Genomic DNA, 57,671 nt, shown 5'->3' with positions numbered 1-57,671 from the left:
CGTCCATCGAGACGAATGCCGTATCCGTCTTCGTTCCGTTGAAGATGCCTTTTTCATTGTATTTCGTATTCGCGAGCGTCCCAATGTGTTCAATCAATTGACCGACCTCACTCTGGATCGCTTTACGTTGTGTTGCATCGTACGTATCCGTCGCCGCTTGTGTCGTCAACTCACGAATCCGACTCATCGCTGATGTGACTTCGTTAAGGGCAGAATCCGTCAAGTCCATCCAGCCCGTTGCTTCGCTGGCATTTTTCTTGAACTGTTCGACTTCTCGTACTTCCGTCCGGTAACGCACGCCTTGCATCGCAATGACTGGATCCTCAGACGGACGTTGAATCTTCTTCCCACTGATCAATTGTTCCTGAAGCGTGCTCAAGCGCTGATAGCTTGAGGATAAGTGCCCGATATTCGTTTTCGTCAACATCGTTTGTGTTACTCTCATCTATTCATCACCGTCCTACGAGTCCCATACCGTTGATGATTTTATCAAGCATCTCATCGACGGTCGTAATATTTCGTGCTGCTGCATTATAAGCGTGTTGATACTGAATCATCATCGTCATCTCTTCATCGATCGAGACGGCAGACATCGACATGCGGCGCTGATCCGCACTTTCCATCAAGACAGCAGCACTCTTACCAAGGCGTCCGACCTGATCGGTCGAGACCGCCATATCGCCGATGACGTTTTGATAGAACGAGCCGATCGTCGTCGTCGTTTTCGACTCCGTGAATTCGATGCTCGCTGTCTTCATCTTCGCCAGTTTCAATGCCCCTTGACTATCCCCGATGTTGCCGTCCGTCGACGTCGCGATGTTATCAAGACTCGCCTTGATGTCCGAACCGACGGAGATCGTTGCTGCCGTGATGTCACCGCTTGTTGATGCGAAGAAGGCGTTTGATCCCGCTGTACCATCTTTCTTCAAGTTCGTCGCATGCGCAGCGTTAAAAGCATTCGCGAATGTCTTTGCCATCTCATTGAGTTGACTTTCCATCTTGACGTATTCCCCGACGGCTTTTCCGTCTCGCTCTTGCCCGTACATCTCGATTAGTCCTGATAAACGTCCTGTTGAGAAGCCACCAAGCTGATCAAACGTATAGGTTTGTGTCTCAGACTTAAAGCCGGTGTACAGTCCCTGTTCGTTCGTCGTGAACGTCAGTGTGCCCGCTTTCGGTAAATCGGAGTCGACAGCAAGCAGCTTGTCCCCGTTCGGAAACTTGATGTTGACGTCAATGCGCCCTTCCGCATTACGCAACGCATTCCCCATTTGTCCTGTTTCGATCGCCTGAGCATCTACTGTCACTTTTTCGAAATCGACATATTGAGCAAGCTCATCGAAGTAACGATCTCGCTCATCGTAGAGTGCGTTTGGTAAAGCACCAAGCGGCTCGACAACGTGGATTTCCGTATTGATGTTATGGATTTTTTGTAAGAGGTCGTTGACTTTTTTCGTCGAGACCTCAATTTCACTTTTTAAGTCTGTTTTGACTTGATTGATCGCTTTTGCCATGTAATTGAAGGTCTGCGTGAGAGTCTCCGCCTTTTGTCGGACGACACTGCGTGCACCTGAATCTTGCGGATTCGTCGACAAGGTCTGGAGTGATTCCCAGAATCCATCGAATGCTTTTGCAAGACCGGTGTCAGACGGTTCGTTGATGATATCTTCCATCCGCCCGAATGCCGCTTGTTTCGTACCGTAATACGAGACTTTCGTCACTTCATCCCGGTACTGCTTATCAAGCATGACATCGCGAATTCGCTCGAGCATTTCTCCGCGGACCCCGGTTCCGACTTGTCCATTTCGTCCAGATCCAAGTGAAATCGAAAGTTGTTCCGTCGTTCCCATGACGAGACGCTGACGAGAGAATCCTTCCGTTCCAGCGTTCGCAATGTTATTTCCAGTCGATTGCAGAGCCCACTGGTTCGTCGTTAATGCCCGACGTCCTGTCTCAAGCCCCATGAAAGTCGATCCCATCCGTATTCCTCCTTACGCGTTTCGATTGAAGTGTGTCTGGTTCAGTGCGGACTGTCCGTATGTGAAGTCGTCCGCTTCTGGAATCAAGAGTTGGAGATGCCAATCCAAATAATACAGGGATTGCTCCAGCAACTCCGCGTTTAGTGTGTTGAGCTGTCGCAATTGACCGATCGTCTGCAACAACGTTCGGAGTGAGTCGACATCTTCCGGATGCGTCGCGATCCATTCCGTCATCGTCACGCTTCCCATCAGTGCGAGCCGCTCTTGTTCTAGTCCTTCGATCCGTTTGATATGTACGGGTTCTTCTTTAACGATTTCAGACAAACGACGCATGTCATTTGCAATCAAGACTTGCTTCTTTTCTTCTGCGAGCGCAAGTAAATGAGCATGCGCCTCGTTGAGCTGATTGATGAGTTGCATTCGGTTTCTCCTTCCGAATTGAAAAGGTTCCATTTCATATAAAAAACGACCCGCGCATCCGTGCCCCGAGTCGCCTCCATTGTCTACGATGTCCAATTTACAGGTTCAAGAAACGTTCCGCGATTTTTTTCGCATCCGGTTTATAGGTTCCATCCTGGATCGCCTGTTTGAGGGATTCAATCTTTTCAGTCCGTGACGACTGTGTCTCGTTGAAACGCGCACGCGCTTCTGTAGAGATACTGACTTCGTCCGGACGATTCGTACGTTGGTTTTTTGTTCCTTCTACTGATTGAGTTCTTTCGTACGTTTTGGGCATGTTCACCCATTTCGTAGAATCAATTCGCATGTGAACACCTGCTTTCTAGACTACAAGATTCTTAGTTCAAGTCCGATACGTCCTTGGTTTCGAAGAGTCAGAAGAGTCAAGCATCGCCTGGGCGAGGTCACGTCGTAAACGATCACGACATGCGGCACAAATCGTGCCTTCACGGGAGGGCTTCCCGCAACTCTCACACATGATTTCCATCTGGGAAATCTCGGAGATCAATAAGCGCCCTTCCTTGATGTAACGGAAGACGGTATCTCGACTAACACCCGTTCCGATCTCGACATCTTTAGGTGAAGTCCGGATTTTTCGTCGTTCTCGCAGAAATTCGCGTACCTTCTCAAAATCCGTATGATCCTTTCGTATGCAATCAATACACAGTTCTGAAGATTGACGCACGACTAACTTCCCGCAAGATTTACAATTGATGACATCCATTTCCTTCACCTCACATAGAGTATCGGCAGGAATGTTGCTTTCTTAAACACTTCGAAATAAAGTTACAGCAGAAATTTCTTTCGCTCCCGCTTCCTTGAGTCGAAACATCGCTTGGCGAAGCGTCGCACCTGTCGTATAGACATCATCGACAAGTACGATGTTCTTCCCTTTGACGTCACTCGTTACGCAAAACGGATTGCCACGCGCAAGTCGCGCTTGTCGCCCTGCCTTACTTTGTTCTGGACCATCGAGACGACTTAAACACGGAATAATCTTTCCGCGCATCCGACGTGCAATCAGCTCCGCTTGATTGAAACGGCGGTCCGAGAGACGCTCGATGCTTAGCGGTATCGGCACAAGAACTGCTTGTTTGATTTTTACCTTCTTCAAGTCATCCGTAAACATCTCAAGCAACGCAGTATCACCGAGAAACTTGAAGCGATGCATGAAATCCTTCGCTGCATCATTGTATAAATAAAGAGGTGCTGTTTGAAGCGTCAGTCCTCGTCTTCGCCATTCTGCGCAGTCTGCACAGCACACTGGACCCGGCTTTCCACAATCGACGCATTCCCCTCTTTTTACAAACTTTATTTTACAGGTCGGACAGGTCGCTTGCCTAGTCCAGAGATTTCCGAGTTCCCAACTAGGTAAATAGACCTCTTGACAGAATAGACATCGATTCATGGTCGTACAGCGTTCGCTTTCTTGATGTGATGGATCGCTTCGTACATCGCATCACTCCGGTCATTGGCGCAAAATAAAATGTCACCATCCGGGTATGCCGCCGATCGTCCGACTCGTCCGCTGATTTGAATCAGGGCTGCCGTACTGAAACCTTGATCCGCATCCAGAATCGCGACTTGAACGTTTTCGATCGTCACACCCCGCTCAAGAATCGTTGTCGTCAGTAAGATTCCTGTCGACTGTCGAAAACGCTGGACCTTCTCGACTCGTTCCGAGTCTGCAGCATGGACGGTCTCGACGTCAAAGCCCGCTGTCGCGAATCGGTTTTGCCATCGCTCGAGCTCCGCGATCCGTGAGACGAAGACGAGCCGGGGTACAGTGCTATGACGCGCCAACCAATCGAACACGATCTGTTCGCTATACGGTACGACGAGCTTTGGGACCGGTAACGGATAGCCATGATAGCGTCGCATCAGCCGAACCGTGGGAAACCGTCGATGCCAAAACGAAGGCGTTGCACTTAATAAAATCAGCGCGGCATCTTTCGTCATTGCGCGCTTGACGTATCGATGTAACGTCCGGTCGAGCCGGTACGGAAACGCATCGACCTCATCCAAAAAGACGACGTCGAAACAATTCCGGTAATGAATCAATTGATGTGTCGTACTGACGGTGATGTCACCCAGTTCAAGACGGTCCGATGAACCACCATACAAGGAGACGATGGAAGCGTCAGCGAATGCCCGCTTCAAATGTCCCGTCAATTCCCGGACGACGTCTGCCCGTGGTGCTGCGACAAGCACACGGCGTCCGCTAGCGAGAGCGTCTGCGATTCCCGGGAAAAGCATCGGTGTCTTCCCGGCACCACACACGGCATGGACGAGAAGCCGTTTGTTAGTTAGAACCGTTCGTTGAATCGATTTAGCAACGCGTAGTTGCGCCGGCGTCAACGTCAATGGTCCATGTTGTGCTGGTGTCACCGGATCAAGTGCCCGCTGATCCGTCACGAGTCGTCCACAGCTTCTCAGTTTGCCGTAAGCGAGACATTTCCGACAATAATAACAGGCTTTACCGCATGTACAATCCCCTCGCACTGGAAGCGCACTACACCGCTGGCAACGCCATGTCACGGCTGGTCTGAATCGGTATGTCACTTGTGGTGCGTCTATCCATTCAACAGGTACGAGTCGTCCTCGAAGATCCATCGTCATCTCTCCTTTTCTGTTTCGTCTCTTTCTCGCGGACGTCCGTCATCTCCTTGTGAGCGTTCCACTACTCAACTTGAGCTTTTGACTCGCAGAATTCGAGGTAACGTCATACGTTACGGTTTCAACAGGCGTTTCCATATAGTCATCCATGATTTTTGAGGATTTTGACAAAACAAAAGCAGCAGGTATCCTCATGAAGAGAATTCCTACTGCTTCCGCTCCTATCTTATTCTGCTGCGTGATACCATGTGACACCGATTGCCCCCGGTCCGAGGTGTGTACCGATGACGGGTCCAAAGACACTCATCTCGATGCGTGCCTGCGGGAAAAGTGCCTTCAGTTCAGCAATCTCTGCTTCTGCTTTCGCAGAATCCTCGGCATGGATGACACCGATGACATAACCGGTACCGTCACCGCGAATATCTTCCTTCATCATTTCCTCAATCCGATTGACTGCCCGCTTAAACGTTCGAATCTTTTCAAACGGAACGATTTTTCCATCAACGAAATGAAGGACCGGCTTGATTTTCAGGAACGAGCCGACAAATGCTTGCGCGACACTCAAACGTCCTCCACGCTGGAGGTGTTCGAGATCGTCGACGACGAAATAAGCTCGAATCTGTTCCTTTAATGTCTCAAGACGCTGGACGATCGTCTCTGCCGTCGCTCCTGCATCTCGCAAACGAACGGCTTCTTGGACGAGAAACGCTTGCGGCATACAGGAAATACGTGAATCGACTGGATGGACGTTGACATGATCCACCATCATGTTGATCGTATGTAACGCTTGGTACGTTCCGCTGATCCCACTTGATAGTGTAATACCAATGATATCCGTTCCTTCTGGCAACTGCTCGAACGACGACACGAGATCACCGATGTTTGGTTGTGAGGTCGTCGGGAGACTGCCCGTCTGGATGCGTTCATAAAATTCCGCTACCGAGATATCAAACCCTTCCCGGTAGGCGTCACCGTCGAAGATGACACTAAGTGGTGCGACGTGCACTTGATGTTCTTCACAATAGGTAGTTGGCAGATAGGCTGTGCTATCCGTTAAGATCACAATCTGGCTCATCCGTGAATTTCCTCGCTTTTATAGTTCCGTCGTGACGCTGCCAAATGTGACACGCCACAATCGCTTTTAAGTGTAGCATTTTTTATTGGATAAAAAAAGAAAGACGGAAGCGGGAGCTCCTGTCTTTCGAGATATTAAACGACGACCCATCCACGACGGATTGATTCGACGACAGCACCGGTCCGGTCCGGCACATTCATCTTCCGGAGGATCGATGAAACGTGGTTCTTGACCGTCTTTTCACTGATGTATAACGTATCACTGATCGTACGGTTCGAGAAACCGTCCGCTAACAATTGCAAGACTTCACATTCGCGACGCGTCAAGACGTGAAGTGGTGCTTCCGCGACTCGTTTTTCAACAGGTTGTGACGCCATCGTTTGTTTCATCTTCATCAAACGACGATATTCCTGCAATAAGTTCGGTGTGACTTTCGGGTGGACGTATCCGCCTTCACGGTACACGGAACGAATCGCATTGACGAGTTCATCCGTCGCCATTTCCTTTAAGAGGTAACCGACTGCACCGGCACCCAGGGCGTGCATGACATACGTCTCATCATCATGGATCGATAAGATGATGACACGTACGTCCGGATAGACTTCCATCAGACGTTTTGTTGCTTCAACACCGTTGACTTGCGGCATGTTGATATCCATTAAGACGATATCCGGTTGATGGGTTTCGACGAGCGAGATGACTTCTGCTCCGCTTTCCCCTTCCGCTACGACGACGAACTCTTCTTCGAAATCAAGAATTCGTTTAACGCCTTCGCGGAATAACTGATGATCGTCGACGATGACTACTTTCACTTGCTCGTTGTTCACAGTGTTTCCCCTCTCGCTTCGGATTCCTCGATTGGAATCTTGACCTTGATGACCGTACCTTTTCCGGGCTGCGTCTCGATATCGAATTCACCATCGATCAATTCGATCCGTTCACGCATACCAACGAGTCCGAATGACTCGTCGCATGATGCGACGATGGAATCGAAATCAAATCCAACGCCATTATCCTTCACGTGGATTCGTACGGAATGTTGATATTGTTCTATGATAATACGAATGTCACTCGCTTTGGAATGCTTTACTGCATTTTGGACGGCTTCTTGGACGATTCGGAAGACAGCAACTTCATACGTCGAATCGATCCGTTCACCGCCTCCTAGATAATTGAAGTGAACCGGAATATTCGAAATTTCTTGAATATGGCGAAGATAACGTTCGAGCGTTGGAACGAATCCGAGATCGTCAAGCGTCATCGGACGTAAATCGTATATGATACGGCGGATATCGGCAAGCCCATCCCGAATCAACGTCCGTAAACGGTGAATCTCTTCAAAAGCTGCCTCTGCCCCATTATGCTGGTGAATCTTTTCAATCAAATCGGCCCGGATCAAGACGTGGGCAAGCGTCTGCGCCGGACCATCGTGCATGTCGCGCGACAAGCGGCGGCGTTCATTTTCGGCGGACTGGAAGACTTTTAAACCCATCTCCTGTTTTTGCATCGCCTTTTCATATTTTTCATTCATCATCTGCATATCGTCCGTCAAGAAGTTGAGGACGACCGAGACACGTCCAATCAATTGATCTGCCCGTTCAATCGTCTCATCGAGCTGAATCAATCGGCGTTCGAGCTCATCGCGGCGCTTTCGGCAATTCATCTCATCTCGTTGATTGATGAACGATTCGAGTTGCAACGCGTTCGCTGTCTCATAGGCCGACCGGACATCCTGTTCCGAGTAGCTGTCGAAGTTCTTACTGACGACGACGAGTCGCGCCTTCGCATCCTTGATATGGCGTTCGAGTCGTTCTGCTTCTTTTATATAGTCGTGCACCCGAATCTTCAGGTCGCGCAGTTCTTGCTGGATTTCGGCATATTGTTCGCGAGAACTTTCCGTGATCCGGACGATTTCTTCCCGACTCTCTTCTACGACGCCGATGATGTTCTGTACGATATCATTCAAGGATAGCCGCTCCCTCATCTCATTCGTCATGGTACTCCCTCCATTCCTTGCCAGTCGTCTACGGTTGTCTCTCTCTTGGAACGTCGTTATGCTAGAAAGAACTAGTTAACGAGGAGGACATTTTTGATTATGACATTATCTAATTATTATACAGTAAAAGAAAACGGTTTCCACGAAATCATTATCCAAAAGTCACGATTTATCACTTATTTAGCTCGCGCAACGACGGAAGAACAAGCCCAGGCGTTCATTTCCAAGCTGAAAAAAAAACATCACGATGCGAACCATAACTGTTCCGCCTACGTCATTGGTGAGCGTAATGAGATTCAAAAAGCGAATGATGACGGTGAACCAAGCGGAACAGCTGGTGTTCCGATGCTCGAAGTCTTGAAGAAGCGTGACTTACGCGATACGGTCGTCGTCGTGACACGGTATTTCGGCGGCATCAAGCTCGGTGGTGGTGGATTGATTCGCGCATATGGTTCGAGTGTCTCTGAAGCATTGAACGCAGTCGGTGTCGTCGAACGAATCGAGCATACCGTTGTTTCTGTCAATGTCGACTACACATGGCTCGGAAAGCTTGAGAACGAATTACGAGCGAGTGTTCATCCGATTGATCAGATCCATTACCTCGATCAAGTCCAGATCGACGTCCTCGTCAAGACAGCCGATGTCCCCGATTTTCTCGACTGGATGACAAACATGACGAACGGTCAAGCCAATTTGTCAAGCGGCTCTACTCGTTACCTCGAACGTGACATTATTTCCTGACCTGCTATACTGATTGTAAAGAATTTTAAAGTTTTTTAAAAATTCAGTTAAAGTTAGGAGTTAATAAAGGTGGAAGAGCGAACCCGCAGTAATAAAAAAAAGATAAAGAAAAAACGTTCGTGGTTCAAGGTGTTCGTGATCAGTTTTCTGGTCGTGCTCGTCGGTGGAGGTGCGACCTTCGCTTACGTCGCGTATAAGACGTTTCAGACCGCAAACGATGCAAATGTCGATTTAGCGCGCGGTGACAAGTCCGAGAAACGAGAAGCAGCCATTGATTTGACGAAAGATCACTTTTCCGTTCTGCTCGTCGGGACGGATGAACGACCTGGCGACACCTCATCTCGTGCTGATACAATGATTGTCGCGACATTCAACAAGGACGATCAAACCGTTGATATGGTCAGCATTCCCCGTGATTCACTCGTCGAGATCCCTTCTGTCGGTTACGAGGATAAAATCAATCACTCTTATGCCTTCGGTGGCATCGATTCAACGATTGAAACGGTCGAGACCTTGCTCGATATTCCAATCGATTATTATGCATCGATCAACTTCAATGGTGTCGTCGCGATCGTCGACGCATTAGGCGGCATCGATGTCGATGTCAAGTTACCGATTGATACACTCGACTCATCCGATAAGCGCAATGGCGTTAAATTGGAACCGGGTCAACAGACGTTGAACGGCGAGGAAGCACTCGCCTATGCCCGAATGCGTTATCAAGATCCTGAAGGAGATATTGGTCGGACAAAACGTCAACAACAGATCGTCGAAGCCATCGTTGATCAGTCGACATCGTTCGGTTCAATCACCAAACTAAATACCCTGATGGACGCGACGGGAGACAATTTCCGGACGAACATGTCGTTGACGGAAGCGTTCCAACTGCAACCGTTCATCAAAAAAATCGGTTCCATCAACCGGATCGATCTTAAAGGAACGGACACGAAAATTAACGGGGTCTATTACTACCAGCTTGATCAAACTTCATTGGCTGACGCGAAGACGACATTGAAGGAACAACTCAATTTGCCAATTGATGAGACGACAGACAGCATCACGTCGGAGGCTGCAGATGATTCGTTCACTCCAAGCAACTGATCATGGGTCACTACTGGAAGTACAACGTCGCGCTTATCAGATAGAAGCCGCATTACTCAATGCGACTGATTTCCCGCCCTTACGCGAAACGATCGATGAGATCGACGTTGAAGCGCCAATCGGTTTCGTTTACGTCATTGATGACGACATTATTGGTGCTGTTACGATTAATGACGGGACGATCACTCGACTCGTCGTGGATCCGCCATACTTCCGTCAAGGAATCGCACAATCTTTGCTGCATCACGTGCTGGAGCGACATCAGACAAGACACGTCATGACCGGTGCACGTAATCTGCCAGCGCTTTCGCTCTACACTCGTTTCGGCTTCACGGAAGTCCGGCGCGAGTGGCGTAGCGGGATCGAACTTGTCTTTTTGATGCGCACCTGACTTTTAGGAACAACAAAGAAGCAGTAGACACCGGGTCTACTGCTTCTTTGTTGTTTAGAAGAAAAGAAATCCGAGAGCGGCTCCAATTAACACGATTCGTAACGGCGACTGTTTATAAAAACGAAGTAAACAGAACAAACCGAAGGCAATCAAGAAATCAAGACCACTCTTGATGCTTGACGTAAAGATTGGATCATAAAGAGCGGCAAGCAAGATACCGACGACGGCAGCATTGACGCCAATCAACATGCGTCCGACAGCTTGATTCTTCCGAATACGATCCCAATACGGTAAAACACCGATGACGAGTAGAAAACCTGGTAGGAAGATCGCGAGCGTCGCAAGAAGACCGCCGGATACACCAGAGACGATCGTACCGAGATACGTCGCGAACGTAAAGAGTGGACCCGGTACCGCCTGTGCAGCAGCGTAACCAGCAAGGAACGTATCCGTGTTCATCAGCCCAGGTACGAGTGTCTGCTCAAGGAATGGCAAGACGACATGTCCGCCACCAAAGACAAGGGCACCAGCACTGTACATGACACTCGTCAGTTGGACGGTTCCCGTCGCAGATTGCGCGAGAAACGGTGTGACGGCAAGTAAGACGAAGAATAAGACGAGTGCCGTGATGCTAAGTAGGCGTGGTACGCGAATCGACAAGGATCCACCCGTCTCCGTCTCTTCTTTGAACCAGAAGAACGCAAGAAGACCTGCGAGCAACAAGACACCGACTTGCGCCAATGGATGTGCGATCAAGAGTACGCCTGCTAGCGCTAGGAGCATCAACGTCATCCGTTTGACGCCTGTCGCAAGTTTCATTCCCATGCCAAGGACGGCGTCAGCAACGATTGCGACAGCGACGAGTTTCAAGCCATGAATGAATCCGGCTTCCGCGACATCGAATTGTGTCGCAAGAATCGCGAATAGAATCAAAGCGATACTCGACGGCAACGTAAAGCCGACGAAGGAAATGATCGCCCCTGCTACGCCTCCACGAACCAGACCGATTCCCATTCCGACCTGACTCGAAGCGGGACCCGGTAGGAATTGACAGAGTGCAACTAAGTCAGCATAGGCTTTCTCATCAATCCATTTTTTCCGTTTGACATATTCCTCATAAAAATATCCGAGATGGGCGACCGGACCGCCGAATGACGTCAATCCGAGCTTAAATGATACAAGAAAGATTTCAATTAAACGATGCATGTTTCACCTCCATCCTTCATTCTACACAAAAGATGTTAAGTTCCTGTGAACTTCAACGGTTTTTCTTTCCATAAGTCCCTTTTCGCCACAATTTCTCCATGGGACCTTGTGGATGAGACTGGAGATATCTGTTTGAAGCAACACCTTGTGCGATCAAAAGCAGGAAAACGAGTAACAGTCCTTGCCATAACGGTGTCGTTCCATGTTGTCCACTGAAGAAAACGAACACGGTAAAGACGACTGTATGCATCAAATAATTCGTCAATGCCATCCGTCCCAGTCCAGCAAACCATTGCATGCGCCCAGCACGAACGAGTAGCGCGACGGCACAAGCATAGGTGATTGCAAGCGTGCGTCCTGAGAGCCAGACGTAAAATAAATTGATTGATCCGTCTGGTACGTCAGCATGTGCCTGTATGATTCCAGCGAACGATGGAAGTGTCAGTAGTAAACTAATCCCGAGCGTCCACCACAGGAAACGATTCGTCGGGGGCGCTGCGCTGAAGCGTTCCATCAAATAAGCTCCGATCAAGAACAGGGATAGAATTTCTGGCCAAATGACACCGGAATTCATGAGGGCTTCCGGTAATTGAACTGTCGCGTGATGCGATAAAAATCCGAGAAGATCGCGCGATGCGACGAACGACTGAAGTGTCTTATCCAGCTCGACGACGGGAGCGTCGCCAAATTGACGAGCCCCAAAGAAAATAAGTAGATAGAGCAGAATGGCATAGATTTGAAATGCTATCGCAAACAAGAGTTTCGTGACCGGCTTTGTTTTGGCGAACAATAACAAAATGAAGCCCGTCAACGCATACGTATGTAAAATATCTCCCTGCCAGACGAGCAGGTGCAAAAGACCAATGATGAGCAGAATTCCGAGACGCCTTGCGAAGATCGTCATCGGTAGACCACGTTGTCGCAACCGATTGATGAACAGATAAAAACCGGCTCCAAAAAGAACACTAAACAGGGTATAGAATTTCGTCTGGATGAAGAGATCGAAAATGAGACGAATCGATTGATCCATCTCCCCCATCATCGCATTCGGTCGATCACCGAGAAAACTCGGCATGTTGACGAATAAAATCCCGCATAATGCAAAACCACGCAACACATCCAAATAGACGATGCGTTGATTCAATGATTGATTCATTCCAACACTCCCTTTCTGAAAAAAGACCGCTCACACGGATGAGCGGTCTTTTTTGATATACGTTATTTCGATGTAAAACGTTCCAACAAATTCAACAATGGCCGATAACGTTCGCCAAGCAAACCGAGCGACTCGACGAGAATGTCAAGAACGAGCAATAACATGACGAGTGAGACGAGGGCACCGATCGAATTCGTCTGCGAGAACAGAATCGCTGTCATCCCGAAGATGGCACAGAGTCCATAGATGACGAGCACGGCTTGGCGCATCGTAAAGCCGAGATCAAGCAATCGGTGATGCAGATGGGCCTTATCCGGCGCAAATGGTGGTTTTCCTTGCAATACCCGTCGAACGATCGCAAACAACGTGTCGGAAATCGGGATCCCAAGCAAAATGACCGGAACGGCAAGCGAGAACAACGTCACGTTCTTGAATCCAAGGAGTGATAACACACCGAGCATATAGCCGAGGAACAAGGCACCGGTATCACCCATGAAAATCTTCGCTGGGTAGAAGTTATGAAACAGAAAACCGAACGTACTCATCAATAAGAGAATCGCGACGATCGTCACGTAGACGTTTCCTTGAATGACGGCAAGACTGATCAACGTCAACAAGACGATACTCGAGACACCAGCTGCTAATCCGTCTAATCCATCAATCAAGTTGACGGCATTTGTGATCCCGATGACCCAAAGGAACGTCAGCGGAACACTCCACCATCCGAGATATAACTGCTGGTCGAACGGTAGATTGATGAACTCGATCCGGATCCCACCGTTTAGGACGATGACGGCAGCAACGATTTGCCCCATCAGCTTCAAACGGGCATTGAGTTGGAATCGATCATCCAGTGCACCGGTCAAAATAATAACGAATCCACCGACTAAAATGTGCGTCGCATACGGACTCGAAGGTTGTAAGATGAAATAACCGATCATGAAGGCGATATAGATCGCTAATCCGCCAAGTCGCGGCATGATTCGGACGTGTACTTTTCGCGCGTCCGGACTGTCAACGGCACCGACTGCAATCGCAAAGCGTTTCACGACGGGTGTGATCAGTAAGGCGGCGATAAAACAGACGATGGACGCAGTCCATAACATAGTAACATCACGCTCCTGCGCGAATTATATCATAAAAAAAAAGAGCCGACGAGCGGCTCTTACATGAAGATCGGTACTTCAGCAGCTGGATCATATGTATAGATACCGCGCCCGACTTTTTTGATGGCAGGGTTTGCCTGTTCGACTTTCGCCATCAATTGGTAGATGTTACTAATTTGGTGACGGTAACGCAATTCAAGCTCCATTTGGATGTCACGTGCTGTCATCGATTCACGCTCGCGCATCAAATCGCTGATTTGGTGCACGTAGACTTCTAGCGGGTACCGTTGGTTGACACGACGTTGTTTTAACGGACGCTCATGCGTGACGGCGACTTCTTGCGAATGTTCTCCCGTTCCACGGCTTAATTCCGAGATCAAATACTCGGCACGCCGCTGTAAGCGACGGTATTCCTCTTCAATTTCCATTAGTTCGCGGTAGATATGTTCACTGTTGCCCATTCCTTGCCCCTCTTTCCTTTTTTATACATTAATGTTTCAATCATGTTTCAATTGTATGTATTTTGAAATATTTTAAACTATAATTTGTCTTGATAATATATAATTTCTTTAATTATTTAATTATCCTGTAATATTTTCATATCCTTACCGATAAATTGGCTACACCTCATATTAACAGAAAGGAATGAAAACGGAACATATAATTTCGACATTTAACTATTTTAATAATACTTAAGTTCTACTAATTCAATATATATCTTTCTTATTTTACCGAAAAGGAGACTGGAAATTTAATGGGCAAATTACCTAAAACACTTCGGACCGCGCTAGTACTTTCGTTGGTATCCGGTTGCTTCGCCTCTACTTCTACTGTATCGGCTGCTTCTGGTACAACCTTTACGAAAACTTCGTATCAGACGACGGATGCTTTGAATCTACGTAGTTCGAACTCGACGTCTTCTAAAAAATTGCTGACGATCCCGAAGACGACGAAAGTCACGTCGAGCTATCGAAAAGGCTCTTGGTATAAGTTGTCATATAAAGGAAAGACGGGATATGTGACCGGATCTTATCTGAAAAAAATCGAGAGTGGCACTTCTTTTTCGAAGACGTCTTATAAGACGACGGATGCGCTATCCTTACGTAGTGCGGCAACGACATCTTCCACTCGATTACTGACGATTCCTAAGGGAGCCAGTGTACAATCAAGTTTCAAAAGCGGGAATTGGTACAAAGTGACCTATGCAAATAAGACCGGTTATGTTTCTGGTTCGTATTTAAAGAAAGTGACTACACCAGCCAAAACGACGGTCTATACGACGACGGATCGCTTGAATTTCCGTTCGTCTCCTTCGACATCCGGAAACGTCCTGACGACGATTCCAAGTGGAACTGCCGTCAATTCCCTCGCCGTTAAATCGAATTGGCACACGGTCCAGTACCAAGGGAAAACGGGGTATGTCATGGGAACGTACCTGAAAAAAGGGACTTCCGTTCCTGCCTCGACGACTGGAAACGTCGATTATAGTGGTTCAAAGATGTATGTGTTGATCCCGTCAGGCAATAGCGTCGCGCTTCGTGCGAGCGCGTCGACGCTCAGTGGTCAAATCGCTCGTCTTGGACGCGGTACTCCTGTCGTCGTCACGAATTCGCGTCATCAAACGAAAGGCTTCGTCGCCGTCCGTACGGCAAGTGGTCAAAGCGGTTATGTCGATGCGACGTATCTGACGTTGTTCCAACCAGCACCATCGAATCGTCCACTTCTCGTCCTTGATCCGGGTCACGGCGGACACGACGCAGGTGCAGTTCGTTACGGCGTTGCTGAACGCGACATCGTCCTTGCTGTCACGAAACAAGTTGCCGAGCGTCTTGCCGGAAAAGTCGATGTGACGATGTCACGCTATACGAACGACTACTACCCGTCACTTGGAGAGCGAAGTGCCCTTGCGAACAGTCATGCGACGACCGCTTTCGTCAGTGTCCATATCAATGCTTCAACGAGTACGCAAGCATACGGAGCAGAGACCTTCTACTATAAAGGCGCCTCTTCGATCAACCTCGCTCGTAACGTCCAACAACGCCTCGTCTCCTACGCGGGCATGCGCGACCGAAGCGTCCACTATGCGAACTACGCCGTCATTCGTGGTACGAAAGCACCGTCGATTCTAGCGGAACTCGGTTTCCTATCGAACAGCGCGGATCGGGCGAAACTGACGAACGCATCGTATCAGTCACGTTACGCGCAAGCAATCGCAGACGGCATTCTTGCCTCACTTTAAATCAACACCATATCAAAAAGGATCGCTCAGGGAAGCGATCCTTTTTGCATACACATAACTTTCAAGGAATGTCATTCACCATCAGGGAATGGTTCAGACAAGGGAGCGACTAGCGAGGATTTGCTCAAGGGATAGCAAATCTGTCGAATCGACACGATAGTCTGCCTCATGGAGCGCCGACTCCGGTCCAACTCCGACGGCATACATGCCGGCAGCGTGGATGGCAGTGATGCCAGCTGTCGCATCTTCTACACCGATGCAACGGCTCGGTTCGACGTCGAGTGCTTCTGCAGCACGGAGAAACACTTCAGGGTGTGGTTTCGATTGTGCAACGGTCGCAGCGTCTACGATGTCATCGAAATAGTGTCGGACCTTTAGTGCCTCGACGACCATCAGCGCATTTTTAGAGGCGGACGCCATTCCGATCTTCAGCCCAGCGTTTCGGATTTCATCGAGGAATGCAATGATTCCAGGAAGAAGATCCTGTTCAGAAATATGTTGGATCAATGTGACGTAGTGTTCGTTTTTCTTCGCAGCAAGTGCTAGCTTCTCTTCCTCCGAAAAAGCGTTCTGTTTCCCACCGAGCGCAAGGATACGCTCGAGTGAATCCATCCGGCTGACACCTTTTAATGTCTCATTGAATTCCCGGTCGAACGGGATATCCAAATCCTCTCCAAGTTGTTTCCACGCTAAGTAATGATACTCTGCTGTATCGGTAATTACGCCGTCTAAATCAAAAATGACCGCTTCGATCGTTGGTGCCATCCGACATCCATCCTTTCTTCCATCGTCCATGAAAGGCAAGAAATCGAATGACTTTGCGCAAACGATTGCACTTGCCTTATGAATAATTTTACTGGTTCTTCCGAATCTTTGCAAGCGTTATCAAATATTTCTGATTTTCTATTTTTAAGCACGAAACACAGTTATTTTGATAACGCTTTCAATTTTAAGGGAATGTTTTACTTATTTCGTTCTTTACTATTCGTTTTACATTTTTTAACTGCTATAATGAATCTCATAGCATATGAGGGAGTGACGAAGATGTTTCAACGTGTTAAACAGTTGTTGAATGATCAAAGTCGAAGAATTCATCGTTATGAAAAAATCGTAACGACGATCAATAGCCTAGAACGAGAAATGGAACAAACATCCGATCAAGCGTTACGTGAATTGACCGCCTCATTACGTGAGCGGCTACAAGCCGGAGAACGAATCGATGCGATTACACCAATGGCATTCGCCCTTGTCCGAGAAGCGAGTAAACGAACGCTTGGCTTACGGCATTACGACGTACAGCTCATGGGCGGTCTGGCATTACTGGAAGGACAAATCGCCGAGATGGCGACCGGTGAAGGAAAGACGCTCGTTGCTTCACTCGCGAGCTTCACTCAGGCGCTTCACGGAAAAGGTGTTCACGTCATTACCGTCAATGAGTATCTGGCACAACGTGATGCGGAGCAAATCGGTCAGATTCACCGATTTTTAGGGTTACAGGTCGGAATCAATTCTGCTGAAGCTACGTTTGAGGAAAAACGGATCGCCTACGCTGCAGACATTACATACGGTGTCGGGACTGAATTCGGGTTCGATTACCTGCGCGATCATCTAATCATGGAGCCGACGGAACGTCTGCAACGTCCTCTTCATTTCGCCTTGATCGACGAAGTCGATAGCATTTTAATCGATGAAGCGAAAACGCCACTCATCATGGCGGAACGAGACAGTGTCCACGAAGGGTTACAGCAACTCGTCCGTCATGTCGTCCAGACATTCGAAGACGAGCGGGATTATACGTTCGACGAAGAGATTAAAGCGGTCGCCTTGACTGACCATGGGATCGAGACGATCGAGGAGGCGTTTGCGATTGATCATCTGTTCGCTGCTGAGCACTCCGTCCTTTTCCATTACGTCATTCAAGCCTTACGTGCCCATGTCGTCCTCAAGCGAGATGTCGACTATATCGTCAAGGATCAAAAAATCGCGCTCGTCGACCTCTTCACAGGTCGTCTGATGGAAGGACGCAGTCTATCCGACGGGTTACATCAGGCACTTGAAGCAAAAGAAGGTGTTCCCGTCACGGAAGAGAACCGGACGACGGCACAAATCACGATTCAGCATTATTTCCGTCTTTATCATCAGGTGGCAGGAATGACGGGTACAGCGGCGACGTCACGGGAGGAGTTTCAAAAGACGTACGGGATGGATGTCGTGACGATTCCATCGAATCGACCGAAAATCCGGATCGATGCGGAGGACGTCATCTTTGCGACGCGTGACGAAAAATTAGAAGCGATCGCGCTGGCGACGAAATCGGCACACGTCACGGGACGACCGGTTCTGATCGGTACTTCATCGATTGAACAGTCCTTGCGCGTCGCGAAGACACTCGATGCACACGGACTTACCTACGAGATCCTGAATGCAAAAACCGTCGATCAGGAAGTCCGGATCATCGCTTCAGCCGGACAAGCCGGTCGAATCACGATCGCCACGAACATGGCTGGTCGCGGAACGGATATCTTACTTGATGAAACGGCACAACAACAAGGCGGTTTGTTCGTCATCGGAACGGAACGCCATGAATCGATCCGGATCGATAACCAACTCCGTGGTCGGGCAGGTCGCCAAGGCGATCCCGGATTGACGCAATTTTATCTCTCACTCGAAGATGAACTGCCTCGTCGTTTCGCGCGCGACCGTCTCGCACGCGTGCAACAAAAAGTACGGGATGCTTCCGGTCCATTGGCTTCACGTGACGTTCGGGATCTATTGCAGTTCGCTCAGTCGACGTGTGAATCCGTCAATCGGAGTGTTCGAGATGAACTCGTCCAGCTCGAAGAAGTCATCAGCGAACAACGGCAAGCAATCTATCATCTCCGCAACAGAATCGTTGATGCGACGTCACTCGAAGACATCGTCCAACCGTTTGCCGGACGTGTCTTGCCGTCGATCATCGACCAAACGCTTTCTGACGATCTCGTCCCGGAAGAATGGCCGCTGGCTCTCGTCACGACGGAACTCGAGCAACTGTTGCATCAACCGGTCACGTTAGAACGATTGGAAACGATCGACGAGATGAAACGCCAACTTGAACCGCTGATTGCTGACACTGAAGCCTTGCTCGTTGCCCATGTTGCGGCTGAAAAAGAGACCGTCAAACGCTTCATCCTCCTTGCACTCGATGAGCAATGGACGCGCCACTTAACAGCCATGAACAGCTTAAAAGAAGGAATCCACCTCCGGAGTTACGGACAAGAGCAACCAGTCCGCATCTTTGAGCGAGAAGGCATGGATTACTTCGAATATGCCATTGCGAGTTTCGAAAAGCAGGTCCTTTCTGGCATCTGCCGCGCCGAACAGACATACGATAGCGAAGGAGAACTGCACCATGCACACGTCGAATGAAGTGTTTCGTCCCCCACTCTATTTCACGGAGGACATGCCGATCGTCAAGGAAGACGAATACGTCTTTCGTCACGTCGCGAAACAACTACCTGAGTTACAGGTCAATCAGATGGCGATCCATCTGTTTCAAGTCTTATCGCGCCGTCCGCTTCAAGTCATCGCCTTGTTCCAAAATACGTTGTCTCGGTCGTTCCACCTGAATGATCTCGTCGTCCTTGCACTCTCCGGTGACGAACTCGTCGCTCGGAAAGTCCTCAGTATCGAAGAAGTTCCTGTCATACTCCCGATGGCGACGTTGCCGCTCTGGTTGACGTTCGAAGAAGACGAATGTTTCGTCGACCTCGAGCAGTTGACGGAGCCATTGCAGCTCGTCTTCTCAAGTGAGACGCTGACCGAGCTGTTCATCGAAGACGACTTCACGGAATCGGAACGACGCATCATCCGTCAAGTCGCTTATTCGCACCCGACACCTCCAGCAGATGGCTGGTCTCTCTTACCGGTCTCGATCATGCGCGAGCCGGATACTGTGACCGCGACCGTCCTCGTCCGTAATGCCAGCGATCAGACACTGACGCTCGAGGCGCTGGCGTTCGAATTGATGGATGACGAGACGCCACTCGCAGACGTCACCCATCCTGGATTGTCCTTACCCGCTCATAGCCAACATGCGATTCGTCTCCGTTTCGCCTGCACCGCAACAGATGTTCCTGCATTCGGTCTCCGTTATCTTCCTCCCTCTTCCTAAAAAAACGTCTCGGCACACAAGATGCCGAGACGTTTTACTTATCCTTTTAAAAGTCCGATGACGCGGACGTTGATCGCTTTTGGTTGGAACGCAAGCATGTTTTCCATGTCTTGCGCAATCCGTTCTTGGACTTTTCCAGCTGTCTTGATGATCGACATGCCGTATTTGATATGCACGGACAGACTGACCGTGATGTCGCCACCGACATCTTCGACTTTTACGAGTTTGACCATCTGTTTTTCCTGCAGTTTCGAATCATCTGCTGTAAAGGCGATGCCTTCCGTTTCTTGAACAGCTACCCCTGCGATGACCTCGATGACTTGTTGCGAGACGTTCACGACACCGTCCGCATTATTTAAATTATATGACATACCTTCCACGCCCTTCGTCTAGTAATCCATCTATCTTAAAGTGTAATGCATTCCGCCTTATTTTGAAAGGTCTTCCCGTTTCTCGACGATCGGGCGAATGTCAATCTCAATCAAAGGACGGAGGACACGGACGACGAGTGGGTGTATGATGATACCAACGATCAACAAGGCGACGCCAATCATGATCAGTAAAGCGAGCCACGGTTGCGGTACGAATGCATCCGTCACATATTGACGCCACGCCATGACGAAGAAGACATGGAGTAGATAGACGTAGAGGCTGAGTTCCCCAGCTCGTGTGATGAGCGGAAGACGACGCATCGGGATCAACATCATGAAACCGAGCGAGGCCGCGATCGACAAGACATAGATGACGCTATGCTTGAGTACCCCAATCCACGTGTCACTGTCATACTGTTCAGCGTACGGGAAACGATGCTTGAAGGCATTCGCGAAATCGACGATCTCTTGCGGTGTGTCACGCCACGCCTCGAACAATAAGAAGCCCATGACGGCTGCGAACGTCACACCACCAATCAAGCGGACGTTCATTCGGCGCTTGAAGTTCTTCGGCATCTCGAAGATGCGGATGAATTCGTGTTCCGATAGATAGTTCCCGAGCAAGAAATACGGATAGAACATGATCAGCTTCCGAAGTGCCAAGAATCCAGTGTTCTCGAGTTCAAATCCATACAGCAAGGCGAAGGCAAGACCGAACCAGACATATCCACGCAAGTGAACGACATACGGCGTCACGATATACCAGACGACCATGACGAACAGATACCAAAGTGCCCAGTAGGGACGTAGGAGATGCGTACCGATGTTTTCACCCGAAAAGAGCGGCAATCCTTCTCCAAGCGTCGCCCAAGATCCAATTAAGATTTGCCAGACACAGTAGACGGCAAATAGTTGGATGACACGTAAATACTTGTTTTCGCGGAAGAAATAACCGCTTAAAATAATGAATAATGGCATATGAAACGAGTAAATCAACAGATAAACCGTCTCAAGCAACTTTCCGTCATAATCAAACCGTAAATCCGTCAGCATGTGACCTATGACGACGAAAATGACAAGAAAACCTTTGATATTATCAAACCACGGATTCCGATTCATGTTACACTACCCCTTATACTCCCTCGAAAGGAACGAATGTTTATGAAAAAGACACTCCTGATTCTATCTGTCGTCTTGAACGTCGTTCTCCTTGCATTGTTACTGGGACGTAAACCGCTCGAACTATTCGAAAGCGTCTTACCTGCAACGAGTACGACTCCAGTCACGACCTTCCAATACGATAAGAACCCGAACTATGTCCGTCTGAATAGTCTATTCCATACTTATCAATACCCAAAATCAGCGAACGCTGTCATGTTAGGCGACTCGATGACGAATTTTGCCGATTGGCGTATCTTGATGGAAGACCCGACGATCGTGAATTTCGGGATTCCTGGTGATACGACAGAAGGCTTTTTGACTCGCCTCGACTTGATCATTGAGATGAAACCAAAACGCGTTTTCTTGATGGGCGGTATCAATGATATTCGTCACTATACACCGATTCCGCAAATCACTGAGAACATGACGACGATTGTGACGACACTTCGAAAAAATAACATCGACGTCGTCATTCAGTCAACCGTTCCTGTCGCACCGAAATATTCGGATTCCGTCCGAATCAATCGGGACGTCGAAGCGTTGAACCGGAATTTACAAAACCTTGCTCAATCGGTGGATGTTCCATTCGTTGATCTACGACCCGTCTTGACGAATAAACAGGGGTACCTGCAAAATCGGATGACGTACGATGGACTCCATCTCGTCGGTGGTGGTTACCTGCGCTGGAGTGATGCGCTGAAACCCTATGCGCTCAAAACCGATTTGACAGCAAATAACTAAATGAAAAAGCGGCTCATCCCGATTTCCGGGATGAGCCGCTTTCGATTATTAGTCTTCTTGGTTTTTGACACCCATGTACGCTGCGACGCTCGATGCTGAGAAAACTGCAACGGCAACGATACCGACAGCAATCCAAATCACTTGATCCATCATTTCTTTATATCCCCCTTTATGTAACCGCTCACTTCTACATTTAGCGTACACGAATTTCGTCAAGAAAGAAACACATTTTCCATGTCTAATGACTAGACGATTCGGGAAAAAGTAACTATAGTAGAAGGACAACTACAAATTGTCAGAAAATTCGATTATTTAACAAGGAGGTGTTTCTGATGGCCACTTCATTGCTTACGCCGAAAGTGACGTTACGACATCGAAGTACTCTCAACTTTGGATATTGGCTTGTCATCGGATGCATAGGATGGGGGATGCTTGCCCTCGTCACGAATGTTGGTACTGTTATTAGTCGTCTTCCTTTATATGAAAGCATTCCCCTCGCCATCCTTGTACTTGGCCTCACAGGTGTCGTACTAAAAATGGCGCGTGACGAGTGGTGGATTCGTTATCTTGAACGTCAGACCCAGTATTACATCGGACACGAAACCGTGACCGGTTGGTGTACGACGATTGATAGCATGTGGCTGATCCGCAAGACGATGCGCCGTGAACTTCGCCTGCTCTACAGACAACTTGCCAAGACGAAAGCATCGGAAGAAGTGAAACAGACGCTCGCCCTCCAGCTCGTCGAGCGTGGTGTGCTCATCGTCTATTCTCGACCAAAAAGTGATCATCCTGCTTGAAACAAAAAGAGGACTGCCCCATCATCTTCTATGAAAGAAGTAGATGGGACAGCCCTTTTTTTACTGTTTCAGCCAATCCGTTGCTGCTTCAATCGTTGGCATGACGAGTTGGTGACCATAATTCGACCACGTGACGTCGACTGATGCACCAGCTTGTTTCAAGAGTGCTGATAACTCTTCCGTTTCCTGAGCCGGACAAATCGGATCATTGCTTCCGGCACCAATGAAGACGCGCACATCCGATAAATCAGGTAACGTCACACCACGACGCGGTACCATCGGGTGCAACAGAATCGCTTGTTTGAACAAAGCTTCTTCGAACAACATATTCGCCGCGATGTTCGCCCCGTTCGAGTATCCGACTGGAATCAGACGATCGAGCGCGAAGTCACGCTCCGCTGCCTGGTCACGTAAAAACTGAATTAAACGTGCTGTCCGTAAAGCGAGGTCTTCTTCATCGAAGACGCCTTCTGCGAGTCGTTTGAAGAATCGTGGCATCCCGTTTTCCGAGACTTCCCCGCGGACGGACAAGTAGCCTGCTTCCGAATCGAGCAACGAGACGAGCCCGACGAGATCTTGTTCCGTTCCGCCTGTGCCATGTAAGAATAAAAAGATCGGTGCGTCTGCTGTTTTTGGTGCTTGGTATAAATGAATCATACGAGTCTCCCCTTCGGTACAGTAATAGGTGTTACATGATTTGTGATTGCACTGCGATGTGCTTCGAATTGTTCCGGTAACTTCAAGTCTTCTCCGAGCACCTCGAACGCTTCATCGATTGCGAATCCTGGATTGTCGGTCGCAATTTCATGGAGGATCCGACCGCGGTCATGGAAGTAGATCGATGTAAAGTAATTGCGGTCCTTCACTTCAGTCGTCAGCAAACCGAACGCGTTGATGGCGTTCATCCAGTCGAGTTGTTCCTTTTGATCCGTTGCCCGCCACGCGATATGGTGAACCGTTCCCGTTCCCGGACGACCAACTGGCATTTGACCATGAACGACATCAACGACATTCCCGAACTCGCCTTCTGCGATGTACCGGTCAACGGTTTCCGTCCGTTTGCTGAGTGTCAGGCCGAATGTGTCTGTCAGTAATTTTGCTGTGTCTGATGGATCCCTTGATAGTAACGTCGCTCCCGCGAATCCTTTGATCGCGACCTCACGTGTGATGCCGTCGATTTCATAGCGACTGTCTGGTCCTGCCTCACGTTCGACGAGTTCAATCTGGAGACCATGTGGATCTTCGAAGGCGATCTGTTGCTCTCCGAACCGAACCGTCTCTTCAAACGAGACGTTTTTTTCTGTCAGCCGCGCTTTCCAAAAATCTGCTGCCCCGACCGGAATCGCGTAAGCTGTTGTTCCGACTTGTCCGGCACCGACTTGTCCTTTTGCCATGCCTTTAAACGGAAAGAACGTGATGATCGTTCCCGGTGCCCCGGATTCATTTCCAAAATAGAAGTGGTATGTTCCTGGATCATCGAAGTTGACCGTTTTTTTGACGAATCTTAGTCCGAGAATGGTTCCGTAAAAATCGAGATTTTCTTGTGGATCGCCGACCATTGCTGAGATATGATGAATGCCTTGCGTTTTCATATGATGCGTTCCTCCTTCAGTCGTATCTATTAACACAATAATAGTAACTAAAGAACAAAAAGTAAACTAATAAGCCTTTTCCCGTTTTTTCTGGAACCTTTATCCAATTTAGACCGTAGGACACTAAGTAACAATGATACACTTGTCGTGCAACAGACGTCTTTAAAGGAGGTTCTTATGTTAGAAATCAAACACATCACGAAGCGTTTCGGCGATTTTACGGCCGTAGATGCTCTGACGATTGAGGTGCCGCGCGGGCAAATCTTTGGTTTGCTTGGTGCGAACGGTGCCGGGAAGACGACGACGTTCCGAATGCTGCTCGGTCTACTGCAACCGACTGAAGGATCGATCACTTGGAACGGAGAGCGCATCCCGACTTCAAAGATTGGATACCTTCCGGAAGAACGAGGGCTGTATCCAAAAGTCCGCGTCGATGAACAACTTTTGTTCCTCGCAGAACTCCGGGATATGAAACGGAAGGATGCGAAACGAGCCTTGACGGAATGGCTCGACTATTTCCAAATTCCGCAGTATGAAAAAATGCGCGTCGAACAACTCTCAAAAGGAAATCAACAAAAAATTCAGTTGATCTCTGCCGTCCTACATAAACCTGAACTGCTGATTTTAGATGAACCATTCAGTGGACTCGATCCGGTCAACGCCGAACAATTAAAACGTGCTGTCAAAAAGTTAACCGTCGACGGAACGACGATCGTCTTCTCAAGTCACCGGATGGATCATGTCGAAGAACTCTGCGAACACGTCGCGATCCTCGATCACGGAAAACCCGTCGTTGCTGGCTATCTCCCTGACATCAAGGCGGGATACGGAAAAACACGTGTCCTCTTGACGACAGATGCTCCACCACTCCTGTGGGATAGCTTGCCAGGTGTCCTACAAGTCGAGTCAGACAACAATGGGCATATCGTCCAAGTCTCTTCAAAAGAAGCGGCTGATCAACTTCTCCAACATATCGTCAGTCAAGGACACCATGTCGATCGTTTCGTCTGGGATCAGTTATCCCTGCAGGATATCTTCATCGAGGAGGTCGGCAAACGTTATGAACCGTAAATTTCTGACTTTATATCGCTTCAATCTACTACAGAAACTGCGTGCTAAAAGTTTTTTGATCTCGACGGTCCTGATGGTCCTGTTCCTCGTCGGCTTCGGCAACATCGAACGGATTCTCGACTGGTTTTCTGGTGACGATCCGAAAGTTGCTCTCGTCAGTGAATTGTCGACCGATCTTCGCCCGGCCTTGAAGAAGGCTGGTGTCACTTCAGACATCACCACGAAGGAATATACGGTCGCACAAGCACGAAAGGCAGTCGACCGCGGAACATTCGATGCTGTGGCAATCGTTCAGGATTCGTATGACGTGACACTCGTCAGTGCTAGTCCTGAGTCTGAATTACAGACACAGGTCGCAACGGTCGTCAAACAAGTCCGTGATCAAGCCGTCATCACGGATGCTGAAATCGATCCGAACGTCCTTGCTTCGCTCGCTGAACCTGTTCCTGTCAAACAGGAGTTGACGTCGACAGGTGGGAAAAGTGAGGATGAACTCTTTGCTGCCTCGGCGCTCGTCTATGTGTTGCTGTTCTTGATGTACTTCACGATTGCGATTTACGGTGGGATGATCGTCACGGAAATCGCGAACGAAAAGTCATCCCGCGTCATGGAATTGCTGATTTCAGCAGCGAGTCCGATTCAACATATGCTAGCGAAGATCCTCTCGATCGCTACGGTCAGTCTCGTACAATTATCGATCCTCGTCGGTGTCGGCTACTACAGTGCTCAAAACAGCAGTTTATTCGATCAGTTATCACTCGATTCCTTGAGTGCTCGGACGATCATTTATCTGTTCGTCTTCTTCCTACTCGGATACTTCCTGTACGCGACGCTCCTCGCGGCACTCGGTTCGCTCGTCAGTCGGGTCGAGGATGCGCAGCAAGTGACGTTACCGGTCATCTTGTTGATCGTTGCTGCCTTCATGATTTCGATGTTTAGTCTGAATGCACCGACGAACCAAGCTGTCGTCGTCCTGTCATTCGTGCCGTTCTTCACACCGATGGTCATGTTCCTGCGCGTCATGTTGACCGATGTACCGCTATGGCAAGTGTCAATTTCGCTCATCTTGATGCTGATCAGCATCTCGCTTGCCTTATTCGTCGGAACAAAATTCTATCGGGGTGGTGTTCTGTTCTATGGATCGAATCCACTCAAACAGTTGCGCCGGATCTTAAGCGGTCGCCGGTAACAGTTTACAAGACGAATCGTTTCCGCTATCGTTAGGTGAGAAAAAGCCTTTAGGAGGAACTACGTTATGCGGTCTCGTTTTTGGGCAGCGATCCTTTTCACAGCTGCTGCCATGGTCTCGTCACTTGTCATGTTCACGAAATTCCCGCAAGCGAGTGCGACATGGGAACTCGTCCTTGCCTATGGAGGCATGGCGTTCGTCTCTAGCCTCTTTTGCTGGTCCTTCGTTGCGGTGCGCCGCCATTCTTCTCGTTTATACGGAAGCTGGGTCGGTGTCTTCATCGCCGGACTGACTGTCTTACTCGTCTGTATCGCGCGATTCGTCTTGCGTGGTGATGTGATGATGATTTTCAAATGGCAAGCGATGCTCGGTAGCTTAACTCTCAATTTCGGCTATGTCGGTTGGGTACTCGTCATTGCAAATGCGATCATTGGTTTCATCATCGGTCGGATCCGTCAAAAGACGCGTCGTCCACGCCCGATGCCACAACGTTAATAAAAAGTCGCTGTCTTCTGAACGTCAATCAGAAGACAGCGACTTTTTTTATTTACGATGGTAGCGGGAACGACTTTTCCGGTCGCTGTAATCCGCATAATAGGTCGAACTGGATAAAGAAACACCGTCCGTCATGCGATCGAGATATTCATCGAGTTGCATCATCGATGGTAATTTATCCTCGAACAACTCATACGTCTCTTCCGCTTGATCGCGTTGCAATTCCCCTGCTTCCATCACGGCTTCGACGAGCTCATGGAAGATCCGTTGCTCGGTCGCACTCATCGTCTGCTCGATCCGTTTGACGTCCTCATCATACATTAAATCAAACAGGCGCATTCGCTCTTCGAGCTGTTCCTCGACCCACGTTCCATCTTGTCCGAGCGTCTGTTCATAAGCAAGCTTCATCTCTTCGAGCGGTGTGTTCTGCTGCATGATGAACTTCAATGACTCCCCCGTCCAGATATGCCGTGCCAAATAACTAGCGTCGATGTTCAAGACGTCCGCCAATGCTTCGATGTAGGGTTTGGTTGGATAGACTTCGCTGAGCTCCGTCCGGCGGATGAAGTATGGTGCGACGCCGAGTCGTTCAGCCAACTGTTCGATCGTAATCCCGGCACGCTCCCGTAAAATACGAATCCGGTCACCGTAACCCCGATATGGTGAATGGTCTAGCATACGATTCCCTCCCTTATTCCTATGGTATCATCATACCCTTGAATCCGGTGTCGGATACATCGAACTTTCGGATGAATTCCGGAACAGATGCCGTGGGTAACGCAACCAAATCGGTAGGACACTCAAGAAGTACCCGACCGTGACGATACTGATCCAAAATACAGCTAAGTTAAGAAATGATCCCGTCTGTAGTCCGGCTTGTGTGACGACGACTTGGAACAATAAAAAGGCATGAAAGACAGAAATCAGATACGGAATGAGCAGAACAGCGCCATACTTCATTAATAAGTAGCAGCGGATGTTCCCGGAACCGAACCCTAGTGCAAACAACGTCTTCATCCGCTTTTGTTCCTGTTCCGCCGTCATCTGCATCCACACATGCAAAAAACTGGCATTGATGACGAACAACCAGATCGTCAGGAGAACGACGACGAACGTGACGAGTCGTACGATTCGGATCCCGTCGATCTCATCTTCCGTCTCATTGATCAATTGATAGGGCACCGGTTGCTTCTCATCGAGCTTTGCTGCCGACTGGATGTTGCGGACGATTTTCATCCACTGTTTCCAGTCCTTCGTTCCGTAATCATGGTAGGCTGGCGTATCGAAGACGACGATTTGCCGGACGGGTTGCTTGAGTATCTGAAAGACGGCATCACTGACGACGAAGATCGTCTCGATTTGATAATTGTAACCAAATATTAAATCGTGAGAAGCAGCGGGAAGTAATTCAAAGTCGGCTTTCTCCATCGCCTGTTTCGCTTTTTTCATCGTCGGTGTGTTCTCTTCGAGTTGTACCGGACGTGCTGGTACAAAGAAAGTTTGTCGTCCCGTCGCTGTCCGCTCCTTAAGATCCAGTTGCCGCATCATCTTGTTGTACGACGAGATCGGTAGGAGGACGCGTGTTCCTTCTGCCTTCACTTGGATATCCTGCTGATAGCGATCCGGGAATGCCTCCGTCATCGTCTGCTTGATATCCTTCAATCGTTTCGTCGGTTGAGCGGATTCTTCGTAATAGACGAGACCGAATTGATTTTGGGATGATAAGTCGAGTCCGATCAATTGAAACAAGAAGACTAGTCCGACTGCCGTTAGCGCACACGATGTCAGAATCGTTCCGAGGGCAATGAGCGTACTATTCGTTCGCAATTGATTGGCGATTTCCGAGACGATCAGTTTCCGCAGCGACAAGCGACGTGGTCGATATAACTTGGTCAACCATGGTAAGACATATCGACAAATAAAAAACGATCCGATGAAGATGACAAGTGGGAAAAATATATAAAATCCTTCCGTCCGAACAAATGCTAAGGCATAACCATAGATCAACAGAAGTAACGCTCCGATTTGCGTCAGAATCCAGACTCGTTTTCGAAATAGCGAACGGGAACGAGTCGGTCGATCGGGACGAAATCGGTAGATCGCAAGGACCGTTGCCGTCAGCAAAACAAGGAAGGCGCCACCGATTAAAGCAAGAATCGCATAAAAGGATAATTCGAATTCGATTGCTGGTAAGAACATGACTTTGACAACGGACAGCAACAGCATCTTCGTCAAGACATTACCTAAAATCATTCCCGCAGTGATGGCTAAACCACCAACGATCAAGACTTCAATTAAGAAATACTTTAAGAAGTGTGACAGTCCACTGCCGAGCGTGCGCATCGTCCGTAAATCGTTCTTACGGTGCTCAAGCATCGTATAGGTCGTCGAATAAATGAACAAGACACTAAAGAAAAGGATGATCAGCTCCGCGATGAAGACGAAGAAGATCGTCATCTCGATGACTTGGTTCAATTGACTGAGGATTTTAGCGACGTTTTGGAATGATCCATTCGTCAACAAGTTCCAATAACTTGTCACGATCGTCATCGCGATGATGATCGTCAAGGCATAGCCATAATACAACCGCTGATAACGCCGGATGTTACGTAGGGCGTATTGCAGATAATTGATGCTCATCCCCTCCTAACAACGATAGCGATTCGATGACCCGTTGGAAAAAGACACGGCGTGGTTCATCGCGGAACAACTCCGTTTGAATACTACCGTCTTTTAGGAATAAGACATGATTACAATACGACGCGACTTGCGGATCGTGGGTCACGATGACCATCGTCATGCCCGTCGCGTTTAACTCGGCTAGGACATCCATGACGTGTTTCGTCGCTTGGAAGTCGAGTGCTCCCGTCGGTTCATCCGCAAGCATCAGACGTGGTGTATGGATCAAGGCGCGACCGATCGCTGTCCGTTGCCGTTGTCCACCACTGACCTCATCGACCTGTTTATCAAGCAGATCATCAATTTGTAGACGACGCGCCAACTCTTCCATCTCTTCCCGCGCGAGCTTTGCTTTTTTCCCTGACAGCATCAACGGGACGAGCATGTTCTCACCGAGCGTCAACGAATCGAGTAAATTGAATTCCTGAAAGATGATGCCGAGCGTCTCGCGTCGGAAACGTGTCATCTCTTTTCGTTTGAACGTCGCTGTGTCGACGCCGTCAATCAGAATCGATCCCCAACTCGGTTCGTCGAGAGTCGCAAGCAAGTTAATCAGCGTCGATTTCCCACTACCGGACGGTCCCATGACCGCGACCATCTCACCTTCTTCGACTCGGAAATTCACATCCGTCAGCGGTTGTTCCGTCACCTTTCCGGGATAGACTTTCCCTAATTGTTTGACCTCAATCATGTGCGCGACCTCCTACTAATCGAATCCGGCATGTCGTACCGACCCCTTCTTCACTCTCGAGTTCAATCTCATGCCCGAGCTTCAAGCAGACTTGCTGGACGAAATACAATCCCATTCCGGTCGATTCCCCGTAACGTCGTCCGTTTTCGCCAGTGAAGAACGCATTAAAGACACGTGGTACGTCTCGTCTTGGAATCCCGACACCGTCGTCTTGAACCGAAAGGACGACTTGCCCCTTTGTCACCTCTGCCGTCAGAACGACTTCTCGACCATGCCCCGTCGTGTACTTGATGGCGTTCGTCACGAGCTGTAGGATGAGGAAGCGAAACCACTTCGCATCCGTGTAGACGTACACGTCTTCAGCGATATCGAGTTTCGGAAAAACCTGATTTTTGACGAATAATCGTTTTTCTTGATTGATGATGCTCGTGACGAGCGGCTTCAGTGCCAATTGTTCTGCCTTCAAATCTGTCTCGATCGCTTCTAAACGTGACGAATAGAGCATCTGGTCGAGTCCACTGCGCAATCGATCGACTTCTTGCCGTAAATCGGCCTGATACTGTTCTCCTGGATGTTCGAGGATCAGCTCGATGACGGACAACGGTGTCTTCATCTGGTGAATCCATTGGTCGACATACCGATGGCGTTCCTTTTCCTTTCGTCGTTCAGCAAACAGACTGTTTCGAAACAAGGTCTGTTGTCGCTCTAAAAATTGTTCGACGGCAACGGAAATCGGTTCTTCACTATCACTGCGAATCGGTTCTGCGACCGACTGGACCGGCTGTTGCATCCGTCGTAGCAACGGAAGCATGCTGAAGAAACGATAACTGAGATAAATCAAGAGACCGATACTGTTCAAGAGCACGATATAAAAGAAGGCTGCTGGGCGATAAAGATCATAGAGCCATAAGACGGCATATAAAATCAGCATTTGTCCAGTAAAGAAGATGATACCTGGTATCGCGTGCCGTAAAAAGAGCTTCATGGTTCAAGGACCAGTTTATAACCGACGCCTCGCACCGTCTCAAGTCCAGCGACACCGATCTCGGCAAGCCGTTTACGGACACGCGTGATATTGACGTTCAACGTATTCTCATCGACGAATGCTTCGTCATCCCAAATCCGTTCGAGTAAATCGCCACGACTGACGATTCGTGGACTTGCCGTCAGCAGCATTTCAAGAATCAGTCCCTCTTTTTTTGACAGCTCGATCGACTGTTCCCCGTACTCGACGATATAACGGTCCAAGTACAGCGTGACCCCTTCTTTCGTCACTGTCCGCTCATCCGTCTCGTTCGACAGCGTGCCATAGGCCCGGCGAATCTGACTTTTAATCTTCGCGATGACGACCGCTCCTTGGAATGGTTTGACGATGTAATCATCCGCTCCGTATTCGAGCGCCATGACTTGATCCATCTCCCCGACCCGTGCCGAGATGAAGAGGATCGGCGCCCGTGTCTTCATCCGCAATTGCCGGCACCAATAAAAACCGTCAAACTTCGGCAAATTGACATCTAATAGAATGACGTCCGGATTCGTCTCTTCATAGACCGCGACGACATCTCCTCGTCCATCTTCAACGACGACTCTAAAATCATAGCGTTCGAGTAGTTCTTTCAATAATGTAGCAATCTTCATATCATCTTCGACTAATAAAATCGTATGCATCGTTCCTATCAACTCCTTCTCCCTTTATCATAACGAACTCAAAAAGGACTGGAAACGATTATTCCGTTTCCAGTTCTGTGTACCCTATTTAGTTCATCACGTGACGATGCGGCGGTACGCACGAACCGTGACGATATAGTAGATCAGATAGACGATCGTATAACAAACAATCGCAAGTAATGTCGGACGAACGATGTTGTAGTTCAACAGTTTCTGCAAGACTTGCATCGCAACTAAACTATGAACGAGTCCGAGCACGTACGGTAAGGAGAAGACGAATCCGACAAGGCGCCGGATGATGCCCGTCTGTTCCTTCTCATCGACACCGATCTTCTGGATGATGGCAAACCGTTGTTTCGATTCTTCTGCTTCCGCGAGCATCTTGAAGTAGATGATCGAACCCGTCGCAAGCAAGAATACGAGACCGAGGAAGCCGGCAGCAAACGCGAGTAAGCCGGTCGTTGCCGTCGTCATCGCGTAGACAGGATAATAAGCCGCCATCTCCGTGTCTGCTTGTTTTCCATATAGTTGTGTCAACTGTTTCATCAATCCATCATCATGACGTTCATCCGAGAACTGATAATTCGTCAGCGTGAAACCTTTTTCCGGCATCTTCGCGAACGCATCATCGTTTACGACGAAGGCGAGCCGCTGTTTCTCATAAAGTTGAGCGATTGGTAGATTCGTCGCAGCGGTGATGCGAAAGGACTCATGAACATCCTTGATTTCAACACCGACCGGTGATTTGACTTTCATCTTCAACAAATCGTTTCCTTTGAATGTCTCAAGGACGATCGCTTCACCTTGTTTCGGTTCTTTGATGACCGTTTTCCCGTTCGCTTTCGCGAGCTTGACGTAGTCCGAATAGTTGACGTAGCTGAATTGTCCCGGCTGGTCTTCATACGCATACGTCGCGTAGTAACGTGTAAACGTCAGAGGATTCGGCAGATCGGTCATCTCATGGTCAACGTTCTTGACGTTGACCATCGTCCGGCTGTCGATTTTCTGGTCGGACTTGGCAATTAGCTGTTCCGCTTCTGCTTGTTTACTCGCAATCGATAGACTGTACGGAACTTGCTCCTCAACAGTCTGATCGATGAAATAATAGATCGATGTCGCTGTACCGACCGTCGTCAATGTCACGGCAGTGATGACCGTAATCGTCGACAGCATGACGGCATTCGATTTGATTCGTGACAACAATTGTCCGTGCAGAATCAAATTCGTTCCTTTGAAGTGCCGCGCTTGATTACTTAAGACGCGCAATAAGAAGATCGTGAAGTAACTCATCGTTCCGAATGTCCCGAGAATGACGCAGAGCATCAAGAGCGGGGCAACGATCGTAAAGTGATCCATCAACGGTTGTCCCGTTAAATAATATCCGACACCGATCAAGATGACGGAAAGCACGGCTAAAATCGGATGCACTTTCGGAAGCGATTCCGCTTGTTGTTCTGCCTTGAACAGTTCAATTAATGTAAAACGATAAATCGTCCGAGCAGAACGTAAAGCAATGATCAAGAAAATCAACAGGAAGACACCGATCGTCTGCATGACAGAAGCTCCGCTGATCGTAAAGGTCGCATCGACTTGCATCGCCATGACGGAAGCCAGCAACTGCACGAAGTACTTCGAAGCGACGGTACCGATCGCAATTCCGAGGATCAGACCAATCACTCCGTACCCCATCGTCTCAAGGAAAATCAGGCGAGCAATCTGCCCTCGCTCTAAACCAAGCAATGCATAAAGTCCGATTTCCTTCTTACGGCGGCGTAAGAAGAAGTCACTTGAATACCAGATGAAGATGGCAGAGAAAAGCGCTAAAATGACACTTGCTCCCGTAAAGACCGTTCCCAGTTTCCCGTACAATTCGTTCGCCTGAAGCATCGCTTCATTCGATCGAATCGCGAGGAACGTGTAGTAAATAAGAATCGCAAACGTGACGGCACCGAGGTACATCACGTTTTGACGGATGTTCTTCAAATTTTGAAACGCCAGTTTAGACAAGCTCACGGACGGCACCTCCGAGTTCGCGTTGGACTTCCATGATCTGCTCGAAGAATTCCTTCTGCGAACCGAAGCGATGGACTTCCTTGAACAGCTCTCCATCCTTGACGAACAGAATCCGTTCCGCATAAGACGCTGTCATCGGGTCATGCGTTACCATTAAAATCGTCGCGCCTTCGTCGTTGAGCGCTTGCATCGCTTCGAGCAATCCTGTTGCCGACTTCGAGTCAAGCGCACCGGTCGGCTCGTCGGCTAAAATGAGCGACGGATCATGAATGATGGCGCGAGCGGCAGCCGTCCGTTGTTTTTGTCCACCTGATAGTTCGACGGGACGTTTATCGAGTAAGTCGTGGATACCAAGTTGACGCGCCACACGATCGACACGTTCTAAGATCATCTTTTTATCGACGTTCGCGAGTGATAGCGGTAAGGCGATATTTTCTCGAACCGTCATCGTATCGAGGAGATTGAAGTCCTGGAAGATAAAGCCGAGTTGCTCCCGACGGAAACGGGCTAATTGTTTTTCCTTCATCGCTGTCACGTCTGCTCCGTTGATTAAAATCGAGCCGTCCGTCGGCTGATCGATCGTCGACAGCAGATTGAGTAATGTCGATTTCCCGGCACCGGATGGCCCCATGATACTGACGAACTCTCCTTCGTGGACACGGAGCGTCGTCGGACGCAGTGCTTCGTGGCGCGCTGTTTTCGTTTGATACGTTTTTGAAATCTGTTCTGCTTGTAAGATTGCTTTCATCTGTATTGCCTCCTGTGTTTGATTCGTTACACTCAGTCTAGTCCTTCCCTGCTTTTCTCAAAATGGACTTTGCTTTCACTTCTCTTACAAAACGGTAAGACACGGGAGGAGACGACAAAAAAAGCCCCCATCCGCAAGGAATGGAGGCGTATCGTATCTTATTTATGTGTTGCTTTGAAGAGCTCTGTGTCGCCTGCGACAACAGAAGTTCCTTCAGCTGGTACAGCTGAAAGCGTGAATTGATCGTGGTTCGTCACGATGATCGGTGTGATCGTCGATGGTGCGTTCGCACGGATGTAGTCAAGGTCGAACTCGACGAGGACGTCTCCTGCTTTGACTTTGTCACCTGACTGGACGTGAGCCGTGAAGCCTTCACCTTTAAGGTTAACTGTATCAAGACCAACGTGGATCAACAGTTCAAGACCATCTTCACCTTTTAGACCGATTGCGTGTTTTGTTGGGAAGATCGTTTCAACCGTTGCGTTGATCGGCGAAACAACTTTACCTTCTGTCGGCTCGATCGCGACACCGTCGCCCATCATTTTTTGAGAGAAAACTTGATCGGGTACGTTCTCGATGTTGACGATTTTACCTGTAAGTGCAGAAGCGATTTTCGCGTTTCCTGCGTCGTTACCACCAAACAATTTTTTTAAGAATCCCATGATACTATCCCTCTACTTTCTCGATCGTTTTTCTTCCGAATGGAAGTTTCGATTTTTTATAGGAGTAAGCTGTCAGACAGCTCGCTCACGTTCTCACAAAAAGCATACGTTTGTCCCTCTGGTTTTGCAAGTATTTTTGTGTGATAATAGTTAGAAATCATAAGGAGGCGCTTACATGTTACCATTTTCAGAAATTACATATGTCCGTCCTGACCTTGCCTTGCTTGAAACATCAATGAATCAAGCGATCGCTCGACTGACGGAAGCCACACAGGTAGATGAAGCAAACGCAGCCATCACTGAGATTAATACCCTCAGAAATCAATTTGAAACGGCAAGCCAGCTCGTCGAGATCCGTCACACGATCGATACACGCGATACGTTCTATGAGACGGAACAAGGATTCTTTGATGAAGCGAGTGCGATCTATCAAGGATATGTCTCAAGCTATTATCAAGCGTTGACGACGCACCCACTCCGCAGTGAACTCGAACAGACACAAGGCAAACAGTTATTCCTGATTGCGGAAGCGAGCCTGAAGACGTTCTCGGAAGAGATCATTCCGAAACTCCAAGAAGAGAACCGTCTCTCGAGTGAATATACGAAACTGATGTCTTCTGCTCAAATCGAGTTCGATGGCAAGACGCTCAACTTATCGCAGTTCGGTCCCTATCTTCAATCACCTGATCGCGATGTCCGTAAAGCAGCTTCAGAGGCACGCTATGGCTACTTAAACGAGCATGGTGAAGCAATCGATACGATCTACGACAAACTCGTTCGCATCCGGACCGAGATCGCGAAGACACTCGGTTTCCCATCGTTCGTCGAGCTCGGATACGCACGGATGCTCCGCGTCGATTATAACCAATCGATGGTCGAACAGTACCGCGAACAAATCCGTGAAACGATCGTTCCGCTCGCGACACAACTCAAAGAACGCCAGCAACGACGGATCGGTGTCGATCAGTTGTATTACTACGATGAAGGATTTGCCTTCAAGTCTGGTAATGCGACACCGAAAGGCGAAGAGTCGTTCATCATCGAAGGCGGCAAAAAGATGTATGCGGAGATGTCACCGGAGACGAACGAGTTCTTCAACTACATGCTCGACCGGGAAGCACTCGATTTGACGGCGAAGCCTGGGAAAGCCGGCGGTGGGTATTGTACCTACATCGCAGACGAAAAACTCCCATTCATCTTCTCGAACTTCAATGGAACGGCAGGCGACATCGATGTCCTGACGCACGAAGTCGGACACGCCTTCCAAGTCTATGAGAGCCGTCACCTGACAGCTCCAGAGAGTGCTTTCCCGACGTATGAAGCGTGTGAGATCCACTCGATGTCGATGGAATTCTTCGCTTATCCGTGGATGGAAGAGTTCTTCGGTGAAGAGACAGCAAAATACAAATTCAATCACCTCGCAGGAAGCGTCACATTCCTTCCGTACGGCGTTGCGATTGACGAGTTCCAACACGTCATCTACAACCAACCGGAATTGACACCAGCTGAGCGTCGCGACGCATGGCGGACGATTGAGAAGAAATACCTGCCGCATCGTGATTACGAAGCGAACGATTATCTCGATTCAGGTGCATGGTGGCATCAGCAAGGACACGTCTTCGGTAGTCCGTTCTACTATATCGATTACACGCTCGCTCAAGTCTGTGCCTTCCAGTTCTACGCTTGGATGGAACAAGACCGGGAAGCGGCTTGGAAGTCGTATCTCGATCTCTGTCGTGCCGGCGGATCGGAAAGCTTCCTCACGCTCGTCGAACGTGCTGGATTGAAGTCTCCGTTCGCACCAGGTACGGTCGAGGCAGCGGTCGCACCGGTCAAAGCGTATCTTGAACAAGCAGACGATCTCGTGCTCGATCGCGTTTGATTCTTTGCGTGCAAGGTCTTACTGACTAAAAGTCAGAACATCTCGAGCAATATCAATAAAAGAAGAGGCATTTTCCAGAATATCATCTGGAAAACGCCTCTTCTTTTTTGCTACATGATTATAGAACGTATCTGTTCATCCTTGACTCCTACAGGAAAAGAAAGCATGACTTCCGCTTTCGTCAGGGTTAGGTAAGACCCGGCACACCGCATGAAGTGCGTGGTGCCGCGGCTTACCTCCCGCCTGTGGAAAGCAAGGATGACAAAAACGTTCGTAAAACGACTTCAGGACTCATGTCATTCAGATAAAAGCTTTTCATGATACTTCCCGTACCAGACCCGAAACTCGTCGGCTGGAATCGGTCTTGAATAATAGAATCCTTGCGCATACTCACAGTCAAGCACTCGTAAATGATCCGCTTGTTCAAGTTCCTCAATTCCTTCAGCGACGACATCATACTTCAACGTATGAGCAAGCTTGATGATCGTCTCGATAAGCGGTGCGTTTGAACACGCATCCGGACCACTGATGAACGAACGATCAATTTTCAGCCGCTGGATCGGTAATCGACTTAAGTACGACAAGGAAGAATACCCCGTACCAAAGTCGTCGATCGCAAGACGATATCCCATCTGGTGTAACGTCTGTAAAGCATCAAATACGCGTGTATCTGAAAAGACACCAAACGATTCCGTGATCTCAAGTTCCATCCGTTGTTCAATCCCTGGATGAATCTCTCGGACATCGGTCAGATAATCAACGATCCGACCGGAGACGAGTTCTTTGACGGATAAGTTCGCGGAAACACGCAGTACTCCGAGTTCCGTATCCTTCCACTCTTCGACTTGTCGGACCGTCTCGGCAACGACCCACATCCCGATTTCTTCAATCAACATCGATCGTTCAGCAATCGGAATGAAGATTGCCGGACTAATCATTCCCCGTTCAGGATGGAACCAACGCAAGAGTGCTTCACAGCCATCGACCTGACCTGTTGCGAGATTAATCTGTGGTTGATAGAACAGTTGTAGCTCGTTCTTCTCGATCGCTTCTCGTAATTCTGCTTCGAGGGCGACCGATTCAAGATACTCCGCGCTCATCCAGGACTCGAACCAGACCGGTCCACCCTCTGTCTGTTGTTTCGCATGCTGCATCGCGATATCGACTGAGGATAATAAGGAGGTGACGGCCACCGCATCATCCGGGTAGCGGACCATACTCATACTGATGCTGACATTGACGTATTCTCCGTTGATCTCATAGACATGTTCGATGACCTGCTTTAACTTCTGGTAATCGACGATATCCTGTTGTGCGACCAACACGGCGAATTCATCTCCACCAATCCGTGCTGCTTGTCCCGTTCCGATAAAATGATGCTTGAGGCGGTTCGCGAGATCTTTTAGAATCTGATCTCCCGCCCCATGTCCGTAGATGTCATTGATCCGTCGGAATTGCCGGACGCTGATCGTGACGAGTTCTCCCGGTTGAGGTGCTTTTAGAGCATCTGCCATCTTTTGCTCGAAACCATTCCGGTTCAACAAGCCCGTCAACATATCGAAGAGTGCGAGTTGCGTGATCCGTTCTTCCCGTCGGAACTGATCCGTCTCATCATGACAGGATAAGTAGAGTGCGACGCCTGTATCATCCTCTTTGTTTGCAACGTGGATGATATTGACGAACATGTTCAAAATCTTTTCATCAAAAAGCATCTTACAACGAATCGTCTGACTCTGCCCCTCCAGCGATCGTCTCAACGCCCGGCGCATCCGGTTCAAATCAGCCGGATGAATCAGTTCCTCAATCGTCCATCCCGCCGTCGCGTCCGTTAATTGTCGAAAACGTTCATTTCCGTTCACGATCGTGTAATCTGATGACATCGCAAGGATTGGATCCGTATTTTGGGAAAAGAGCGATTCGATTTCCGCTTTCTTCTGTTTGATTTCTTTCGTCTTCGCGTCATTGTAATCGAGCAACCCAGCGATGATGGCCGTCATCGTCCGAAAGGCTTGGACGACGGGTTGGAAATCATTTCGCGCCGGTACGTGATAACCGGATTGTCGGCGGTCTTCCGCAAAGGTATTCGCTTCTCCCTTGAGTAAAGAAAGATCTTGGCGAAACGCGCGTAATAACGATAATGTCAACATCAATAATCCAAGAATCAAGACACCGGTCGCGCCAAACAGAAGCCAGGCATTACGGATGATTTGATTGCCTCGATCTTGCATTTCTTGCGCGACTTGCTTAAGTTCTTGATCGTATAGACGATACATGCTGGATTCATACTGTTCGGCTTGATTCGCTAACGCAACGTACGTCGAATCTTTTGGAGCACGCAATAGGTCATCGAGCGTTTGTGTGTAGGCATCCATCTGTTCCCGCATGATTGCGATATCTTGACGTCCTGCATCATTTTGAAGCGGAATCACGTCATACAAGGATTTGATGAGTGAATCCTGTCGCAAAGGTAAATCAATTCGCATCTGTTGAATCCGTAACTGATCAATGGAACTAGGTTGATCTTTTTGTCGAGCATTCTTCAAGATTTCAGCGGATTTACCTAGTTGTTCTTCCATTAAAATCAGATTGGAGAAGACATTATAATAAGACCCTGTTTCTTTACTTAGCACGAGCTGATTGAAGATGATTTCACTTTTGAAGTTCGTCATCGTCGTGAAAAAACGATGATTCGATTCGTATCCTTGTCGTTGTAGTTTTTTGATTTCTGTCAGGACTTCTTCGCGTGTCGACTCGGTCGCTTTCATATCCGGAAGCCGGTCCGTCAATTGTTCGAGCGATCGATTGGCCCTCTCTGAAGCTTGCGCCAAATCGGCATCGTCATTCAAAGACGATAGATAGTAGCGCGTCACTTCCTGTTCGGCATGATTAAAAGGTGTCACTTCGGCAATCGTTTTACCCGATGCCTTAAAGCGATACCCTTCATCCAACGTTTTCGTCAAATGCTGACACGCGACGATCAACGCTACCAGACCGATGATCGCAATCATCCATGAGAACGTTTTATAGTAGGAGCGTCTTCGAAAAGCTTCTACGATGAAGACTGGTGATAAACGTCGCAACACATCGTCCTCCCTAAATTGTCATTATGCTTCTATATCGTCGCCTCCTCCCATTTCGTGAAGTCGTTTTGGGTCAATAAAAAGCACTTCTTCCCACATTTCTGTGAAAATCAGTGCTTTTTTTACTAGTTTTATTCTTTTTTAATAACTGACGTTCTCCCGCGCTACTTTTTTAGCAAAATAATCGATGATATCACGCCGTCGGATGATGCCGATAAAGTGCTTACCATCATCAATGACGGGCACGAAGTTTTGATCCGTGATGACTTCAATCATCTCTTCCATTTGCGCTGTAATTGAAACCGGTTTATAACGGACACGTTGTTTAATATCAGTTAATCGTGTCTGCAAGACATGGTCGTAATCGGCATGCTCGAGATTTGCTTCGAGTGCCCACAAGATATCGCCTTCTGTCAGCGTTCCTGCGTATTTCCCTTTATTGTCAACGAGTGGGACCGACGTAAAACGATGATGTTTCATCTTTTCTAGTGCTTGTCTGACCGTTGACTCAGGATCTAAATATTTCACCTCATCTTTAGGTAATAAGAAAAAAGCAATATTCATTTCTGTTCCTCCCTAGCCACTCTGTGACACCCTTTTCATTTTATCATGAACCCCGCGTTGATTCATTTCTCAAATGATGAAAATCTCTACATAATTCCTTCATATTTAGTCATGCTATATCCCGCTATTCCAAGTAGAGAAAAGAACTGATCGTTGAACGATACGATTTTAATTCAAAAGACTCCTTAGTTCCATCTGGTTGATTTGTAGCGAAGCCTTTTTCCGGAAGACTTCGGTTTTTCTTGGTTCGTTCTCGACTATCCGCGAAAGAGGACATACACTAGAAGCAATCCACTTTATTTCGAAAGGAGTCGTGTCATGAATCGCTTGTCGACATCCGACTTGACGCAAGTCGCAGAGCACCTTTACGGGATGACCGGTTTTTTTGTCACGTATCGAGATCGTCATGGTACTCCGCTTGCACTACGTCCAGAAGCTCCACCTCATCCGGGAACCCTGCCGATTGAGAATGAATGGCCCGTTCTTAAAAAGACTCCTTTACTCTATACCCTGAAAGACGGTACAGCCTACCTCTTTTTGGACGTTCCGGAACAAGGTATGTATCGAATTGGTCCTGTTTTATTACAATCCGCTCTCTTTCGGGCGCATATCCAAGATGAAGCCTATCACCAGTTTTATAAGGTCTTGCCACGTACGACGGAGAACCGATTGATTGACTGTGCTCACCTGATGTATCGCTTGTTGCACGGGGAACCATTGCCGAAGCGAGAAATCGAACAACTGTCTGATATTCAGGAAGCTGAAATCCCACTCGTTGCGGATGCACCGTCCCATACAGGGGTGACCGCGTACCGAAAAGCATGGCAACGGGAGCAACAAATCATCGACTGGATCGCGACGGGTCAAAGCGAGCGACTCGCAACGACTTATTCGTTACCTGCTTATGGTGAATTCGGCACACTCGCACGGCATCAACCGTTACGCGCAGAAAAGAACCTGTTGCTCGGAACCGTCCTATTGAGCGCACGCGCTGCGATTCGCGGTGGACTAGAACCGGACGAAGCGTTTTCCCTAAGCGACCGGATGATTGAGACAATCGAAGCCGCGACGAGCATTGCCGAACTCCGGAATCGTCATGTCCGGATTACAGTTTCGTTCGCAGAAGCCGTCAAGGAACTCCAAGCGCTGCGGCACTCGCCTCATGTACTCGCTGCGATTCGCTATATTCAGCAACACCTGTATGAACCGTTGTCCGTCTCATCAATCAGCCAAGCCATTCATGTCTCGTCCAATTACTTGTCCGTTCTGTTTAAGGATGAGACCGGTCTGCCACTCGCCCGGTATGTCATCCGGGAACGCATTCGGGAAGCGAAGCGTCTCCTGCGCTCGTCCGACGACTCGTTGCTGACGATCTCAAATAAGTTGCACTTCTCAAGCCAAAGTCATTTCAGTCAAGCCTTCAAACAGACGACTGGCGAGACACCGACACATTACCGGCAACGAAGTGAATTTTAAGAGAGTCGTGCCTTTTTTTCGTTTTGTGATATCCTATTCAACAGGAACTATTTTCGTGAATCCGTTTTTGACGGATTCTTTCATCAAAAAGGAGAATCAACATGAACTCAATTAGTGTCATCATTCCTGTCTATCAAACTGAATCACAAACGAAGGCAGCCATTCAATCCGTTCTCGACCAGAAGGTGTCGATCCCGGTGGAAATCGTCGTCGTCTTTGACGGACCAAGCACATACATCGATGAGCTCCGTTCTCTCTATCCGACATGTACGATCGTGGAACAGGCGTATCAAGGAACTTACGCAGCACGTCGACGTGGTCTTGAAGTCGCGACAGGTGACTACGTTACCTTCCTCGATAGTGATGATATCCTCGCACCACGTGCACTCTATACGTATATCAAAGCTTATGAGAAATCACGCGGTGAAGTCATCATCGGTAAGGTCTCACCTGTCTACAACAAGAAAAAATGGCTCATGCCGATCGATGATGATCGTTATTTCTTCTATACTCGTACGAAGTTCAATTCGCGTCATTTGACGACGATTCACGGCTGGATGATTAAAAAGGACTTGCTCAATGATCTACCTGTTCTTGAGACACGATGGTTCGCCGATACGATTATCGCCCATACCATCATTTCGAAACTGACGAACCTGACATCGGTCAGTTATGTCGTCTATGGTCGAAACTCACGTAGTACGCCACTTGAAGGACAATCGCTCTACCAAGCGCGTGATATCACGACATTATCCGATATCTCACGGATCTACGGTATGTTATCTGCCCATACGAAGGATAACGACGTTCAAAAATTCTTAAATACGTGGTACAAACGTTTCATCTCAAAACGTGGTCGAGCATTGCTTGAGCGCAGTACATCAAAAAGCCAGCAGACCGACGTCTTCCGTCATGTCGCTTACGACTTGAGACGGGTGAAGACACAAAGCAAGTATCTGCAGGCATGGTCGACGGGTTCGTATATCATGTTCCGTTCATATATCACTGCTGTTAAGACAAAGCAGACATTACGGACGGCACGACGTAAAAAAATCAAGAACGGTCTCATGCTCTATCGTCTGTTCCAAAAGATGCCGGTTAAAGAGAACCTTGTCTTATTCGAGAGTTTCCTTGGACGAAGCTATTCCGATAATCCGAAGGCCCTTTATCTGAAATTAAAAGAACAACGCCCTGAACTTGAGCTCGTCTGGATTTTCGCGAATGAGCCTTCAGATGACGTCAAGGAAGCTTGCCCAAACTGGGTGCTCAAAAACAGCTTCGCGTATTACCAAGCGATGGCACGTGCGAAGTACTGGATTTTCAATACACGTCAACCGCTCAGCTTAACGAAACGCGAAGAAACGATCTACCTTCAAACATGGCACGGCACACCATTAAAACGACTAGGTCTCGATATGGAAGAAGTCCACATGGCAGGAACGAACGCGACGCGCTACAAACGGAACTTCTACAATCAAGCACAGGAATGGAATTACTTGATTTCTCCGAATGCCTATTCGAGCGAAATCTTCAAGAGTGCGTTCGGGTTCCAAAATACGATGCTTGAGACAGGTTATCCGCGAAACGATCTCTTGTATGCGGACGATCAAGCTGGTCTCATCAGTGAAATCAAAGCACGTCTTGATATCCCAGCTGATAAGAAAGTCGTCTTGTACGCACCAACATGGCGAGATGACGAGTTCATCGCGCGCGGAAAATACCGCTTCGATCTCCAACTCGACTTGAATGAGATGCAGGCCCGACTCGGTGACGATTATGTCGTCTTGCTCCGGATGCATTACTTGATTGCGCAAAACATGGATATCAGTGGACACGAAGGCTTCGCCTACGACGTCTCTTCGTATGGCGATATCGCAGAGTTGTATTTGATCAGTGACGTCTTGATCACTGACTACTCGTCTGTCTTCTTCGATTACGCCCACTTACAACGTCCGATGATCTTCTTTACGTACGACCTGGAGAAATATGCGTCGACGTTACGTGGATTCTATTTCGATTTCGAAGAAGTCGTTCCAGGACCACTCTTGAAGGAAACGGATCAAGTCATCGATTATATCGAACAGATCGATACGAAATCCGTCGCTTACCAAGAAAAATACGATCGCTTCCTCGAGCGATTCTGTAGTTTGGATGACGGTACGGCAAGTGAACGTGTTCTTGCTGAGTTGTTCCCGAATGCAAGCTCAGCAGATGCTGAAGATGCTGAATAAGGAGACACAATGAAAAAGGAGAAAGATGCGCTTTTGCGCTCTTTCTCCTTTTTCGTATCATCGTCTACGATACGGTGCAATCCGCTCTTCAAATTCAGGGTGAACGAAATTAGGGCGTAACGATAAGACGACCTCACCGAGGAGATGTTCTACCACGTCGTCCCATCGTTCGACGATCTCAGAAGAGGTCTTCGCAGATACATCCCCCTCTTCGAGTAATGCTGTCTCATCCGTCGTTCTCATGAAGACCCACGTATCATCAGATCGTTTGCGCCTCATCAGGGTGATACGTCCACCTTCCATCCGGTATAGAAGGATTCGCTCCCATTGACGCTTCCGACTCGGTACCATGACTTCACGATGTCGCGCGATGATTTGCTCTTTGATCGTTTCCCGGCTAGCAACGAGATTCGGACACAGATGATAAAAATCATCTGTTCGTGGATGCTTGATACCAAAGTGAGGAATACCCGACGCTTCAAGACGCTTCAACCATTCTTCTTTCGCTTGTCGCAGATGTGTCCAGCGAACAAGATGACTTCGGACGCCCCATCCCGTGATCACGAAAGGATGTCGACGCAATTCTTCGACTGACGCAAACAACGTCTGCTTTTCAAAAGAGGTTTCCTGACAGAGTTCTTCGAAACGATTGATCGATGTGACATCATTGCCATGTTGCATCGGGAATAGATTGTATAGATGAAAGCGTCCCGATAAGGCTTGTCCTTCGTAGATACCTTCTACGATCCGGATGATTTGTCGCATCGTCTCATCCAATCGACCAATTTGACCCGTCGCTTGTCCTGCCGTATCAAGTTGCTGACGTAATGTAGGATCCACCGTCGCAGAACCTGGATTCAACATCAGGCACGCACCGAGAGACGTCTCACTCTCACCCCACTGGATATATGTATGATAGCGATACAATACGTCTTGCTCTAGCCGGAATGTCGCATACACTTGAACATCGTTAGTCGTCATCATGAACCCTCCTATACTTTTATATATAACTTGATTATTTTACCATATAGAGGTTCTTATTTACTTTTGTTTATACATCAGGTCAATCAAAAAATGCCTCCTTCCTTAACGGAAAGAGGCACTTCAAACGATTTAGTTACGGACGAATAAGGCAACGCTCTCGACGTGAGTCGTATGCGGGAACATATCGACCGGCGTCACTTCAACGAGTGTATACCCGAGTTCTGTTAACAACTTTGCGTCGCGCGCTTGTGTCGACGCGTTACATGAGACGTAAACGATCCGCTTCGGTGCGACATCTGCTGCTGCACGCAAGAACTCTTCGTCACAGCCTTTACGTGGTGGGTCGACGACGATAACGTCCGGTTGAATACCGGCTTTAACGAGATCTGGCATGACCTTCTCAGCTGCACCGTACTCGAACGTCACGTTCTCGATGCCGTTCGCTTGTGCGTTCCGGCGTGCGTCATCGATTGCTTGCGGTACGATTTCGATGCCGTAGACGTGCTTCGCTTGTTTAGCGAGTGACAAGGAAATCGAACCGATACCACAGTAAGCATCAACGACTGTCTCATCGCCTGTCAACTGAGCGTACTCGAGCGCTTTCGCGTAGAGTTTCTCTGTTTGCAACGGGTTGACTTGGAAGAACGAATGCGGTGAGATCTCATACGTCAATCCAGCGATTTGATCGCGGATGACGGACGGTCCGTACAAGACGACGTTCTTTTTCCCGAGAATGACGTTCGTATCATCCGGGTTGATGTTGTGCTGGATCGATGTAACGTTTGGTAACGCCTTTAAGATTCCTTCAACGATCTTATCGATACCACGAAGTTGTTTGACCTTCGTGACAAGCACGACCATCAACTCGTTCGTGTGATAACCATGACGTGCCATGATATGACGGATGACGCCTGCTTTTTTCTTCTCGTCGTACGCTGGGACTTTTAAGTCAGCAAGGACTTTACGAACCGCTTGGACGGCTTCGTCGTTTTCTTTGTTTTGGATTAAGCAGTAGTCCATATCGATGATCCGGTGACTCCGTTTTTGATAGAAACCAGCCATCAATTTGTTCGATTGGAAGGCAACCGGTACTTGCGCCTTATTGCGGTAACCCCACGGATCTTCCATCCCGATCGTCTCGTGAACGGGAATTTCAAGACCTGCTAGGCGCGCGAAAGCGTCACGGACACGGTTGTGCTTGAACTTGAGTTCTGCATCGTATGACAAGTGTTGCAATTGGCAACCGCCACACTGGTTGTAAACCGGACAAGGTGGCTCGACACGATCGACACTCTTCGTCTTTTGACGGATGATACGACCGAACCCGTAAGACTTCGTCGTTTTCGTGATTTTGATCTTGACCTGCTCCGTCGGCAATGCGCCCGGGATGAAGACCGTATATCCATCGATGCGCGCGACCCCTGATCCTTCATGCGTCAGGTCGACGATCTCGACGACGTGTTCATCGTTCTTTTGTACTGGAATCATGAATATCCTCCTTAAAAACCTCGCTTCACGCGAGGTTCGTTTCTGCTTCTTGTAGTTGTGTATTGATTTGTTCCATCTCTTCGATCCGGAACTTTGGTGTCATGACTTCGAAATGAGAGCGAAGATTCGTCATCTCGCCTTCGCAAATGCCGCCAAACTCACCATCGATGTTCAAGCTCATCTCTGATGTATTCTTCATGCGGACGAATGAGGTCGTGACATGCTCGATGCAAGGGTCCGAGAAATGATCCCCTTTTAAGGCAAGACGCATGACACGAATCAGTTCGACGAGGTTACATTTCTTGAGAATGAAGAGATCGAACCGACCGTCATTGAGTGACGCGTTCGGTGACAATTTCTCGAATCCGCCGACAGAGTTCGTATTGGATGTCAAGAACAGCATGACTTCTCCTTTGAATATACCCTTTTCATGCTCCAGTTCGACATATGTCGGTCGGATTTGCGGAAGTTTCTCCATCCCTTTGACGTAGTACGCGAGCTGTCCGAGTGCCGTCTTCAGCTTCGAAGGCACTTCGTACGACAGTTCTGTCATGATGCCACCACCAGCGATGTTGATGAAGTAATGGACGCCTGCCGATCCTTCAATCTTACCGATATCGACCGGCATCGTATGTCCTGTGCAAATGACATCCATCGCCCCTTCGATCGTCAATGGAATACGCATCGCCCGACCAAAGTCATTCGTCGTTCCAACAGGTAATACACCAAGCTTCGGACGTTTGTTGTAGGCAGCCATTCCGCTGATCACTTCGTTCAACGTACCATCGCCGCCTGCTGCGACGACGAGATCAAATTCTGCTTCGCATGCTCGTGCTGCTTCATACGTTGCATCGCCGACCGCTTTCGTCGAGTAGACAGATGTCTCATAACCCGCTGCTTCGAGTCGGTCGAGGATATACGGTAAATTTCGTTTAACCATCTCTTTCCCGGAAGTCGGGTTATAAATCACGCGCGCTCTAGGTCTCATAAGATTTTCTCCTTTTTGACTCAACCGTTCATTTGATACATAACTGTTTTATTTTACATGAACTCTCGAGACATTACAAAGCCAAAAAAGACAGCGTCCGTTTCCTCGCAGAAGTAAAGGAGGAACGGACGCTGTTCAATCAGCTACTTATTTTAATTTTTCAAGCTCTTCATAGAAGAGTTGATCCAGGAGGGCAGGGTTCGCCATTCCTTTTGTTTTCTTCATGATTTGACCGATGACGAAGCCTTTCTTCCGGTCACGTCCACCGAGTAATTCCTCGACGACGGCTGGGTTCGCTTCGAACATCTCGACGATGAGACCACGTAGCAATCCTTCGTCTGAAATTTGTGCAAGACCGTTTTCTTCGACGTATGCACGTGGCTCGACACCTTCTTCGATGACGGCTGTGAAGACTTGTTTGGCGATTTTCGAAGAAATCGTGCCACTTGCGATCAAGTCGATCATCTCTGCCAGACGAGCTGGTGTCATCTTGACTGTTTCGAACGTTTCCGTCGATTTATTCAAGTGACCTTGGATCTCACCGATCGTCCAGTTGGCTGCTGCTTTTGGCTCTGCGCCTGCTGCGAGAGTCGCTTCGAAGTACTCTGCCATCTCACGTGTAACTGTCAATTGCTTCGCATCATACGCCGAAAGACCGAGTTCTTCTTGGTAACGAACGCGACGTGCATCTGGAAGTTCCGGGATACCGGCACGAATCGCTTCTTTCCAATCGTGATCAAGTACGAGCTTGACGAGGTCAGGCTCTGGGAAGTAACGGTAATCCGACGCCCCTTCTTTGACACGCATGAGGACCGTTTGTTTTTTCGTCTCATCGAAGCGAAGTGTTTCTTGACGCATCACACCACCTGCAAGCAACAACTTACGGTGACGATCTTCTTCGAACTCAAGACCTTTTAAGACGTTTCCGAATGAGTTCAAGTTTTTAAGTTCTGTTTTTGTACCGAACTTCTCTTGTCCGTATGGGCGAACGGAGATGTTACAGTCACAACGAAGTGATCCTTCTTCCATCTTGACGTCCGAGACGCCTGCATATTGCAAGACTTCCTTGAGACGTTCGAGGTAGGCGACTGCATCTTTCGGTGAACGCATGTCCGCTTCACTGACGATCTCGATGAGCGGCGCACCTGTCCGGTTGAAGTCGACGACTGAGTGATTAGCACCCGTGTGGTTCATCTTACCAGCATCTTCTTCCAAATGGACACGTTCGATTCGGAAGCGTTTCGTTTCGCCATCGACTTCCGCATCAATGTAGCCATCGAAGCCAATCGGTTGATCGAACTGTGAGATTTGATACGCTTTTGGCGTATCTGGGTAGAAATAGTTCTTCCGGTCGAATTTCGTTTGATCGGCAACTTGGCAGTTAAGTGCCATTGCTGCACGAACAGCGAGTTCAACGGCTTTTTCGTTGATTTTCGGCAAGACGCCTGGATGTCCAAGACAAATCGGACACGTTTTCGTGTTCGTCTCCGCGCCGTATTCCCGCGCACAACCACAGAACATCTTCGTGTTCGTGCTCAGCTCGGCGTGGACCTCGATCCCGATGATCGTTTCAAAGTTCATGATACATTCGCTCCTTATAACTTCGGAAGCGCGAATCCACCTGTCGCAAGCTCAAACGCATGCGCAGCGCGATAGATCGTCGCCTCATCGAAATGTTTTCCAATGATTTGTAAGCCGACCGGAAGACCGTCGACGAATCCAGCTGGAACCGAGATGGCTGGAACACCTGCCAAGTTGATTGGAATCGTCAGGATGTCATTCGCATACATCGTGACGGGATCATCGAGTTGTGCACCGAGTTCGAATGCTGGTGTCGGCGCTGTTGGTCCGATGATGACGTCATAGTTCGCGAGGACATCGTCGAAATCCTTTTTGATCAACGTTCGCGCTTGTTGTGCTTTTTTATAGTAGGCATCGTAGTAACCTGAGCTGAGCGCATACGTTCCGAGCATGATCCGCCGTTTGACTTCGTCTCCGAATCCTTGTGAGCGGGAATACTTGAAGACATCTTCAAGTGCGTCCGCTTCCGCACGGACTCCGTAACGAATACCGTCAAAGCGCGCGAGGTTCGATGATGCTTCTGATGAAGCGAGTAAGTAGTACGTCGCAAGCGCATATTTCGAGTTCGGGAGTGACACCTCATCGACTGTCGCACCGAGTGCTTCGAGTTTTTTGATTGCTTCCCGGATGTTAGCTTTGACACCTTCACTGACACCTTCACCGAAGTATTCTTTCGGAACAGCGATCTTCAGACCTTTGATATCACCTGTCAACGCTTGTGTGTAATCCGTTGCTGCGACGTTCGCAGACGTCGAATCCATTTCACAGTGTCCTGCGATCGCGCTCAAGAGATACGCGTTGTCTTCGACTGTTCGTGTCAACGGACCGATTTGGTCAAGCGATGACGCGAACGCCACGAGACCGAAGCGTGAGACGAGACCGTATGTCGGTTTCAATCCGACGACACCACAATAGGCAGCCGGTTGACGAATCGAACCACCTGTATCCGAACCAAGGCTGAACAAGACTTCGCCTGCTGCGACAGCTGCTGCTGAACCACCTGAAGAACCACCTGGAACGTGTTTCGTATTCCATGGGTTGCGAACCGGTTTGTACGCTGAGTTCTCGTTTGAAGAACCCATCGCGAACTCATCCATGTTCAATTTCCCGATCGTGATCGTCCCTGCTTCATGCAGACGCTCGACGACCGTCGCGTCATGCGCTGGTACGAAGTTCTCGAGGAATTTCGAACCACATGTCGTCGTCATCCCTTTCGTGACGATGTTATCCTTAACGCCTATTGGAAGACCAAACAATGGATTCGCTTCGTGTTTCGCGACATCATCCATTCGTTTTGCTTGCTCGAATGCTTCTTCGTTCAATGAAAGAAACGCACCGATTTTTCCATCGACGCGGTCGATTTGATCAAAGGATTCTTGGACGAGTTCAGAAACTTTGACTTCGCCATCCTGAATGAGTGTGTGTAGTGTTTTGACACCATGTTCAAAAAGTGACATCGGGTCATTTCCTCCTTATTCGAACACCGCTGGGACGCGGACTTGTCCGTCTTCCCAATCCGGTGCGAGTCGTTCTACTTCCGTACGAGGAAGTGATGGACGTACTTCGTCCTTACGTAGGACGTTCTTTAAATCGAGGACATGAGTCGTCGGTTCGACGCCTGTCGTATCGAGTTCATTTAATTGTTCAGCGAACCCAAGAATCTTCTCGAGTTGTCCTGTGAATTGTGCTACTTCTTCATCTGTCACGGCAAGGCGTGCCAAATGCGCCACGTGGCGGACTTGCTCCTCATTAATCTTTGCCATGTCATTCCACCTCCGGAACTTTTGCGATATATTTTACACTATTTCTAATCATAGCACTTTTCGTCCAGACAAAAAAGACGATGGTGCATCGGGGGGAGGTCCGCACCATCGTCCTATAGGGGTAGCAAAGCTTCCGGGCGGAAAGCTTCTAGTTATGAAATACCCGCTTTAAATCAGACGAAACAAAAATACTGAATATTCATACTAAGACATCGACGAGCAGATAGATATTGAAGACGATGACGATCGAGACGATCACCCATGCCAACGCGTTCATGAACCGACTGTTCCGATGTTCTCCCATGTACCGCTCACTCGCAGTCGCCCGAATCAAGGGAATCAAGGCGAACGGAATCCCGAACGATAAGGCGACCTGACTAAGGACAAGTGCTCGTGTCGGATCAAAACCGGAGAACAGTAACAAAATCGCAGGCAACATCGTCACGGTCCGTCGAACGAACAATGGCAGTTGAAGATGAAGAAAGCCGCGCATGATCGCGTCACCTGACATCGTCCCGACGCTTGAAGAAGCGAGACCCGAGACGAGTAAAGCAATCGCAAACAGATATGGTGCGCTACCACCGAGCGTGACATGAAGTCCCTCGTAGATCGCTTCAAGCGAACCCGCTTGATACGTCGTGCCGTAAAACACACTGGCAGCAATGACGAGCATCGCTCCATTGACCGCTCCGGCAATCAACATCGCTCCCCAAATATCGAAACGCTGAATCCGTAACATCGACAATTTATTTGCAACGTGCCCCATCCGTCGTTTCGTTAAATCGGAATGGAGATAGATCGCATGCGGCATGACGGTCGCTCCGAGCATCCCGGCAGCAAGGACGATGCTCGACGTACCTTCAAATCCCGGTAACAATCCTGCCGATAGATCACGAAAGACCGGATGAACTTCAAATACTTCAATCGCAAAAGCAGCGGCGATGATTAAGACGAGTACGGCGATGACAGCTTCGAAATGCCGGAGTCCTTTTTGCTCGAAGCCGAGGATGACGAATGATAGGATTGCCGTCAACAGCGCCGCCATCCGTAAATCGATTGCGAACAGTAAATGAAATCCGAGTGCGGCCCCGACGAACTCTGCGAGATCGGTTGCCATCGCGACGAGCTCCGCTTGTACCCAGTAGAAGAAGCGAAAGACCGGCGATAACTCCTCCCGGATTACTTCCGCTAAACTGAGATTACTGACGATTCCAAGCTTGGCTGATAGGAACTGAATGACGACGGCCATCAAGTTCGAGGCAACGATGACCCAAAGCAGCAAATAGCCATACTGAGCGCCTGCCGTCATATTCGTCGCGAAGTTTCCCGGATCGAGATACGCGACGGCAGCGACGAACGCTGGTCCGATATATGTCCGTTTTTTCGGTAAATCTTGTGTAAGTGGCTGTGTCGCCATCTCGTTCACCTCACTTTTTGTTTTCATTATACGCTCATTTTGCACAAGTGCAACAAATATGTTTATGGTAAATAACAACGTATGAAGTGAATTAAAAAGGGATGTCTCCTGTAATCAGGAAACACCCCTTTCTGTTAATTAGACGATTTTCCGCTCAGGTTCTGCACCTTTTAGCTGCGCTTGTACTTGATCGAATTCGTCATAGATGGCTTGACTCGGTTCCTTCGTCACGAGACTGCCGATGACGAGCGCAATCGTCGAAGCGATGAACGCCGGAATCATCTCGTACATTTCCGAAATGTAGGATGGTAATCCATCAACATTCTGATTGATGAGAATCCAAGCGATGACGACGACGGATCCCGTAATCATCGAAGCGAGTGCTCCGGTCTTGTTCATCCGGCGCCACAGTAGGCTGAACAAAACGACTGGTCCGAACGCTGAACCAAAACCAGCCCATGCGTAGCCGACAAGCGTCAAGATCGACTTCTGTGCTCCGAACGATAAGAGAATTGCGAGAACCGCTACGACGAGAACCATGACGCGACCCATGATCATCAGTTCGCGGTCTGAGGCACTGCGTTTAAAGAAACGATGGTAGAAATCATTCGTCGCTGCACTCGAAGAGACGAGCAGCTGCGTCGAAATCGTCGACATGATCGCAGCGAGTAATGCTGCCAGCAATAGTCCCGTAATGAATCCTGGGAAGAGATCACGTGATAATTGAATGAAGACATTCTCTGGATTTTTTAGTCCAGCACTTTGTTGCGTGAAGTAAGCATAACCAATCAAACCTGTCACCATCGCACCAACGATCGAGAATGTCATCCAGATCATTCCGACGCGACGTGCTGACTTCATCTCGTGTAAGTTCCGAATCGCCATAAAACGAACGATGATATGCGGTTGACCGAAATACCCGAGTCCCCAGGCGAGGAGCGAGATGATACCAATCGTTGTCGTCCCTTTGAAGAGTTCCAGTTTCGAGCCATCCGTTGACCGGATCGTCTCGAGTGTATCGTTGATTCCACCACTTAAAGTCAGTGCAACAGCAGGTACGATCAACAACGCGATGACCATGATCATCCCTTGGACGACGTCCGTCCAACTGACAGCAAGGAAACCGCCGAGGAAGACGTATGCGATGACGACGCCCGCTAGAATCCAAAGACCCGTCGTGTACTCGAGACCAAAGACCGCTTCGAACAAACGACCACCCGCGACAAAACCGCTTGATGCGTACATTATAAAGAATATTAAGATAACTCCAGCTGAAACAGTACGCAAGACGCCACTTTTATCGTGGAATCGTTTTTCAAAGTAATCGGGAATCGTAATCGCATCCCCTGCATGTGCCGTATACGCACGCAGACGCGGCGCGACGAGTAACCAGTTGGCATAAGCGCCAAGCAATAAACCAACGACGATCCATCCACTGGACAGACCAGTTGCATACATCGCACCCGGTAATCCCATCAACAGCCAGCCACTCATGTCACTTGCTCCAGCAGAGAGCGCCGTGACGACGGGACCAATCGTACGTCCCCCAAGCATGTAGTCATTCATGTTCTTCGTCCGATAATACGCAATGACGCCTAGTGCGACCATCAGTCCGAGATACAGCAAAATCGCAAACCACATTCCGTTCATCCTTGCTCCCCCTTTTTTTCGTGATATAAGAAAAACGGGCATGCAGGTCGCACACCCGTTTCATCTATTAAACACCATTTCAGAACATTTCTGAAGTTGTTTTTGCTTGAAGATGTAAAGTCAAGTAATCCGGTCCGCCTGCTTTCGAATCCGTTCCAGACATGTTGAATCCACCGAATGGTTGGTAGCCAACGATTGCGCCTGTGCACCCACGGTTGAAGTAGAGGTTACCGACGTGGAAGTTCGCACGCGCGTACTCTTGGTTCGTCCGGTCTTGCGTGATGACAGCACCTGTCAATCCGTATTCCGTGTTGTTCGCGATGTCGATTGCTTCTTTGAAATCTTTCGCTTTCGTGAACGCGACGACTGGTCCGAAGATCTCTTCTTGCATCAAACGATCCGTTGGTTGAACGTCAGCGACGACTGTCGGTGAGACGAAGAATCCTGTTGAATCATCTGCCGTACCACCTGCGACGATACGTCCTTCTTCTTTTGCGACGTCGAAGTACGACGTGATTTTCTTGAACGCTGCTGCGTCAATGACCGGTCCGACATTGTTTGAGACATCTGTCGGGTTACCGATGCTCAGTTTGTTCGTGTTCGCGACGACTTTTTCGAGCAACTCGTCATAGACAGAGTCGAGTGCGACGACACGTGAACAAGCTGAACATTTTTGACCCGAGAATCCGAATGCCGCTTTCGTGATCATGTCCGCTGCGTAATCGAGGTCAGCCGACTCATCGATGACCATCGTATCTTTTCCGCCCATTTCCGCGATGACGCGTTTGAGCCAGATTTGACCTTCGTTTAGTTTCGATGCCCGCTCGTTGATACGAAGTCCAACATCACGTGATCCCGTGAAGCTGATGAAACGTGTTTTCGGGTGATCGACGAGATAATCACCGACTTCTGCTCCTGAACCTGGTACGAAGTTCAAGACACCAGCCGGAAGACCAGCCTGCTCCATCACTTCGACGAATTTCGCCGCGACGACCGGTGTCGTCGATGCGGGTTTCAAGAGGATCGGGTTCCCTGCCACGATTGCTGCGACAGCTGTTCCAGCCATGATCGCGAGTGGGAAGTTCCATGGTGAGATGATGACACCAACACCGAGTGGGATGTAATCGTAACGGTTGTATTCGCCTGGACGACTCTCGACTTTTTTACCGTCTTTTAAGACGAGCATCTGACGTGCATAGTACTCGAGGAAGTCGATTGCTTCTGCTGTATCGGCATCGGCTTCATTCCAAGGCTTCCCTGCTTCTTTGACGAGGTAGGCAGAGAACTCATGCTTCCGCTTACGGATGATGTTCGCTGCTTTGAATAGGACGTCCGCACGTACAGACGGATTGACGAATTTCCATGTTTCGAAAGCTGTGACTGCTGCTTGCATCGCTTCTTCTGCATGTTCCTGTGTCGCTTTTGAGACACGTCCGACGATCTCTTCTTTGTTAGCCGGATTGACGGAGACGATTTTATCTTCCGTCGTCACATGTTTTCCACCGATGACGAGCGGATAATCTTTGCCGAGTTCTTGCGTGACGAGTGCAAGTGCCTCTTCGAACGCTTTCTTGTTTGCTTCTTGTGAGAAGTCCGTGAATGGTTCGTGTTTGTACGGAATCATCTCTATTCCCCCTTTAATCTCTACTTTAAATCGCTTACATTCTCCATTGTACAGAAGCATGAGTCCGCTTACAATTATTCTAGTCAAAAAAATAGAGGAGCGACCGATTTGGTCGCTCCTCCGTTATCAATTATTCCTTCGCTTGTGAAAAGACGATCTCTTCGTGTTCAATTGAAACTTTGACGTCTTGCCCTTGGAATAACCAATCATCTTGATCTGAGACGACGAAGTGAATGCCATCGACGACTTCTTCGACTGCTGCCCGTTCGACTTCTTCCATATGAACACCAACCGAGAAACCTTGTGTTAAATCCGTTGAGCCACCATATTTTGCGAAGAAGCGAATCGTATCGCCTGATTTTGCTTCCATCTCATCTTTAAAGTATTGCAATGCCTCATCTGTAATATGAATTTTCATATCTATCACTCCCCTTTCGTTTAGTGTACCGATATCCTACTCAAAAAAGCGAATTTCCTGTATGGTAGAGACAAGATTAGCTATGGAAGCACCATGAAACATTCATCTTAGGAGGAATTCGAATGAAACGATCGCTCGTAGTGCTGCTTGCGACCAGTCTCGTACTCGTCGGTTGCGGAAACGATTCCCCGTCTTCTACAGATACCAAATCCCCGAAGACGACGGAAACGAAACAACAGAAGGCTGAACAAGCCGTTCTTGACGTCTATCAAACATACGAAAAAACGCTCGGTCAATCCGGACGAGCAGATGCAAAATACCTTGCATCGATTGAATATACGGGTGACGAAAAACAACTTGAACCGCTTGCCGTTGGTGCGAAAAACTTGAATGTCGTTCCCGGTAAGGTCGTCAAGTCGTTCCAAA

54 protein-coding genes (2 of these 54 only partly in view) are annotated in these 57,671 nt (G+C 48.7%); 15 read left to right on the top strand and 39 right to left on the bottom strand.

Features of this window, described 5'->3' with window-relative positions; translation table 11 throughout:
- The 10 genes from flgL to KNQ06_RS01620 all read right to left on the bottom strand — a co-directional run.
- Positions 1–445, bottom strand: partial view of a flagellar hook-associated protein FlgL gene (flgL, locus tag KNQ06_RS01665; RefSeq protein WP_215147201.1) — the 5' end (the start) only. Its footprint begins 494 nt before the window's first position; only the first 445 of its 939 coding nucleotides appear in the window; it begins with the start codon at positions 443–445; its stop codon lies off the left edge, out of view.
- A gap of 7 nt (positions 446–452) precedes the next feature.
- Complete coding sequence (flgK, locus tag KNQ06_RS01660; protein WP_029342531.1) at positions 453–1,979, bottom strand: flagellar hook-associated protein FlgK; 1,527 nt, start codon at positions 1,977–1,979, stop codon at positions 453–455.
- Between the two features lie 12 nt (positions 1,980–1,991).
- The gene (locus tag KNQ06_RS01655; RefSeq protein WP_050678734.1) at positions 1,992–2,399 is read right to left on the bottom strand and encodes a flagellar protein FlgN; all 408 of its coding nucleotides are present in this window, start codon (positions 2,397–2,399) and stop codon (positions 1,992–1,994) included.
- Between the two features lie 97 nt (positions 2,400–2,496).
- Complete coding sequence (gene flgM / locus KNQ06_RS01650; RefSeq protein ID WP_047393186.1) at positions 2,497–2,745, bottom strand: flagellar biosynthesis anti-sigma factor FlgM; 249 nt, start codon at positions 2,743–2,745, stop codon at positions 2,497–2,499.
- Between the two features lie 36 nt (positions 2,746–2,781).
- A complete protein-coding gene (locus tag KNQ06_RS01645; protein ID WP_029342533.1) occupies positions 2,782–3,162 on the bottom strand; it encodes a hypothetical protein in 381 nt (126 codons plus the stop codon).
- Positions 3,163–3,204: 42 nt separating this feature from the next.
- Entirely contained in the window at positions 3,205–3,609 is a 405-nt protein-coding gene (locus KNQ06_RS16940) for a ComF family protein (protein WP_251133466.1), read from the bottom strand.
- 233 nt (positions 3,610–3,842) lie between these two features.
- Positions 3,843–5,051 carry a helicase-related protein gene (locus KNQ06_RS01635; RefSeq protein WP_215147197.1) on the bottom strand — a complete coding sequence of 403 codons (1,209 nt, stop codon included), beginning with the start codon at positions 5,049–5,051 and terminating at the stop codon, positions 3,843–3,845.
- Between the two features lie 229 nt (positions 5,052–5,280).
- Positions 5,281–6,129, bottom strand: coding sequence for a DegV family protein (locus KNQ06_RS01630; protein ID WP_047393177.1), 849 nt, complete (start codon positions 6,127–6,129; stop codon positions 5,281–5,283).
- 134 nt (positions 6,130–6,263) lie between these two features.
- The gene (locus KNQ06_RS01625; RefSeq protein WP_215147195.1) at positions 6,264–6,956 is read right to left on the bottom strand and encodes a response regulator; all 693 of its coding nucleotides are present in this window, start codon (positions 6,954–6,956) and stop codon (positions 6,264–6,266) included.
- Positions 6,953–8,125, bottom strand: a complete 1,173-nt coding sequence (locus KNQ06_RS01620; RefSeq protein ID WP_029342538.1) for a sensor histidine kinase — start codon at positions 8,123–8,125, stop codon at positions 6,953–6,955. The genes KNQ06_RS01625 and KNQ06_RS01620 overlap by 4 nt, the downstream gene beginning before the upstream one ends.
- Before the next feature lie 99 nt (positions 8,126–8,224).
- Here KNQ06_RS01620 and KNQ06_RS01615 point away from each other — a divergent pair, with 99 nt between their 5' ends.
- The 3 genes from KNQ06_RS01615 (at position 8,225) to KNQ06_RS01605 (ending at position 10,358) form a co-directional block, all read left to right on the top strand.
- Entirely contained in the window at positions 8,225–8,866 is a 642-nt protein-coding gene (locus KNQ06_RS01615) for a YigZ family protein (protein ID WP_064299385.1), read from the top strand.
- Positions 8,867–8,935: 69 nt separating this feature from the next.
- A complete protein-coding gene (locus KNQ06_RS01610) occupies positions 8,936–9,967 on the top strand; it encodes an LCP family protein (protein WP_214723948.1) in 1,032 nt (343 codons plus the stop codon).
- Positions 9,942–10,358 (top strand): GNAT family N-acetyltransferase, encoded by a 417-nt coding sequence (locus tag KNQ06_RS01605; protein WP_064299383.1) that lies wholly within the window; start codon positions 9,942–9,944, stop codon positions 10,356–10,358. The genes KNQ06_RS01610 and KNQ06_RS01605 overlap by 26 nt, the downstream gene beginning before the upstream one ends.
- Positions 10,359–10,412: 54 nt before the next feature.
- On the opposite strand, the gene chrA is transcribed toward KNQ06_RS01605, so the two are convergent.
- From chrA to KNQ06_RS01585, 4 genes are all read right to left on the bottom strand, one after another.
- On the bottom strand, positions 10,413–11,564 hold the full coding sequence (gene chrA, locus KNQ06_RS01600; protein WP_215147193.1) for a chromate efflux transporter: 1,152 nt from the start codon (positions 11,562–11,564) through the stop codon (positions 10,413–10,415).
- Between the two features lie 52 nt (positions 11,565–11,616).
- Entirely contained in the window at positions 11,617–12,720 is a 1,104-nt protein-coding gene (locus KNQ06_RS01595; RefSeq protein ID WP_214858261.1) for a DUF418 domain-containing protein, read from the bottom strand.
- Between the two features lie 62 nt (positions 12,721–12,782).
- On the bottom strand, positions 12,783–13,826 hold the full coding sequence (locus KNQ06_RS01590) for a glycosyltransferase family 4 protein (protein WP_029342543.1): 1,044 nt from the start codon (positions 13,824–13,826) through the stop codon (positions 12,783–12,785).
- 59 nt (positions 13,827–13,885) lie between these two features.
- Positions 13,886–14,287, bottom strand: coding sequence for a Rok-like winged helix domain-containing protein (locus KNQ06_RS01585; RefSeq protein WP_029342544.1), 402 nt, complete (start codon positions 14,285–14,287; stop codon positions 13,886–13,888).
- 293 nt (positions 14,288–14,580) lie between these two features.
- Between KNQ06_RS01585 and KNQ06_RS01580 the strand changes: the two genes are divergently transcribed.
- The gene (locus KNQ06_RS01580; RefSeq protein WP_215147191.1) at positions 14,581–16,065 is read left to right on the top strand and encodes an N-acetylmuramoyl-L-alanine amidase family protein; all 1,485 of its coding nucleotides are present in this window, start codon (positions 14,581–14,583) and stop codon (positions 16,063–16,065) included.
- A gap of 93 nt (positions 16,066–16,158) precedes the next feature.
- On the opposite strand, the gene pgmB is transcribed toward KNQ06_RS01580, so the two are convergent.
- Positions 16,159–16,830: a beta-phosphoglucomutase gene (pgmB, locus tag KNQ06_RS01575; RefSeq protein WP_215147190.1), complete on the bottom strand. Its 672-nt coding sequence runs from the start codon at positions 16,828–16,830 to the stop codon at positions 16,159–16,161.
- 279 nt (positions 16,831–17,109) lie between these two features.
- Between pgmB and secA2 the strand changes: the two genes are divergently transcribed.
- A complete protein-coding gene (gene secA2 / locus KNQ06_RS01570; RefSeq protein ID WP_215147187.1) occupies positions 17,110–19,473 on the top strand; it encodes an accessory Sec system translocase SecA2 in 2,364 nt (787 codons plus the stop codon).
- Complete coding sequence (locus KNQ06_RS01565) at positions 19,457–20,218, top strand: SLAP domain-containing protein (protein ID WP_215147185.1); 762 nt, start codon at positions 19,457–19,459, stop codon at positions 20,216–20,218. The genes secA2 and KNQ06_RS01565 overlap by 17 nt, the downstream gene beginning before the upstream one ends.
- A 38-nt stretch (positions 20,219–20,256) precedes the next feature.
- On the opposite strand, the gene KNQ06_RS01560 is transcribed toward KNQ06_RS01565, so the two are convergent.
- Entirely contained in the window at positions 20,257–20,589 is a 333-nt protein-coding gene (locus KNQ06_RS01560) for an Asp23/Gls24 family envelope stress response protein (protein ID WP_029342549.1), read from the bottom strand.
- A gap of 57 nt (positions 20,590–20,646) precedes the next feature.
- Entirely contained in the window at positions 20,647–21,708 is a 1,062-nt protein-coding gene (locus tag KNQ06_RS01555) for an acyltransferase family protein (RefSeq protein ID WP_064299377.1), read from the bottom strand.
- 42 nt (positions 21,709–21,750) lie between these two features.
- Between KNQ06_RS01555 and KNQ06_RS01550 the strand changes: the two genes are divergently transcribed.
- Entirely contained in the window at positions 21,751–22,491 is a 741-nt protein-coding gene (locus KNQ06_RS01550; RefSeq protein ID WP_050678748.1) for an SGNH/GDSL hydrolase family protein, read from the top strand.
- A gap of 332 nt (positions 22,492–22,823) precedes the next feature.
- Positions 22,824–23,291: a hypothetical protein gene (locus tag KNQ06_RS01545; RefSeq protein WP_023469313.1), complete on the top strand. Its 468-nt coding sequence runs from the start codon at positions 22,824–22,826 to the stop codon at positions 23,289–23,291.
- Between the two features lie 60 nt (positions 23,292–23,351).
- On the opposite strand, the gene KNQ06_RS01540 is transcribed toward KNQ06_RS01545, so the two are convergent.
- Together KNQ06_RS01540 and KNQ06_RS01535 are read right to left on the bottom strand one after the other, a co-directional pair.
- A complete protein-coding gene (locus tag KNQ06_RS01540) occupies positions 23,352–23,948 on the bottom strand; it encodes an alpha/beta hydrolase (RefSeq protein WP_214805444.1) in 597 nt (198 codons plus the stop codon).
- Positions 23,945–24,883, bottom strand: a complete 939-nt coding sequence (locus KNQ06_RS01535) for a VOC family protein (RefSeq protein WP_214858271.1) — start codon at positions 24,881–24,883, stop codon at positions 23,945–23,947. Before KNQ06_RS01535 ends, KNQ06_RS01540 begins: the two co-directional genes overlap by 4 nt.
- 177 nt (positions 24,884–25,060) lie before the next feature.
- Between KNQ06_RS01535 and KNQ06_RS01530 the strand changes: the two genes are divergently transcribed.
- From KNQ06_RS01530 to KNQ06_RS01520, 3 genes are all read left to right on the top strand, one after another.
- The gene (locus KNQ06_RS01530; protein WP_064299374.1) at positions 25,061–25,954 is read left to right on the top strand and encodes an ABC transporter ATP-binding protein; all 894 of its coding nucleotides are present in this window, start codon (positions 25,061–25,063) and stop codon (positions 25,952–25,954) included.
- On the top strand, positions 25,944–27,143 hold the full coding sequence (locus KNQ06_RS01525; RefSeq protein ID WP_023469317.1) for an ABC transporter permease: 1,200 nt from the start codon (positions 25,944–25,946) through the stop codon (positions 27,141–27,143). Before KNQ06_RS01530 ends, KNQ06_RS01525 begins: the two co-directional genes overlap by 11 nt.
- A gap of 66 nt (positions 27,144–27,209) precedes the next feature.
- Positions 27,210–27,638, top strand: coding sequence for a hypothetical protein (locus tag KNQ06_RS01520; RefSeq protein WP_029342557.1), 429 nt, complete (start codon positions 27,210–27,212; stop codon positions 27,636–27,638).
- Positions 27,639–27,686: 48 nt separating this feature from the next.
- Here the strand turns inward: KNQ06_RS01520 and KNQ06_RS01515 are convergent, their stop codons facing one another.
- The 8 genes from KNQ06_RS01515 to KNQ06_RS01480 all read right to left on the bottom strand — a co-directional run bounded on the left by KNQ06_RS01515 (position 27,687) and on the right by KNQ06_RS01480 (position 36,099).
- Complete coding sequence (locus KNQ06_RS01515) at positions 27,687–28,316, bottom strand: helix-turn-helix domain-containing protein (protein WP_029342558.1); 630 nt, start codon at positions 28,314–28,316, stop codon at positions 27,687–27,689.
- A gap of 30 nt (positions 28,317–28,346) precedes the next feature.
- Positions 28,347–30,278, bottom strand: a complete 1,932-nt coding sequence (locus KNQ06_RS01510; protein ID WP_215147183.1) for an ABC transporter permease — start codon at positions 30,276–30,278, stop codon at positions 28,347–28,349.
- Positions 30,244–31,008: an ABC transporter ATP-binding protein gene (locus tag KNQ06_RS01505; RefSeq protein WP_064299373.1), complete on the bottom strand. Its 765-nt coding sequence runs from the start codon at positions 31,006–31,008 to the stop codon at positions 30,244–30,246. Before KNQ06_RS01505 ends, KNQ06_RS01510 begins: the two co-directional genes overlap by 35 nt.
- A complete protein-coding gene (locus KNQ06_RS01500) occupies positions 31,001–31,993 on the bottom strand; it encodes a sensor histidine kinase (protein ID WP_215147182.1) in 993 nt (330 codons plus the stop codon). Before KNQ06_RS01500 ends, KNQ06_RS01505 begins: the two co-directional genes overlap by 8 nt.
- Positions 31,990–32,676 (bottom strand): response regulator transcription factor, encoded by a 687-nt coding sequence (locus KNQ06_RS01495; RefSeq protein WP_047393119.1) that lies wholly within the window; start codon positions 32,674–32,676, stop codon positions 31,990–31,992. Before KNQ06_RS01495 ends, KNQ06_RS01500 begins: the two co-directional genes overlap by 4 nt.
- 96 nt (positions 32,677–32,772) lie before the next feature.
- On the bottom strand, positions 32,773–34,689 hold the full coding sequence (locus tag KNQ06_RS01490) for an ABC transporter permease (protein WP_215147180.1): 1,917 nt from the start codon (positions 34,687–34,689) through the stop codon (positions 32,773–32,775).
- The gene (locus tag KNQ06_RS01485; protein WP_214723972.1) at positions 34,676–35,437 is read right to left on the bottom strand and encodes an ABC transporter ATP-binding protein; all 762 of its coding nucleotides are present in this window, start codon (positions 35,435–35,437) and stop codon (positions 34,676–34,678) included. Before KNQ06_RS01485 ends, KNQ06_RS01490 begins: the two co-directional genes overlap by 14 nt.
- 158 nt (positions 35,438–35,595) lie before the next feature.
- Positions 35,596–36,099, bottom strand: a complete 504-nt coding sequence (locus KNQ06_RS01480; protein ID WP_035396161.1) for a PTS sugar transporter subunit IIA — start codon at positions 36,097–36,099, stop codon at positions 35,596–35,598.
- A 175-nt stretch (positions 36,100–36,274) separates the two neighbouring features.
- On the opposite strand from KNQ06_RS01480, the gene KNQ06_RS01475 reads away from it, so the two are divergent.
- Positions 36,275–37,981: a M3 family oligoendopeptidase gene (locus KNQ06_RS01475; protein ID WP_215147178.1), complete on the top strand. Its 1,707-nt coding sequence runs from the start codon at positions 36,275–36,277 to the stop codon at positions 37,979–37,981.
- A 296-nt stretch (positions 37,982–38,277) separates the two neighbouring features.
- Here KNQ06_RS01475 and KNQ06_RS01470 read toward each other — a convergent pair whose 3' ends face one another.
- Together KNQ06_RS01470 and KNQ06_RS01465 are read right to left on the bottom strand one after the other, a co-directional pair.
- Positions 38,278–41,064, bottom strand: coding sequence for a putative bifunctional diguanylate cyclase/phosphodiesterase (locus KNQ06_RS01470; RefSeq protein ID WP_215147176.1), 2,787 nt, complete (start codon positions 41,062–41,064; stop codon positions 38,278–38,280).
- Positions 41,065–41,202: 138 nt separating this feature from the next.
- The gene (locus KNQ06_RS01465) at positions 41,203–41,625 is read right to left on the bottom strand and encodes a CBS domain-containing protein (protein WP_195864475.1); all 423 of its coding nucleotides are present in this window, start codon (positions 41,623–41,625) and stop codon (positions 41,203–41,205) included.
- A 318-nt stretch (positions 41,626–41,943) separates the two neighbouring features.
- Between KNQ06_RS01465 and KNQ06_RS01460 the strand changes: the two genes are divergently transcribed.
- Together KNQ06_RS01460 and KNQ06_RS01455 are read left to right on the top strand one after the other, a co-directional pair.
- Positions 41,944–43,101: a helix-turn-helix domain-containing protein gene (locus KNQ06_RS01460; RefSeq protein ID WP_214805459.1), complete on the top strand. Its 1,158-nt coding sequence runs from the start codon at positions 41,944–41,946 to the stop codon at positions 43,099–43,101.
- Between the two features lie 101 nt (positions 43,102–43,202).
- Entirely contained in the window at positions 43,203–45,332 is a 2,130-nt protein-coding gene (locus KNQ06_RS01455) for a bifunctional glycosyltransferase/CDP-glycerol:glycerophosphate glycerophosphotransferase (RefSeq protein WP_215147174.1), read from the top strand.
- Positions 45,333–45,389: 57 nt separating this feature from the next.
- Here KNQ06_RS01455 and KNQ06_RS01450 read toward each other — a convergent pair whose 3' ends face one another.
- The 10 genes from KNQ06_RS01450 to KNQ06_RS01405 all read right to left on the bottom strand — a co-directional run bounded on the left by KNQ06_RS01450 (position 45,390) and on the right by KNQ06_RS01405 (position 57,245).
- Positions 45,390–46,313, bottom strand: coding sequence for a hypothetical protein (locus tag KNQ06_RS01450; RefSeq protein WP_064299366.1), 924 nt, complete (start codon positions 46,311–46,313; stop codon positions 45,390–45,392).
- A 132-nt stretch (positions 46,314–46,445) separates the two neighbouring features.
- A complete protein-coding gene (rlmD, locus tag KNQ06_RS01445; protein WP_035396153.1) occupies positions 46,446–47,804 on the bottom strand; it encodes a 23S rRNA (uracil(1939)-C(5))-methyltransferase RlmD in 1,359 nt (452 codons plus the stop codon).
- 25 nt (positions 47,805–47,829) lie between these two features.
- On the bottom strand, positions 47,830–48,792 hold the full coding sequence (locus KNQ06_RS01440; protein ID WP_029342573.1) for a diacylglycerol kinase: 963 nt from the start codon (positions 48,790–48,792) through the stop codon (positions 47,830–47,832).
- A gap of 147 nt (positions 48,793–48,939) precedes the next feature.
- Positions 48,940–50,373, bottom strand: coding sequence for an Asp-tRNA(Asn)/Glu-tRNA(Gln) amidotransferase subunit GatB (gene gatB, locus KNQ06_RS01435; protein WP_023469334.1), 1,434 nt, complete (start codon positions 50,371–50,373; stop codon positions 48,940–48,942).
- Between the two features lie 14 nt (positions 50,374–50,387).
- The gene (gene gatA / locus KNQ06_RS01430) at positions 50,388–51,830 is read right to left on the bottom strand and encodes an Asp-tRNA(Asn)/Glu-tRNA(Gln) amidotransferase subunit GatA (RefSeq protein ID WP_214858289.1); all 1,443 of its coding nucleotides are present in this window, start codon (positions 51,828–51,830) and stop codon (positions 50,388–50,390) included.
- Between the two features lie 15 nt (positions 51,831–51,845).
- Positions 51,846–52,136: an Asp-tRNA(Asn)/Glu-tRNA(Gln) amidotransferase subunit GatC gene (gene gatC / locus KNQ06_RS01425; protein WP_023469336.1), complete on the bottom strand. Its 291-nt coding sequence runs from the start codon at positions 52,134–52,136 to the stop codon at positions 51,846–51,848.
- Positions 52,137–52,335: 199 nt separating this feature from the next.
- A complete protein-coding gene (locus tag KNQ06_RS01420; protein ID WP_215147172.1) occupies positions 52,336–53,580 on the bottom strand; it encodes an Nramp family divalent metal transporter in 1,245 nt (414 codons plus the stop codon).
- A gap of 111 nt (positions 53,581–53,691) precedes the next feature.
- Positions 53,692–55,203, bottom strand: coding sequence for a sodium/proline symporter PutP (gene putP, locus KNQ06_RS01415; protein ID WP_285800503.1), 1,512 nt, complete (start codon positions 55,201–55,203; stop codon positions 53,692–53,694).
- Between the two features lie 79 nt (positions 55,204–55,282).
- Positions 55,283–56,827: an L-glutamate gamma-semialdehyde dehydrogenase gene (pruA, locus tag KNQ06_RS01410; protein ID WP_029342578.1), complete on the bottom strand. Its 1,545-nt coding sequence runs from the start codon at positions 56,825–56,827 to the stop codon at positions 55,283–55,285.
- A gap of 130 nt (positions 56,828–56,957) precedes the next feature.
- Positions 56,958–57,245, bottom strand: coding sequence for a HesB/YadR/YfhF family protein (locus KNQ06_RS01405; RefSeq protein WP_023469340.1), 288 nt, complete (start codon positions 57,243–57,245; stop codon positions 56,958–56,960).
- Between the two features lie 122 nt (positions 57,246–57,367).
- On the opposite strand from KNQ06_RS01405, the gene KNQ06_RS01400 reads away from it, so the two are divergent.
- Positions 57,368–57,671: the 5' end (the start) of a hypothetical protein gene (locus tag KNQ06_RS01400; protein ID WP_064299363.1), read on the top strand. 536 nt of this gene lie beyond the right edge of the window; only the first 304 of its 840 coding nucleotides appear in the window; its start codon is at positions 57,368–57,370; its stop codon lies beyond the right edge, outside the window.

The organism is Exiguobacterium sp. s91 (assembly GCF_018618915.1).
Classification (GTDB): Bacteria; Bacillota; Bacilli; order Exiguobacteriales; family Exiguobacteriaceae; genus Exiguobacterium_A; species Exiguobacterium_A abrahamii.
Note: the sequence above shows the minus strand (reverse complement) of the source record. Positions and strands in the feature narration are given on the sequence as shown.

Excerpts from the sequence above, each read along its gene's own strand:
- KNQ06_RS01605 (WP_064299383.1), top strand. The coding sequence starts at position 9,942 with ATGATTCGTTCACTCCAAGCAACTGATCATGGGTCACTACTGGAAGTA.
- KNQ06_RS01465 (WP_195864475.1), bottom strand. The coding sequence starts at position 41,625 with ATGAATATTGCTTTTTTCTTATTACCTAAAGATGAGGTGAAATATTTA.
- KNQ06_RS01480 (WP_035396161.1), bottom strand. The coding sequence starts at position 36,099 with ATGGGATTCTTAAAAAAATTGTTTGGTGGTAACGACGCAGGAAACGCG.
- gatC (WP_023469336.1), bottom strand. The coding sequence starts at position 52,136 with ATGGCAAAGATTAATGAGGAGCAAGTCCGCCACGTGGCGCATTTGGCA.
- KNQ06_RS01455 (WP_215147174.1), top strand. The coding sequence starts at position 43,203 with ATGAACTCAATTAGTGTCATCATTCCTGTCTATCAAACTGAATCACAA.
- secA2 (WP_215147187.1), top strand. The coding sequence starts at position 17,110 with ATGTTTCAACGTGTTAAACAGTTGTTGAATGATCAAAGTCGAAGAATT.
- KNQ06_RS01555 (WP_064299377.1), bottom strand. The coding sequence starts at position 21,708 with ATGAATCGGAATCCGTGGTTTGATAATATCAAAGGTTTTCTTGTCATT.
- KNQ06_RS01550 (WP_050678748.1), top strand. The coding sequence starts at position 21,751 with ATGAAAAAGACACTCCTGATTCTATCTGTCGTCTTGAACGTCGTTCTC.
- pruA (WP_029342578.1), bottom strand. The coding sequence starts at position 56,827 with ATGATTCCGTACAAACACGAACCATTCACGGACTTCTCACAAGAAGCA.
- KNQ06_RS01450 (WP_064299366.1), bottom strand. The coding sequence starts at position 46,313 with ATGACGACTAACGATGTTCAAGTGTATGCGACATTCCGGCTAGAGCAA.
- KNQ06_RS01595 (WP_214858261.1), bottom strand. The coding sequence starts at position 12,720 with ATGAATCAATCATTGAATCAACGCATCGTCTATTTGGATGTGTTGCGT.
- flgK (WP_029342531.1), bottom strand. The coding sequence starts at position 1,979 with ATGGGATCGACTTTCATGGGGCTTGAGACAGGACGTCGGGCATTAACG.
- KNQ06_RS01585 (WP_029342544.1), bottom strand. The coding sequence starts at position 14,287 with ATGGGCAACAGTGAACATATCTACCGCGAACTAATGGAAATTGAAGAG.
- KNQ06_RS01620 (WP_029342538.1), bottom strand. The coding sequence starts at position 8,125 with ATGACGAATGAGATGAGGGAGCGGCTATCCTTGAATGATATCGTACAG.
- KNQ06_RS01630 (WP_047393177.1), bottom strand. The coding sequence starts at position 6,129 with ATGAGCCAGATTGTGATCTTAACGGATAGCACAGCCTATCTGCCAACT.
- KNQ06_RS01540 (WP_214805444.1), bottom strand. The coding sequence starts at position 23,948 with ATGATTCATTTATACCAAGCACCAAAAACAGCAGACGCACCGATCTTT.
- KNQ06_RS01645 (WP_029342533.1), bottom strand. The coding sequence starts at position 3,162 with ATGGATGTCATCAATTGTAAATCTTGCGGGAAGTTAGTCGTGCGTCAA.
- KNQ06_RS01525 (WP_023469317.1), top strand. The coding sequence starts at position 25,944 with ATGAACCGTAAATTTCTGACTTTATATCGCTTCAATCTACTACAGAAA.
- rlmD (WP_035396153.1), bottom strand. The coding sequence starts at position 47,804 with ATGATTCCAGTACAAAAGAACGATGAACACGTCGTCGAGATCGTCGAC.
- KNQ06_RS01535 (WP_214858271.1), bottom strand. The coding sequence starts at position 24,883 with ATGAAAACGCAAGGCATTCATCATATCTCAGCAATGGTCGGCGATCCA.
- KNQ06_RS01565 (WP_215147185.1), top strand. The coding sequence starts at position 19,457 with ATGCACACGTCGAATGAAGTGTTTCGTCCCCCACTCTATTTCACGGAG.
- KNQ06_RS01655 (WP_050678734.1), bottom strand. The coding sequence starts at position 2,399 with ATGCAACTCATCAATCAGCTCAACGAGGCGCATGCTCATTTACTTGCG.
- KNQ06_RS01560 (WP_029342549.1), bottom strand. The coding sequence starts at position 20,589 with ATGTCATATAATTTAAATAATGCGGACGGTGTCGTGAACGTCTCGCAA.
- KNQ06_RS01520 (WP_029342557.1), top strand. The coding sequence starts at position 27,210 with ATGCGGTCTCGTTTTTGGGCAGCGATCCTTTTCACAGCTGCTGCCATG.
- KNQ06_RS01580 (WP_215147191.1), top strand. The coding sequence starts at position 14,581 with ATGGGCAAATTACCTAAAACACTTCGGACCGCGCTAGTACTTTCGTTG.
- KNQ06_RS01635 (WP_215147197.1), bottom strand. The coding sequence starts at position 5,051 with ATGGATCTTCGAGGACGACTCGTACCTGTTGAATGGATAGACGCACCA.
- KNQ06_RS01475 (WP_215147178.1), top strand. The coding sequence starts at position 36,275 with ATGTTACCATTTTCAGAAATTACATATGTCCGTCCTGACCTTGCCTTG.
- KNQ06_RS01500 (WP_215147182.1), bottom strand. The coding sequence starts at position 31,993 with ATGAAGCTCTTTTTACGGCACGCGATACCAGGTATCATCTTCTTTACT.
- KNQ06_RS01510 (WP_215147183.1), bottom strand. The coding sequence starts at position 30,278 with ATGAGCATCAATTATCTGCAATACGCCCTACGTAACATCCGGCGTTAT.
- KNQ06_RS01495 (WP_047393119.1), bottom strand. The coding sequence starts at position 32,676 with ATGCATACGATTTTATTAGTCGAAGATGATATGAAGATTGCTACATTA.
- KNQ06_RS01615 (WP_064299385.1), top strand. The coding sequence starts at position 8,225 with ATGACATTATCTAATTATTATACAGTAAAAGAAAACGGTTTCCACGAA.
- KNQ06_RS01505 (WP_064299373.1), bottom strand. The coding sequence starts at position 31,008 with ATGATTGAGGTCAAACAATTAGGGAAAGTCTATCCCGGAAAGGTGACG.
- flgM (WP_047393186.1), bottom strand. The coding sequence starts at position 2,745 with ATGCGAATTGATTCTACGAAATGGGTGAACATGCCCAAAACGTACGAA.
- KNQ06_RS01485 (WP_214723972.1), bottom strand. The coding sequence starts at position 35,437 with ATGAAAGCAATCTTACAAGCAGAACAGATTTCAAAAACGTATCAAACG.
- KNQ06_RS01405 (WP_023469340.1), bottom strand. The coding sequence starts at position 57,245 with ATGAAAATTCATATTACAGATGAGGCATTGCAATACTTTAAAGATGAG.
- gatA (WP_214858289.1), bottom strand. The coding sequence starts at position 51,830 with ATGTCACTTTTTGAACATGGTGTCAAAACACTACACACACTCATTCAG.
- KNQ06_RS01420 (WP_215147172.1), bottom strand. The coding sequence starts at position 53,580 with ATGAAAACAAAAAGTGAGGTGAACGAGATGGCGACACAGCCACTTACA.
- putP (WP_285800503.1), bottom strand. The coding sequence starts at position 55,203 with ATGAACGGAATGTGGTTTGCGATTTTGCTGTATCTCGGACTGATGGTC.
- KNQ06_RS01460 (WP_214805459.1), top strand. The coding sequence starts at position 41,944 with ATGAATCGCTTGTCGACATCCGACTTGACGCAAGTCGCAGAGCACCTT.
- chrA (WP_215147193.1), bottom strand. The coding sequence starts at position 11,564 with ATGCATCGTTTAATTGAAATCTTTCTTGTATCATTTAAGCTCGGATTG.
- KNQ06_RS01545 (WP_023469313.1), top strand. The coding sequence starts at position 22,824 with ATGGCCACTTCATTGCTTACGCCGAAAGTGACGTTACGACATCGAAGT.
- pgmB (WP_215147190.1), bottom strand. The coding sequence starts at position 16,830 with ATGGCACCAACGATCGAAGCGGTCATTTTTGATTTAGACGGCGTAATT.
- KNQ06_RS16940 (WP_251133466.1), bottom strand. The coding sequence starts at position 3,609 with ATGCATCGCTTCAAGTTTCTCGGTGATACTGCGTTGCTTGAGATGTTT.
- gatB (WP_023469334.1), bottom strand. The coding sequence starts at position 50,373 with ATGAACTTTGAAACGATCATCGGGATCGAGGTCCACGCCGAGCTGAGC.
- KNQ06_RS01515 (WP_029342558.1), bottom strand. The coding sequence starts at position 28,316 with ATGCTAGACCATTCACCATATCGGGGTTACGGTGACCGGATTCGTATT.
- KNQ06_RS01590 (WP_029342543.1), bottom strand. The coding sequence starts at position 13,826 with ATGTTATGGACTGCGTCCATCGTCTGTTTTATCGCCGCCTTACTGATC.
- KNQ06_RS01440 (WP_029342573.1), bottom strand. The coding sequence starts at position 48,792 with ATGAGACCTAGAGCGCGCGTGATTTATAACCCGACTTCCGGGAAAGAG.
- KNQ06_RS01530 (WP_064299374.1), top strand. The coding sequence starts at position 25,061 with ATGTTAGAAATCAAACACATCACGAAGCGTTTCGGCGATTTTACGGCC.